A 44834-nucleotide genomic window follows, 5' to 3' on the forward strand; every position below is an offset into this window, starting at 1 on the left:
CAAAATGCTGCTATACAACATATTACAGGACGAATATTCTTAAAACTGATGAAAAATGGCCGAAACGGATACTCATTAATATAATTATACGCGCGCGAAGGGCACACAGGACAAAAAAAACATCCACACACATCCAGACGGACATAAGTGGTAAGGCAGGACCACTTATGTGAAACGGCAGGGGTACTTATGTGAAACGGGCAACCCACTTATGTTCATCAAAAGGCATGCTTGAATGAGTGACAAGAATAATGTTTCTCATTTCATTTTTGATTGACTTTAAATGCCAATGAAAAGTAATATATACTGCATCCGCAGTTTCAGTGCATTGAAACTGCCAGAAAAGATAACTGCATCGGCAAACGCAGTATATATTACTCTCAGATACTATTTCTTTTTGGCATCAAATACAGACAAACAGACATAAAAAAAAGGCTAACCCGAACGAGTCAGCCTCTTTTCTGTAGCGGGACCCGGGATTGAACCGGGGACCTCATGATTATGAATCATGCGCTCTAACCAGCTGAGCTATCCCGCCATACAACCGCCAGGCGTGGAAGCCACCCAACGGTCAAATCATTACTTAGTAGCGGGACCCGGGATTGAACCGGGGACCTCATGATTATGAATCATGCGCTCTAACCAGCTGAGCTATCCCGCCATCTTTTCGATTGTGGGTGCAAAGGTAAAACATCTTTTCGACATACGCAATATTTTCGCCCATTTTTCTTTTGTTTTCCTCCACATCTTTTTCACTTCTTTTTTACCTCCAAAAGCTAAATCCACGTACAATGCATTCATATCCAGCCATATGCGAAATCCATATTATCACGTATATCATCAAAACGGAAAATACGCAAAAGAGAAAAGCGAAAAATAATAGACGATTCATTATGTAGTGTACAAAAAATTAGTTTAATTTGCGCCCGTTATTTTAATTCATAACTTTAACAAAGAAAAGCCTGAAACTATCTATGAAAAAGAAAATAAAGATAGAATATACGTTAGCTCCTGCATCAAGCACTATTTTATGGAACGCCATCAGCACTCCATCCGGATTAAGCCGCTGGTTTGCCGATAACGTAACCAGACTTAACAAGACATTTATGTTCAAATGGGGAAAGACCGAAACCAGAGAAGCCGAAATAACCAATTTCCGGACCGAATCATTCATCCGTTTTCACTGGAAAGACGATGAGCCACGCACCTATTTCGAACTAAAAATTTATTACAATGAACTAACCACAGACCTTTCACTAGAAGTGACAGACTTTGCCGAACCCGGTGAAGAAGATGACGTTATCAACCTATGGGACTCTCAAATTGAAGTGCTAAAACGGACGTGCGGTATATAATTTTCTAAAAATATACAAAACATCATGCTCCGCGTTGTTTTTTATGCTACTTTTGCAAGCTGACAACCATATATTAAGGAATGCTACGCATAAAAAAACTAGATATATTCGTATTGAAGAGCTTTTTACTGCTCTTTTCTGGGACGTTTTTCATCTGTCTGTTTATCTTCATGATGCAATTTCTATGGAGGTACGTAGACGAGTTAGTAGGAAAAGGATTAGAGATTAATGTTCTAGCCCAATTTTTCTTTTATTCAGGTCTGACATTGATTCCCCTGTCGCTTCCTCTGGCCATCCTACTGGCTGCACTCATGACATTCGGAAACTTTGGTGAGCGGTACGAACTGTTATCCATGAAGGCAGCAGGCATCCCCCTACTCCGTATCATGCGGCCAGTCGTACTGTTCTGCATGTTTCTGGGAGGCATGTCATTCTTTTTCCAGAACGAAATCGGTCCGCGTGCCCAAAAGCAACTATGGACACTCTTGGTTTCCATGAAGCAAAAATCTCCTGAAGTAGACATACCGGAAGGAGTATTTTATAGTGATATCGACGGTTATAACATTTATGTCAAGCACAAAGACCGGGAGACAGGTATGCTGAAAGACGTGTTAATATACAACTTTTCCGATGGATTCGAAAATGCACATATCATTTGGGCGGAAGAAGGGAAGTTGGAACTGACCGCCGACAAGCAGCATCTTTTCCTTCATTTGTATAATGGTGAACAATTTGAGAACCTGAAATCCCAATCTGTCATTTCACGTAACGTCCCCTACCGCCGCGAATCATTCAAGGAAAAGCATACACTTATCCAATTCGATTCCGATTTCAATATGGTAGACGGAAGTTTCCTCGACCAACGCTCGGATATCAAGAATATGCGGGAAATCTCCCAGGCTATTGATTCGTTGGAAATACACGCCGACAGTGTAGGACGCGCTTACTTCAACGATGTCATTAACTCTACTTACAAGACACCGGTACTGACCAAAGCCGATTCTACCAAATTGGAGAAACTGAACGTGGCATACCTGAATACTGACAGCATCTTCAATTCCATGACTTCGCAAGAAAAGTCTCAAACATTGAGCAAGACGGAAAACAGGATTTCCTCGTTGGCATCCGACTGGGAGATGAAAAGCTTTATGAGCAAAAGTACGGACGGAAATATCCGTTCGCACCGTTCCGACTGGCACAAGAAAATCACTCTTTCGTTGGCTTGTATCATCTTTTTCTTTATCGGAGCACCGCTGGGAGCCATTATCCGCAAGGGCGGACTGGGTATGCCGGTCGTGATATCCGTGCTGATTTTTGTGGTGTATTACATTATCGACTCGGGCGCGACCCGTATCGGGAAAAGCGGCGAGATGAATGTGGCGCTGGGTACCTGGATGAGTACACTCGTGCTGGCACCCGTAGGAGCGTTCTTCACTTATAAGTCAAACAAAGATTCGGTGGTGTTCAATATTGACACGTATGCGGCGTTTTTCCGCAAGGTGTTTGGCATCCGCTTGTCGAGACACCTGTTTAAGAAAGAAGTGATTATCCATACACCCGAATACCGGAAAGATGTCGAGGCGCTGGAACACATCAGCGCATTGTGTGAAGACTATATGCGTATGCATCGGTTGAAAGGATTGCCTAATTATATCAAGCTATTCATGAACAACAAGCCGGACGATGCCATCGCTGATATCAGCAGGCAAATGGAAGCGGTGATAGAGGAACTCTCGAATTCGAAAGATCCAATCTTGCTGAACGCGATGAACAATTATCCTTTCCTGGCGGTTAAGGCTCATAAGAGTCCGTTCGGGAACCGCTGGCTTAACTTGGCGTTAGGTATCGTGGTACCTGTAGGATTGTTGGTGTACCTTCATATCTGGCGGTTCAGGCTACGGCTGGAGAAAGATTTAAAAAACATTATCCGGACCAACGGACAGGTTATACAACAAATAAAAGACCAACATTATTATTCATAACAATAACGCATTATGGACAAGATAAAGCTAAATACCGTAGAAGAAGCCATTGAGGACTTCCGTAAAGGAGAATTTGTAATCGTAGTAGATGATGAAGACCGCGAAAATGAAGGCGACCTTATCATTGCAGCCGAGCTGATTACGCCTGAAAAAGTGAACTTTATGCTGAAACATGCCCGCGGGGTGCTTTGTGCGCCGATTACGATGTCCCGATGCAAGGAGCTCGACCTTCCGTGCCAGGTAATCAATAACACATCGGTTTTAGGGACTCCGTTTACGGTGACTATCGATAAGCTGGAGGGATGTACTACAGGAGTTTCGGCTGCCGACCGTGCCGCTACCATCCGTGCGCTTGCCGACCCGGCATCGGTTCCTGAAACTTTTGGCCGTCCCGGACATATAAACCCGCTTTATGCGCAAGACAAAGGGGTGCTCCGCCGTGCGGGACATACCGAAGCGAGTATCGACCTCGCCAAGCTGGCAGGGCTTTATCCCGCGGCTGCTTTGATGGAAGTGATGAACGAGGACGGTACGATGGCACGCCTTCCCGAACTGCGCCAGATGGCGGACCAATATGGGTTTAAGCTGATATCGATTGCCGACTTGATAGCCTATCGTTTGAAGCAAGAGTCGCTGGTAGAGCGGGGTGTGGAGGTAGACATGCCTACCGGATACGGACATTTCCGCCTGATACCTTTCCGCCAGAAAAGCAACGGCCTGGAACACGTGGCGTTGATAAAGGGACACTTCGAGCCTGATGAACCCGTATTGGTGCGTGTACATTCGTCGTGTGCTACGGGCGACATTTTCGGTTCTTTGCGTTGCGATTGCGGAGAACAGCTTCATAAAGCCATGCAAATGATAGAAAGAGAAGGCAAAGGTGCCGTTATCTACCTTATTCAGGAAGGACGTGGCATCGGATTGATGGAAAAAATGAAAGCCTACAAGCTCCAGGAAGAAGGCATGGACACCGTAGACGCCAACATCTGCCTCGGACACCAAGCCGATGAACGCGACTATGGAGTAGGCGCACAAATCCTGCGTGAGGTAGGCATTCACAAGATGCGTCTGCTTACCAATAATCCTGTAAAACGGGTGGGACTGGAAGCCTACGGATTGGAAATCGTGGAGAATGTGCCCATCGAGGTCACACCTAACGTTTACAACGAACGTTACCTGCATACGAAGAAAGACCGCATGGGACATACGTTGCATTTTAAGAATTAGAATTGAAAATCAAAAATTAAAAATTGATGATTATGGAAACAAATGATTTGGCAAAAGTGTACGCGTCTAAAGCAAAGGCCGTACAAGCTACACTGATGCGCAATGTCTACACATGGATGACATTGGCGCTGGTCATTACCGGATTGGTATCTTTATACGTGGCAAAATCATACACGTTACTCTCGATGATTATTGAAAACCGGATGCTCTTCTGGGGGCTTCTGATAGCTGAAATAGGATTGGTCATCTACCTTTCCGCACGCATCCACCGGATTGCTTTCAGCACCGCTACCCTGCTTTTTATCGCCTACTCCATTCTGAACGGAGTCACACTCGCCTTTATCTTTATGATATACACCATGAGTTCCATTGCCACCACATTCTTTGTTACGGCAGGTACCTTTGGCGTAATGGCACTCTATGGCTATGTAACCAAGAAAGACTTGAGCCGTATCGGAAATATCTGCATCATGGCACTGATCGGACTTATCATTGCTTCACTGGTCAACTTGTTCCTGCATAACTCAATGATGGATTTAATCATTTCGGGTATCGGTGTGTTGATTTTCACGGGGCTTACGGCTTATGATTCACAAAAAATCAAGCAGCTATTAACAGGAGAAGACATAGCGATAAATGATACCACCCAAAAGATTGCCCTGATGGGTGCCATGACACTCTATCTCGACTTTATCAATCTTTTCTTGTATTTACTTCGGTTCTTAGGCGACAGAAAGTAATAAATGTTTTTATATGTCATAAAAAATGCTTTATTTTGCACCGATTTTGAACTAAAATTAAAAAGAAGAATATGAATCAACTTTCAGAACGTTTAAACAGTTTGTCACCCTCGGCTACGCTGGCTATGTCGCAAAAGAGCGGCGAGCTTAAGGCTCAGGGCGTAGATGTAATCAACATGAGTGTCGGCGAACCCGACTTCAACACTCCCGACCATATCAAGGAAGCCGCTAAAAAAGCGATTGACGAAAACTATTCGCGCTATTCTCCTGTAGCCGGTTATCCCGCATTGCGAAACGCCATTGTAGAAAAACTGAAAAAAGAAAACGGACTGGAATATACAGCAGCCCAAATCAGTTGTGCCAACGGTGCCAAGCAGTCGGTATGCAACACGATTATGGCTTTGGTAAACAAAGGAGATGAAGTCATTGTCCCTGCTCCTTATTGGGTAAGCTATCCCGAAATGGTGAAACTGGCAGAAGGTACTCCCGTCATTGTGCGTGCGGGTATCGAGCAAGACTTCAAGATTACTCCCGAACAACTGGAAGCAGCTATCACCCCGAATACACGTGCCCTGATTTTATGCTCACCCTCCAACCCTACAGGGTCTGTATACAGCAAAGAGGAACTTGCAGGACTGGCTGCTGTATTGGCAAAACATGAGCGAATTATCACCATTGCCGATGAAATTTACGAACATATCAATTATGTCGGCCGTCACGAAAGCATTGCCCAGTTTACCGAAATCAAAGACCGTGTGGTTATCGTCAACGGAGTTTCCAAAGCATATGCCATGACAGGTTGGCGTATCGGTTTCATTGCGGCTCCCGAATGGATTGTAAAAGGTGTCAACAAACTCCAGGGACAATATACTTCTGGTCCGTGCTCGGTATCGCAGAAAGCAGCCGAAGCCGCTTACACCGGCACACAGGCTCCAGTAGAAGAAATGCGCCAGGCATTCCAACGCCGTCGTGACTTGATTGTCAAACTGGCGAAAGAAATTCCGGGATTTGAAGTAAACGTGCCCGAAGGTGCTTTCTACCTCTTCCCGAAATGCGACTTCTTCTTTGGCAAGAAAGACGGCGACCGTGTCATCAACAACGCCGATGACCTTGCCATGTACCTGCTCGAAGTAGGCCACGTAGCCTGCGTGGGCGGAACATCCTTCGGTGCCCCTGAATGTATCCGCATGAGTTACGCCACTTCCGATGAAAACATCATCGAAGCCATGCGCCGCATCAAGGAAACACTGGCAAAACTGAAATAAAAAGTTTTCCAAGAAACTGTTTTGAATTACTACAAAAAGTTTTTCTTAGCTTAATGTGTTCGTCTTGTGCGTACTTTGGGCGATAAATTCAAAACGATTTCTAACTAAATAAAGAACCGGGAATAAAGAATAACGATTTGTTTATTCTTCATTCCCGGTTCTTTATTTTTTACTGTTCTGCTACCAAATACAGCACCCGGCTGGCATAATCATTCAGCTTGTGATAGTCCACCTTATGCGTGTAAGGGATTTCCAAGCCGTTTTCCATCAAGAACTTGCCCGAATACGCTTTCCCTTCGAACGGGAGAGGCTCGTTATCGATGCGGTTCAACTCTTTGACCCGATACATCTTCGCCGGGTCGAGACCTGCCATGCGCACACGAGGCAAATGCTGGTTATAAAACGTTTCCATTTTCCACCAATAGAATACCGCCTTGTCTTTCTCGGGCGAAGTATACATCAGAGACGCCACACCCAAGCGGTCGTAGGGAGAAACCAGACGGTAGATATCCCCGAACTGCACTACGGGACGAATCATCTTGTAATCGGCTATTGCCTTCCGGCAAATCTCCTTCTCCTCCTCGGTCATGTTCTTTGGCTGGATTTCCATGCCCAGACGCCCGCTCATCGCCACATCGATGCGGTATTTGATAGGAACGGTACGGAAGACCTGATGATTGGGAGCCGAACTGATGTGGGATGCCATGGCAATCGCCGGAAAGAAATACGAGGTGCCCCATTGCATGTAAATGCGCTGGAGGGCATCGGTATTGTCGCTCACCCAAAACTCGTCGAACCAAGGCAAGTACCCCCAGTTGGCACGTCCTCCGCCGCTGGCACAAGCCTGGATAGTAAGGTCAGGATATTTGGCACGGATACGGTTGCATACACTCTCGAAGCCACGATGATACTCGATGTACATGTGGCTCTGGTTGTCAGCGGTCAGGTAATTCGAACCGTGGTTCATAATCGCCATATTGGCGTCCCACTTGATATACTCGATTTCGGGATACTTGCTCATCAGGTCATCCACCACGCCGAACACGAAATCCTGCACTTCGGGATTGCCGAGGTCAAGCACTACCTGCGTTCCGCCACGCCCTAACACCGGGTCGCGCTGGGGAGCTTTCACTATCCATTCGGGATGCTTCTCGTAGAGTTCGCTCGTAGTATTCGACATTTCCGGTTCTATCCAGATACCGAATCCCACATGATGTTTCTTCGCGTCACGGAGCAATCCCTCAATGCCTTCGGGAAGCTTACGGGTATCTACCACCCAGTCGCCCAACGAAGAATTATCGGTATTGCGCTGGTACTTGCCTCCGAACCATCCGTCATCCATCACAAACAATTCGCCGCCCATTGATTCGATGTCCGCCATCATCTGTTCCATGCCTTGCTGGTTGATGTCGAAGTAAACACCTTCCCAGCTATTGAGCAAGATTTTGCGAGGCTTGTCTCCATGCGCCAGCTTATAAGTGCGTCCCCAGCGGTGAAAGTTCCGGCTGGCTCCGCTCAACCCTTCGTCCGAATAAGTAAGGGCAAGCACCGGAGTCTTGAACGTCTCGCCTTTCTGCAAATGATACATGGAATTATCTTCATTGATACCGGCAAAGAACTGGTGGTATTCGCTATCATCGGTGTCGATACGGAGCTTGTAATTTCCTGTATAGCAAAGTGCCGCACCAATGGTCCGCCCTACGTTTTCCTGTGGACGTCCGTCGAGCGAGAACATCACTTCGGCATGTGCCGTATGCGAATTGCGCACCCCGTCCTTGTTCTTTATCACTTTCATGCCCGGCTCCAACGGTTCCTGAGCCAAACGCCCTTCGTTCGCCCACGAACCATACAGGCTGGAGAGCCATACATTGCCCCTGCGGATGGGCAGGTAAGCCGAAGCGAACTGGTTGAGCACTACGGGTTTCTTTTCTTCGTTCGTTATTTCGGTCCAGGTCTCAATGATGTCCACATCCTGATAAGCCCGGTAACATACGTTGACATAAAATGGATACACCTTATCTTTCAAGCGGACAGAAACTTCCTTTGTCTTATCCCCATCGGTCGTAGCCACGCTTTCCACCACCAGCTGGGTTGACATGTTCCCGTCGGCATGGCATACCGAGAGCGCCGTTTCTGCCGGAGTATTCATTCCATACACCGGATAAGCGGCATGATTGCACGTACGCACCGCATCAATCTGTTTCAGGTCCGCATCGCCCAGCTTCGTACCATAATATACATATTTCAATTCTCCCCCTTGCGGTGCGTTAATCACCAGCGAAGTTTCGGGAGTAGAGAGTCGCACAAGTTGCTCTTGCGCCCATACACCGGAAGCGAAAAGCGAAGCTCCGGCAACTAATAAGACTTTAGCTTTCATGTTTTTCATGATGAGTTGTTTTAAATGATATCAATGCAAAAGTAGGCATATTCCACCAATGCGAATGATACTGTATTATCTTTTTCATTACAGATAGTGCGGATTATTACAGAAAATGCTATATATTTGCTGAAAGAAACCTTAAAACGAATTACGGATGATGAAACAACTGCATTTCACCTTGCTCTTGCTTGCCGCCCTCCTGCTGGCAGGCTGCTCTACCGTCCCCCTGACCGGACGGAAGCAAATGCTTTTGGTATCGGATAGCGAAGTGCTGTCCTCCAGTCTTACCCAATACAACGACTATATCAAGTCGGCTAAGAAATCAGCCAATGCCGCACAAACCGCCATGGTGGTACGGGTAGGGAAAAAGATAGCCTCCGCCACCGAAGCCTACCTGCGCGCGAACGGCATGGCATCGGAAATCCAGAACTTCGCGTGGGAATTCAATCTCATACAAGACCCGCAAGTGAACGCCTTCTGCATGCCGGGCGGAAAGATTGTAGTTTATGAAGGACTGATGAAGCTGGTCTCTTCCGATGACGAACTGGCGGTAGTGGTAGGACATGAAGTGGCACATGCCGTAGCAAAGCATAGCAATGAACGCCTGAGCCAACAAGTAATGGCGCAATATGGCGCAAATATCCTCAATTCGCTGGTAAGCGACAAGAGTGCTGCAGTGCAAAAGGTTGCAGGCACGGTTTACGGCATCGGCGCACAATACGGCATGATGCTTCCCTTCTCGCGCAAACACGAATCGGAAGCAGACTATATGGGGCTGGTATTCATGACCATGGCTGGATACAATCCCGATATAGCCGTCGGATTCTGGCAAAAGATGTCGGCAGGAAGCGGAGGGTCTGTACCCGAGTTTATGAGCACACACCCCAGCGATGCCACCCGTATCGCCGATATCCGGAAAGAACTGCCAGGCATCAAGGCGAAATATGGCAAATGATGAACATTTACTATTTGACAATTTACAAATTACGATTTACGATTTACGATTTATCCCCTAATCCTATTTTGTACATTGCAAATAGAAATGAAATAAATTGTAAATCGTAAATTGCTAAATTGTAAATGAAACAACTCTTTCTTTCACTCGCAACCATGCTTTGCGCTTTGTGCGCACAAGCACAAGAGAGAGCCTTCCTTCCCCTGTCGGGCATCTGGGAAAGTTCGTTAGGCACTTGCCGGCTTCCGGGCACCACCGATGAAAACAAATTAGGCAATCCGGCACAGGCTCCCTATGCTACGGCTCAGTTGACAAGGCTCTATTCGTATAGCGGACAAGTCACCTACGAACGCGACTTCACCTTGCCCGAAAGCTTTGCCGGAAAGAAGCTCCGCCTGATTATGGAACGCACCAAGCCCAGCACGCTTTGGATAGACGGAGACAGCATCGGAAGCTTCTCACACCTCTATGCCCCTCATTGTTATGAACTTCCTTCCCTGAAACTAGGCAAGCACCATATTGTCCTGCGTATAGACAATTCTGAAACATCAGTACCGAAAGAAATACAAAGTTCACATGCTTGGACCGATGCCACACAAACCAACTGGAACGGTATCTTAGGCAAATTCGGGATAGAAGCCTACGATACACCTTATATAAATAAGGTACAAGTCTACCCATCTGTATCTGAAAAATGCGCCCGCATAACATTGGAGGTATGGTCCGACTATCCCTGTTCAGCAATTGTCAGTATCCAAGGAAAAGCATGGAATACCCCTACTACACACGTGCTTCCCACCTTCGAGAAAAACATAACCTTGCAACAGGGTGCCAATTCGTTTACCTTTACACTTGGCATGGGAGAGTCTCCGCTGCTATGGAGCGAATTTCATCCTGCCTTGTATGGACTGGACATTGCACTTAACAACGGGCACTCACACGACCAGCAACACATAGATTTCGGAATGCGTGAATTCGGTACAGAAAACACGCAATTTGTTTTAAACGACAAGAAAATATTGCTTCGTGGCAAACACGATGCCTGCGTCTTCCCTCTTACCGGATATGCACCAATGGATGTGGAAACATGGCGCAACATATTCCGCATAGCCAAACGATATGGCATCAATCACTACCGGTGCCATTCGTACACTCCTCCCGAAGCAGCCTTGAAAGCAGCCGATATAGAAGGTATCTATTTCCAAGTAGAACTTCCACTTTGGGGAGCTATACAGCGTAATAATATATCGTTGAACACATTCCTGAAACGAGAAGGCAACATGATATTGGACTGGCTGGGCAATCATCCTTCGTTCATGATGCTGGGACTAGGCAATGAGCTGCACGGAGACATTGACGTAATGCGCGAGTGGCTTGACGAGTTCCGCCGGAAAGACCTACGGCACTTGTATTGTTTCGGTTCGAACAACAATCTGGGTTGGCAAGGTCCGCAAGATGGAGAAGACTTTTTCGTAACGTGCCGGGTAGGCGGAGGCGAAGGATATTCGACTCATGTACGCTCTTCCTTCGCATACGTGGATGCAGAAAAGGGAGGCATCCTGAACAACACCCGTCCCAATACAACCGCCAATTATGCACAAGCCATCGCCCGGTGTCCCCGTCCCGTAGTGGGACACGAGACCTGCCAGTTCCAGATTTATCCCGACTTCCAGCAAATTGCGAAATACAAAGGCGTGCTGTATCCATACAATCTGGAAATATTCCGTAACCGGCTAAAAGAAAATCACTTATACGACCAAGCCGAAGCTTTCCATCGTGCTACGGGACATTTCTCTGTGGCATGTTACAAAGCCGATATCGAATATGCCCTGCGCACACCCGGCTTCGGAGGTTTCCAAATGCTCGACCTGCAGGATTACCCCGGACAAGGCTCGGCACTGGTAGGCATATTAGACGCCTTCATGGAAAGCAAAGGCATTATAGACCCCAAAACCTTCTACGGATTCTGTGCACCGGTCGTACCGCTTGCCCGGCTCACCGATTTCTGCTGGCTGAACACCCAACCTTTACACATTGGTATCTCCCTTTCCAACTACGAAGAAAATGATTGGTCGACTCCCATTCATTGGCAACTGGTTTCTGATGACGGAGAATGGGAAAAACAAGGAACGATTACCTGTTCCGTTCCCCAAGGCGAACTAAAAGAAGCCGGTGACATCAATTTATCACTAAACGGACTGAAAAAGCCTCAGCGCCTCACCTTAAACCTTCGGACAGGTACTTACCACAATTATTACCATCTTTGGGTTTACCCCGATGAGCAGGAAAGTACAGAAGGAATTTACATCGATTCCCTACTTAACAAGCAGGTGAAAGCCAAGCTGGCAAAGGGAGAAACCGTACTCTTGCTTCCCCGCCACAAGGACATCGGGAAACAAAGCGTAGGAGGCATGTTCACACCCGATTATTGGAACTATGCCATGTTCAAGACCATATCGGAAAATGCAGGCAAAGAGGTTTCGCCGGGTACGATGTCGATATTGACAAATCCCGCACATCCCTTATTCCGCCACTTCCCTACCGAAGAGCATAGTGACTGGCAATGGTGGAGCATCACCCGAAATTCGCGTCCGATGATACTGAACCACACAGACAAGGCATACCGCCCCGTAGTGCAAGTCATTGATAACATCGAACGGAACCACAAACTGGGTATTGTCTTCGAGTTCCGCATCGGAAAAGGAAAGCTTCTGGTATGCACCACCGACCTCAATGCCATTAAAGACACACCCGAAGGGAACCAGTTCCGCACTGCCCTGCTCCGCTATGCAAAATCGGCACAATTCCAGCCCGACACCGTATTGACATGGGAAGAACTGATCCGACTTTTCACCGAGGACATCATCCAACGAGATATACAAGGAGTAAAGAACCAATCAGACTATAGTTCGAATGTGCTAATGTGAGAGTGTGCCAATGTGACAATGTGCCAATGTAAAAATGTGAGAATGTGCCAATGTGAAAATGTGTCAATGTGAGAATGTGAGAATGCATTGGCTCATTAGCAAATTAACACATTGTCACATTAACGAATTAACACATTGTCACATTAACGAATTAATGCATTGGCTCATTAGCAAATTAATAAATTTAAGACCATGATAGTAAAAGACAAAAACGTTATCCGCGAAATTACTCCTCTTTCGGAAAAAGACTGCTTCTACATTGCCGACCGAAGGAAAAGCGAATTCACTTATCCGATGCATTGCCACAAGGAATTCGAACTGAACTTCGTAATCAATGCCCCCGGAGTACAACGCATCGTAGGCGACTCTGCAGAAATCATCGGCGAATACGACCTGGTACTCATCACCAGTCCAGATTTGGAGCATGTATGGGAACAACATGATTGCAAAAGCAAGGACGTTCGGGAAATCACCATCCAGTTCTCACCCCAATTCATGAAAACTTTACTCAGCACCAATCAATTCGACCGCGTCATGAAAATGTTCGACAAGGCACAAAACGGACTGAGTTTCCCCATGCAAGCCATTATGAAAGTCTATGCCCTGATAGACGAACTGCCCGACACGAAAGGTTTCTATGCCGTAACTCGCTTCCTTACCCTTTTATATGAACTTTCCATGTTCACCGAAGAAGCACGCGTGCTATCCAGTTCTTCGTTCGCGAAAATCCAACAACACTCAGACAGTCGCCGAGTGCAGAAAGTACAAGACTATATCAACCAGCATTACAAAGAAGAAATCCGGCTGAACCAACTGGCAGATATGGTCGGAATGACCGAAGTATCGTTCAGCCGCTTCTTTAAACTCCGCACGGGCAAAAATCTGTCCGATTACATCATTGACATCCGTCTGGGACATGCCACACGCATGCTGGTAGACTCCACCATGAGCATCGCAGAAATCTGTTACGAATCAGGATTCAACAACCTTTCCAATTTCAACCGCATCTTCAAAAAGAAAAAACTGGCATCCCCTAAAGACTTCCGGGATAATTACAAGAAGAAACGGATTCTGATATAGAACTGTTTTGCATGTACCGTATGCCGATTGGAAAGAGTTGTTGAGAAGCTGTTTTGAATTTCTCCAAAAAGTTTTTCTTGGCTTGATGTATCCGTTTTCGTGTGTGCTTTGGGCGATTTTTTGGTCCTTTTCGCTCCTGTTCTTCGTCAGATAGCCCGCTATCTTCCTCATCACAGAAGCAAAAATGCCTCAAAAACTCATCCCAAATCATCGCACGATAAATTCAAAACAGCTTCTTAGTCCTTATATTTGCGCATATTAATAACACAAAACATCAATAATGCCAATCAGGAGTTAAAAGGGAGTTATAGGTAGTTATCGCCCGCCGGTGCGGGCTGGGAGTTAGATGCCAATACCTTTTTGCGCCGCTTCTGTAGAGACGATGTGTACATCGTCTTTACTACGTGTCATATACAAAATGCACAAATAAATACCGCGTGAAGTATAACTCCTGAACGAAGTGATAACTCCTGTAAAACATAACTACGTTTAACTCCTGATTCGCATCAATAGAAAATCAATAGAAAATAAAATCGGATAAAATAGTATCAATTTCGTATTTCCGTTCGGGCTATATTTGCAAAAAACAAATCTAATAGCTTATGTGGAAACAAATAATTTTATCCGTTTTAATTTTACCAGCGTTCCTCATCGGTTGTACATCCACACCGAAAGAGGTGTCTTCACCATTTATTCAAGTCAAGAACGGACAGTTCATCCGTAACGGACAACCTTATTATTATATAGGAGCCAACTTCTGGTACGGTGCCATCCTCGCCTCGGAAGGAACGGGAGGCAACCGCGAACGCCTGCACCGGGAACTCGACTCCCTGAAAGCCATCGGCGTGGACAACCTGCGCATCTTAGTCGGCTCGGACGGAAAGCGAGGCGTTCCCACCAAAGTGGAACCTACCCTGCAAGAAGCTCCGGGCATCTATAATGATACTATTCTGGCAGGATTAGACTACTTATTGGCAGAAATGGAAAAGCGTGACATGCTGGCGGTGCTCTATCTGAACAATTCGTGGGAATGGAGCGGAGGATACAGCCAGTACCTCGCTTGGGCAAAAGGAGACAAGGCTCCCGTGCCTGCCGTAGACGGATGGCCCGCTTTCATGGACTATGTGAAAGAGTTCGTGGTATCGGACAGCGCACAAGCCCTCTTCGCCAACCACGTGAAATACATCCTCACCCGCACCAACCGGTACACCCACCGGAAATATACAGACGACCCGACCATCATGTCGTGGCAAATCGGGAACGAACCCCGTGCTTTCGCTTCCGACTCTATCCATAAAGCAGCCTTCGCCGAGTGGATGAGCAAGACTTCTTCCCTTATCCGCTCGCTTGACCCGAACCATCTTATTTCTACAGGAAGCGAAGGCAAACACGGATGTGAAGAAGACATTGCCCTCTTCGAAAAAGTCCATGCCGATACAAACATCGACTACATGAACATCCACATCTGGCCCTACAATTGGGGCTGGGCACCGAAGGACAGCCTTCAAGAGAATTTAGAAAAAGCCTGCACGAACACGCAAGCCTATATCAACGAACATCTGAATATAGCAAAAAAGTATCAGAAGCCGCTTGTACTGGAAGAGTTCGGCTATCCGCGTGACAGTTTTCAATTTGGTAAAAACATATCAACCCATGCCCGTGACGGGTATTACAAGTGTATCTTTGATTTAATAGTTAAACACGCAACCCATCAAAGCCTGTTGGCTGGTTGCAACTTCTGGGGCTGGGGCGGTTTAGCCGTTCCCTCCTCGGAACATGTTTTCTGGCAGTCCGGAGACGATTATACAGGCGACCCCGCCCAGGAAGAGCAAGGATTGAACTCGGTTTTCGCATCCGACTCCAGTACGATAAGCCTTATCCATACGGCAAATAAAGCATTGCTGCACAAGTCAGAAACTTCTTCGAAATAAATATTACGAAGGTGTATCAAGATTGATAAAATTATATTAGTTTATCCGTCAAGTATGCGGTAATTTTGCCAATAACAAAAAACGGTACGGCATAGTTACCGGCATACAGACGGCATACTATAATGTAACCTTAACTATTAACAATTCATCCTAATTTATCATGAACAAACATGCAAAAAGAACTGCATTTGCGGCAGGAATCTGTTTATCCATGATGTGGATAAGCGGTCCCCAAGCCATGGCAGCTTCCACCGAGTTCTACGCCTCCCAGCAGGCTCACTCAGTGTCAGGTGTCATCATCGATGCAACGGGACTTCCCGTCATCGGAGCGAACGTACTCGAAAAGGGTACAACAAATGGTGTCATCACTGATTTGGACGGTAAATTCACCTTAAACGTGAAACCAGGTTCCACATTGGTCATCTCTTACATTGGTTATGTAACTCAAGAAATCAAAATCACTAACCAAAAAAACTTGAACATTACACTAGAAGAAGATTCGGAAACATTGGATGAAGTCGTAGTGGTAGGCTACGGTACAATGAAGAAGAGCGACCTTTCGGGTGCTTCGGTATCGATGGATGAAGACGCCATCAAAGGGTCAATCATCACCAATCTCGACCAGTCTCTTCAAGGACGTGCGGCAGGTGTGGCTGCAGTCAGCACTTCTGGTGCGCCGGGATCGGCTTCTTCCATCCGCGTGCGTGGTCAAGCTACCATCAACTCAAACGCTGAACCGCTGTATGTAATCGATGGTGTCATTGTACAAGGTGGCGGACAAAGCGGTTCCGACTTCGGACTGGGCGATGCACTGGGCAACGGTTCTGTATCAACCATCTCCCCACTTTCTACCATCAACCCGCAAGATATCGTATCGATGGAAATCTTGAAAGACGCTTCCGCTACCGCCATCTATGGTGCGCAGGGCGCGAACGGCGTTATCTTGATCACCACCAAACGTGGTAAAACAGGCGAGGCGAAATTTACGTATGACGGCATGGTAGCCGTACAACGCCAGACCAAACGTCTTGATATCATGAACCTACGTGAATTTGCCGACTTCTACAATGATTTCGTAGAAGTAGGCGAACTGGACTTCAGCAACATTTATGGTGACCCGTCACTCTTAGGCGTAGGAACAAACTGGCAAGACGCCATCTTCCGCACAGCTTTGCAACACCAACACCAAGTATCAGCACAAGGAGGTAGTGAAAAAGTGAAATACTACGTTTCAGGGTCGTATATGGATCAAGACGGTACGTTGATAGGCTCCAGCTTCAACCGTTACTCATTCCGTACCAACTTGGATGCCGAACTGAAACCGTGGTTGAAAATCGGCTTGAACGCCACGTATTCATCGACCAAAGACGACTTGAAGTTGGCAGACAGCGACCAAGGTATCATCAACTACTCACTGACCACCCCGCCCGATATCCCTATTTATGATATCGACGGCAATTACTCATCGGTCATCCGGGAAGGTTATACAAGTCCTAACCCTATCGCCTTGGCATTAATGGATCAAATCTTACTCTACCGTCAGAAACTGACAGGAAGTATCTTCGCAGATGTGACGCTGATGAAAAACCTGACTTGGCATGCCGAATTCGGTTATGATATCAGTTACAGTAAAGGTGAACGCTACGAACCGCGAGTAGACTTAGGCAACTGGAAACGAGATAGCAACATGAGTTCCATTCAAAAGAATAACAGTACCTTCTGGCAACTGAAAAACTACGTGACTTACACAGGACAGATAGACAAGCACGGATTTACGGCAATGGTGGGACAAGAAATGTGGGCTTCGAACTACGACAACACATCGATACAGAATACCAACTTGGCGTCGGACGCTGTACATAATCCGGCTTTAGGTGCAGGTACTCCCTCTATCAACTCCGGATTTGGAAGCTCTTCGATGGCTTCATTCTTTACCCGTCTGACCTATAATTACGATGACCGCTACTTGGGAACTTATACTTACCGTTACGATGGTTCATCTAACTTCGGACCGGAAAACCGTTGGGCTGGGTTCCATGCCGTAGCTGCCTCTTGGCGTTTCTCGAACGAGAAGTTCTTCGAACCTATCCGCAACGTCATCAATAACGGTAAACTCCGTCTTGGCTGGGGACAAACCGGTAACTCCAATATCGGCGGATACCGCTGGGGAGCATCCATCTCGCGTATGCCGACCGGACTGGGATTGGGATACCGTCAGTCGAACATCGCCAATCCAGGCGTGAAATGGGAAACACAGGAACAAGTGAACGTGGGACTTGACTTAGGGTTCTTCAACGACCGCATCGGACTGACCGTAGACTGGTATAAGAAAGTATCAAAAGATATGTTGATGTCACTTCAATTGCCCTCCTACATGGGAACATCGGGAAACGCTTCATCTGTGCTTGCAGCTCCTATGGGTAATTACGGCGACATTGAAAATACCGGATGGGAAATCACCCTGAACACACATCCGCTCATCGGAGCGTTCCAATGGGATTCCGATTTCCAGATTTCGTTCAACAAGAACAAACTACGTGCTTTGGACGGTACAGCCAACGCGCAAATCGTAGGCTACGGACAATGGAATGATATAGTGAGTGTATCCGAAGTGGGCGAATCGCTTTATAACTTCTATGGTTATGTATGCGATGGCGTGTACGAAGACCTGCGCGACCTGCAGACTTCACCGAAACCCGCCAAATATCCCGCCAACGGCGTATTCAACCGCACCAATACCGTATGGGTGGGCGATATCAAGTATAAGGATTTGAACGGTGATGGTATCATTGACGAAAACGACCGCACCAATATCGGCTCTCCGCTGCCCAAGTTCACTTTCGGATGGACCAACACCTTCCGTTACAAGAACTTCGACCTGACCATCTTTCTGAACGGTTCATACGGGAACAAGGTATATAATTACATGGCGATGAAACTGACACACATGAACTCGCCCTGGCAGAATCAGTTGAACGCAGTAAACGACCGTGCGCAAGTAGTGCCCATCGACCCCAACAAGGATTACTCGCAAGGAGTGAACGTAAACGGCGTGACTGTATGGAACTGGTACGATGATGTGACCAATGTAAAGGTTGCAAATTCAGGCACAAAGACTCCTCGCGCCTCTATCCAAGACCCGAACGACAACGACCGTATCAGCGACCGCTACATCGAGGACGGTTCCTACATCCGCCTGAAGAACATCACATTGGGATACACCTTCCCCAGCAAGCTCATCAACAAATGGGGATTGGATAACTTGCGTATCTACGCCAACATCCAAAACTTGCTGACCATTACCGGCTACGATGGCTACGACCCTGAAATCGGTGCCAGTACAGCCAGTCCCAACGTGTATGGTTTGGATAATGGACGTTACCCTTCGCCAACGGTTTATTCCTTCGGATTGAACATTTCTTTCTAACCTTATTAATATAACAAGAATTATGAAACTGAATACTTTCAAACATATAGCATTGGCAACTCTTTTCGGACTGGGACTGTCTTCCTGCGAAGATTTTCTGGATCGCCCGGCTGAAGATACCTATAACGTAGACAACTTCTACGCTAACGACGACCAGTGCATTCAGGGCGTAAATCCGCTCTACAATTCACCGTGGTTCGATTTCTCCCGCGGTTTCTTCAAAGTAGCCGAAGTGCTTTCGGGCAACTACTACTGGGGTTCATCACCCTACCTTACTTTTACAGTAAACGGTACGGATGAAGACCTAATCAATATGTCATACTCGTTGTGGTCGGTTAATGCGTATGCCAACACCATCCGCGAACGGCTCGCTACAGCCAACGCTTCGCCCGAAACTATTAACACTTGTATCGGCGAATGCTTAACATGGAAAGCAATGGCATACTTCTATCTGGTACGCATCTTCGGTGCCGTGCCTATCGTACACAGCAACTCTGCCGACATTGCCGCCGGAAATTACAACGAGAAATACAAAGTCCAGATTCCGGATGTGTACGAATACATCATTATGACATTGGAAAAAGCCATCGAATTGCTTCCGGCTACCAATTCAGAAGGACGTATTGACCAATACACCGCAAAAGGATTATTGGCAAAAGTATACCTTACAAAATCAGGGTACGGTATGAGCGGTTCACGCAACGAAGACGACTTGCGCCAAGCAGCAGCTTACGCTAAAGACGTCATCGACAACTCAGGAAGACATTTGCTAAGTAATTACTCTGACATCTTCCGTTTGGCAAACAACACCAACGAAGAATGTCTGTTATCTTGGCACTGGTCTCCTTCTACAGAAGTCTGGACCTGCCAAAACCAAATGCAGTCCGACCTTGCCATCGTTGGATTCGATGAATTCGGTGACTGCTGGGGAGGTTATAATGGACCGTCGGTAGACCTGCAAGACGCTTTCGGAGAAAATGCCCTCAGCCCAACCCGGTACAACGGAGACGCACGCCGTAAAGCTACCATGATGATGTGTGGGGACGTATATGAATACTTCTGGCAAGACAAAGGCGGATTCAACTACATCGACTTCTGCTTCGGTTATGACGGAGGTCCGAAACAATACCAAAGCGCAACAGGAGCCAACGAAGTGAAACATCTGTATGGAAACGCTAACGACCATCTATCAGCCCTTGGCGTATCGGCATCTTCACAACACAGCGGATTGAGCACTCACCTGCTCCGCTTGGCTGACATTTACCTGATTTATGCCGAAGCCATGATAGGCAATGCAGGTTCTACAACTGATGCTTCTGCCATTGATGCTTTCTATCAAGTACGCCACCGCTCGGTAAACACGTATGAACGTCCGTCATCCATCACATGGGAAGATGTATGGAAAGAACGCCGCTTGGAACTGGCTTGCGAAGGAGACCGTTGGTATGACTTTGTACGTCTCTCGTATTACGACACACAACGTGCCATCAACGAACTGACTAACCAACGCCGTGACGTGTATTACGGATTGGATGATTTGTACGAAGAGTATTACAATACAGGCTCGTTCACCGTCAATCCGGATGAACACCGCTATAATCCGGACGCAGTAAAACCGAATGTTACCGCATCGACCTTCACACTGCCGTTCCCGACCGAAGACGTGGTATTCAACCCTCATTTGATGGAAGATCCTATTCATATAGACGTTCGTAGCGAATTCAGTTATTAACCCTCTAAAACAATTGAACAATGAAAACAACGAAATATATCAAAGGTCTGGCTCTATTGGCAATTTTCTTCACAGGAATAGCTATCACTTCCTGTGAAGACGAGCCGGACAAATACGAAATAGCCGAAGGGTTGCCTACGGTACATTACGTACGTCTGCCCGACCCTGCTGTAGCTGACTCTCTGATTACCGGATCTTATTTGTCGAATACGATCTGCATTGTTGGAGATAACCTGCGCAGCGTGTATGAATTATATTTCAATGACCAAAAGGCCATCCTGAACACCAGTCTGATGACCGACCACACGATCATTGTAGACGTACCGTCAGCCATCCCTTCCGTAGTGACCAATAAAATGTATTTGGTCAACATCAATAAGGATACGGTAGCATACGACTTCAACATCCAAGTGCCCGAACCGGAAATCACTTCGATGACAAACGAATACGCCACACCGGGCACCGAAGTGACTATCAACGGAAACTATTTTATTGACGACCCGAATGTGCCGCTCAGCATCACGATGGGCAATGTACCTGTAACCGAAATCACCAGCATCAGCCAAAACGCTGTAAGCTTCGTAATTCCGCAAGGCGTTTCAACCAGCTACATCAACGCTACCTCCATCTACGGAACCGGAAAATCTACCTTCCGCTATATGGAAAGCAATGTATTATTCGACTTCGACAACGACGGAGACGATGCCTTATACAATTACAATGGATGGCATGCGCCCACCATCGGCACACTGACAGAAATTGCCCCGATAGACAACAACTATCTGATATTCCAAGGCAACCTGGACAATGGCACTTGGGACGACAGCCATTTCGCTTTCGAATACTGGCCGAACGGAGACGATGCCACTCCTTATCTGAACACATTGACCGACTTTGAAGATTTAAGCAACCTGCAGTTCAAATTTGAAGTTAATGTACCCGATGCGTGGAGTGCCTGCGCGATGCAAATCATGCTGACTACCAACAACGAAGTAAGCGGTTCGAACCAAAACAACAGCTTCTTCCAGAACGAAACTTTCCCACGCGCCCTTTGGATTCCGTGGCAATCATCCGGAAGCTACACCACCGATGGCTGGACCACAGTCACCATTCCGTTGTCTGAATTCCGTTTTGGTTCATCGGGAACAGCTATTAACGCACTTTCCGCTACAGATATCACCGGATTGACTATCTTTGTATATGGCGGAGGAGCAACCGGTACGGCATGTACACCGACTATCTGCATCGACAACATCCGTGTAGTGCCCATTCATTAACTTTTAAAAATGTAATTATCAATGAAAACAAATAGAATCTTAACCCTTTGCCTGGCAGGGTTGCTTCTTACGGGAAGCGGTATATCCTTCACATCCTGCCAAGGTGACGATGTGGATACCAACCAATTCACAGGAGGTATCAGCCTGAATGTATTCGGTCCGTGCCCGGTAGCACGTGGAGGCGAACTCCGTTTCATCGGTAGCGGCATGAATCAAGTGACCGCCATATCCATACCCGGATGTGCGGATATCACCGACATACAAGTCATCAGCGACCGTGAAATCCGTGTCACCGTTCCGCAAGAAGCAGAAGAAGGATACGTTATTCTGAAAACACCCAACGGAGATATACAAACCGAAACCAAGATAACTTATTCGGAACCTATTTCGTTGGAAAGTTTCAGCCCGACCAGTGTACTTCCAGGAGAAACAATCACCATTACCGGTGATTACCTGAATCTGATGCAGAAGGTTATTTTCGCCGAGGAAGTGGAAGTGGATTATACAGACTTCATCGAGCATACCCGCCAACGCATCACACTGACCGTACCCGAAGAAGCCCAAAGCGGACTCATCATCCTTTCGGACACGGCAGAGATTCCGAACCAAATTTATTCGGAAGAAGAACTGACCGTGGTGCTGCCTTCGGTTAACAATGTCAGCCAACTGAACAATGCCAAACCGGGAAATACGGTAGAGATACAAGGACAACACTTGAATCTGGTAAAACAAGTACGGACCAGCAATGGAAGTGAAGCAGAATTTGTAGTAACAAACGATGAAATACTCCGCTTCGAAATCCCTGCCGATGCAGCCGATGGCGATGTTGTCATGATTCCGGCATCGGGCGTGGAAGTAACAATCGCTCATTTAGCTATGGCTGTACCAACCGAAGTACAGGCTACTCCTGCTACCGGACTTCGCGCAGGAAACACAATTACATTGACCGGAAAAGACATGGGACTGATTACCCATGTTACTTTCCCCAATGTATCCGAACCTGTAGCTTTGGCTTCGCAAACCGAAGAACAAGCAACCGTCGTTATGCCCGAAATGGCACAAAGCGGCAACTTGATGCTGAACACCGGAAGCGGGAAACAAGTAGCCGTAGCCATCGAAACATTGAAACCTACAGTCAACGGATATACTCCAACAACCGTTTCGGCAGGTGAAAGCGTAACGCTGAGCGGGAGCAACCTTGACCTAATCGCCTCTATTACATTTGGCGACGGAGAAGCAGTTGCGGTTACACCCAGCGCGGCACCGGATATAGAAGTGCCTATCACCACTGCGGAAGGCGAAGTAACCGTTACCGTCACCATGGCAAACGGCGAAACCGTCACTTGCCCTGCATTGAACGTAACCAAACCGCAATGCTGCTACATCACTTCATGGCCTGAAGAAGACATCAAGTCGGGCGCACTGCTTGAAGTAAGCATCGAAAACAGTGACAAGCTAACCTCTGTACAACTGAACGGAAACACCGTACAGTACATTGTACGAGACGGAAGCCTTCTGATTTCACTGCCTGCCGACGTATCTGGCGAGGCCACACTGACCCTCGTATCTTCGAATGGAGAAATGCCTTACACCATCAGCATCGCCGACGGAGCAGCCGTAGTCATCTATGCCGGACCTGCCGTGAATGCAGGCAATTGGGAAGGTTATGTACAATTAGGCAGTGAACTCTTCGCTGACGCACATGTCGGCTCTATCATCACCGTCTACATTTCCAACATCGGAGCAGACGCACAAGGAGCTTTCCAGAACAGCAGTTGGAGTTCCATTGACCCCGCATACGATGGATTCGCACTCTCGGGCGATTCGTTTACAATGGTTGTCAACGAAAACATCCTAAGCCAGATCCAGTCGGGCGGACTGATTGTAAAAGGAAAGAATTATACCATCGAATCAGTTACCATACTTAACTAATGACGATTATGAAAAAACTACATATATTATATACTTTCGCTGCGGCTGTCTTTTTATTAGCCGCTTGCGACACCGACGTAGAACACGACATCGCCCAAGTAGATGCTCCTGTATTCGTTTCGGCAACCCCTGAAACAGGAAGCACCGTAAAAACAGGCAATGTTACCGTCACCCTGCAATACGACAAGAACATCTATTTCGCTTCCGAAGATGCCAGCCAAATCAGCATATCTGATAATGGAACGGTAGTAAGTGCCGATGTCATCGGAGTAAGCAATACACTGACCATCGTGGCAAACTGCCCCAACCGTGGAGCTACTTACACGCTTACCATTCCTGCAGGACTGGTAACAGGTCCCAACCAAATGCCAGCACCCGAAGTAAGCTTGACGTTCAGTACAACCGGACTCAATACCACACCGGTAAATTCGCTGACTGCCGAAGCACAACAGGTGTACGACTTCTTGGTAGAAAACTTTGAGACACGTACCCTTTCCGCTACAATGGCTGTAGACGGTGTATCGGGACAGACCGGAAGTTGGAACACCGCCGATGCCGAACAAGTCTACCAATGGACCGGACAATATCCGGCTATGAACTGCTTCGACTACCTGCACTTGGCTTCTTCACCTTCCAGCTGGATTGATTACTCGGACATCACACCGGTGAAAGAATGGTGGGACAACGGAGGCATCGTACTCGCCATGTGGCACTGGAACGTTCCAAAGACAGAAGGTGATACTGATACAAACAACTACACCTCAACCCTAAGCGAAACGGCATTCAACATGGACAATGCCTTTACCGAAGGAACGTGGGAATACCGTACCGTACAAGCTGACCTTGAAAAGATGGCAGGTTACCTCAAACTGTTACACAACGCAAACATTCCGGTCATCTGGCGTCCGCTGCACGAAGCTGCAGGAGGATGGTTCTGGTGGGGTAAGAACGCCGACAGTTTCAAGAAGCTCTGGATTCAGATGTTTGATTACTTCAAAGCGCAAGGCTTGAATAACCTGATTTGGGTATGGACCAGCGAAACAGGCGATGCCGACTGGTATCCGGGTGATGCGTATGTAGATATTATCGGGCGCGACCTGTACGGCAACGATGCTGCCGACTGCGCTTCGCAATACCAAACCCTCATCAACGACTTCGGCAACAAGATGATTACGCTGAGCGAATGCGGTTATTCGGAATATACCGACTCTACGGTCGGACTGCTTTCTGAGCAATGGAACGCAGGTGCACGCTGGTTATGGTTCATGCCATGGTATGACTCCGACAACAGCACCACCCCACATGCCGACCAAACTTGGTGGGAAGACGCTATGAGCCAAGACTATGTCATCAAATGCGGAGAATTTAGATAAGCCTGTAGGTTTTTGAGTTCTTGAGTTTGTAAATTTGCAAACTCAAAAACTCAATAACTTATACTTTAAGCGGCATTGAAATATGCATATTGTAGATTGCCATCACCGTAGAGAAGCATGCGTTTTGATGAACATAAGTGACTCGACCGTTTAACATAAGTAACTCGCACGTTTCACATAAGTGAGTCGGCCATGTCACTTATGTTCGTCAACGGAGTCTTTTGACGTTCTGTGGCGACATCAACAAAATGCACAAATCCATACCGCGCATAATATAAAAACTCAATAACTCAAAAACTCAAAATGAAACCCATCCATACAATACTTGCAGGCACTTGCCTGATAGCCACAATGGCAGCCTGCAACAATGCAAAAGAACAAGAAGTGTCCGCACGCACCCCCGAAGCGCTCGCGATGCTCCAGACACTGAAAACGCTTCCCGAAAAAGGCGTGTTCATGTTCGGACATCACGATGATCCCGTGTATGGCATCCGGTGGGACGGTGATGAAAACCGCAGCGACGTGAAAAGCGTGTGTGGCGACTATCCCGCCATGATGTCGTTCGACTTGGGACATATCGAACTGAACGATAGCGTCAATCTCGATAAAGTATCGTTCGAACGCATCCGACGTGAAGTGGTAGCACAATACGAAAGGGGCGGTATGTCCTCCTTCAGCTGGCACCTCGATAATCCGCAGACCGGAAAAGACACATGGGATGTATCCGATTCTACCGTTGTGCGTTCCGTTCTGCCCGGAGGAACCAACCATGAGAAATTCATCACATGGCTGGACCGTGCCGCCGATTACATGAACTCCATCCGCACAGCAGACGGCACCAAAGTGCCCGTCCTCTTCCGTCCGTTGCACGAACATACCGGAAGCTGGTTCTGGTGGGGACAGAAACTCTGCTCTACCGAAGAATATAAAGCATTGTGGAGCATGACTTACAACCGCATGAAAGAAAAAGGTGCCGACCAGTTACTTTGGGCATATTCGCCCGGCATTGAGCCGAACGACACGACCGAATACCTGGAACGCTATCCGGGAGACAGCATCGTCGACCTCATCGGCGTAGATGCCTACCAGTTCGAAAGAGCCGCCTACGAACAGGCACTCGACAAATCACTGCGGATAATGACCCAGATAGGCAAGTCGCACAATAAAGCCATTGCCGTTACCGAGACCGGATACGAGACCATTCCCGATTCTACATGGTGGACCGGAACACTGATGCCTATTATCCAGAAATATCCCATCAGTTACGTACTGGTATGGCGCAATGCCCGCGAAAAGGAAAACCACTTTTATGCACCTTATCCGGGACAAGTGTCGGAACAGGACTTCGTGAAGTTCTACAACGACCCGAAAACTCTTTTTGCCGGAGATATGAAAAGTAACTAATTTAAATTGAACACAGAGACACAAAGACACAGAGAATTAAAGCAAACTTTGTGAACTTTGTATGCTCAAAATAAAACGCTGTGCCTTCGTGCCTCTGTGTTCATTTCCATAATAACCATAAACAACCACGAATATGACCTCATTCGAAGAAAAAGTAAAAGACCTCATTGCCCGTCACGAGGCACTTATCACACGTAAGAACGAACCTGTAGCCGAAAGCAATGGCGTGTACACACGCTATAAATACCCCGTCTTGACCGCAGCGCATACCCCTATCTTCTGGCGTTACGACCTTGACGAGAAAACCAATCCTTACCTGATGGAACGCATCGGCATGAACGCCGTGCTTAACTCGGGAGCGATTAAATGGAACGGGAAATACCTGCTCGTAGCCCGCGTGGAAGGTGCTGACCGCAAATCGTTCTTCGCCGTAGCGGAAAGCCCCAACGGGGTAGACAACTTCCGCTTCTGGGATTACCCTGTAACCATGCCCGATGACGTTATCCCCGCCACCAACATCTACGACATGCGCCTCACCGCCCACGAAGACGGCTGGATATATGGTATCTTCTGTGCCGAACGCCATGACAACAATGCTCCGGCAGGCGACCTCTCTTCTGCTACAGCCACTGCAGGCATCGCCCGCACCAAAGACTTGAAGACATGGGAACGCCTGCCCGACCTGAAATCGAAGAGCCAGCAGCGTAACGTGGTGCTTCATCCCGAATTTGTAAACGGCAAATACGCCCTTTACACCCGTCCGCAAGACGGATTCATCGATGCCGGAAGCGGCGGAGGAATCGGCTGGGCACTGATTGACGACATCACGCATGCCGAAGTGAAGGAAGAGAAAATCATCGACCTCCGCTACTACCACACCATCAAGGAAGTGAAGAACGGCGAGGGACCACACCCTATCAAGACTCCGAAAGGCTGGCTGCATTTGGCTCACGGCGTACGCGGATGTGCTGCCGGGCTGCGCTACGTATTATATATGTATATGACTTCTTTGGAAGACCCGAGCGAACTTATCGCTTCGCCGGGCGGCTACTTCATGGCTCCCGAAGGTGAAGAACGCATCGGCGATGTATCAAATGTATTGTTCACCAACGGTTGGATTGCCGATGACGACGGCACGGTGTACATCTATTACGCTTCTTCTGACACGCGGATGCACGTAGCAGTATCTACCATCGACAAGTTGGTAGACTACTGCATGAACACGCCTCAAGACGGCTTGACTACTACCGCTTCGGTAGAAACGCTGAAACGGCTCATTGACAAGAACCTTGGGAAATGAATAATTAAGAATGAGGAATGAAGAGTGGGGCATCTATTTTTCATTCCTCTTTCAGCTAAACAAATAAGTAAGTATGCAAAATTAATGATATTATCAGAAACACAGATTTTCGCGGATTAGCGCAGATTATTGTAATTTATGCGAATCAGGAGTTAAACGTAGTTATGTTTCACAGGAGTTATCACTTCGTTCAGGAGTTAAAGGCCAATAGTCCTGCTTCTGAAAGCGGTGCAAGAGGTATTGGCATCTAACTCCCAGCCCGCACTGGCGGGCGATAACTCCCTATAACTCTCTTTTAACTCCTGATTGGCATAATTTACGATTTGACAATTTACTATTTGAGCTTTAAATCGTACTTCGTAAATCGAAAAATAGTAAATTAAAAGAATCCGCGCTAATCCGCGTTAATCTGCGTTTCTGAGCCGACAGATTATATAAACTAATTCTCAACATCTACTTAATAACCATGATTAAACTCAAAGAAAAAATCGGATACGGGCTGGGCGACATGGCTTCCTCGATGTTCTGGAAGCTGTTCGGAGCCTACCTGATGATTTTCTATACCGATGTATTCGGACTTCCGGCGGCTATGGTGGGCACAATGTTCCTCGTCACCCGTGTGTGGGACTCGGTGTTCGACCCTGTCATCGGCATCATCGCCGACCGTACGTCGAGCCGTTGGGGGAAGTTCCGTCCCTACCTGCTCTTTCTTGCCGTCCCGTTCGGACTTATCGGCATACTGACGTTCTATACACCTCCTTTTGGCGAAGCGGGTAAATTAGTCTACGCCTACATCACCTATTCGCTGATGATGATGGTCTATTCGGGCATCAACGTGCCCTACGCTTCGCTCTTAGGCGTCATGAGCCCCAACCCGAAAGAACGCGGCACGCTTTCTACTTTCCGCATGATGTTCGCCTACATCGGAAGTTTCATTGCCCTGCTGCTGTTCATGCCCATGGCAAACGCTTTCAGCGGACACAGTACGGACATAGCCGCCCAACAACATGGCTGGCTGATGGCTGTAATGGTCATTGCGGCAATGTGCGTCTTGCTTTTCTTCGGCTGCTTCTCGTGGACCAAAGAACGGGTAAAACCTATCAAGGAAGCGAAAAGCTCATTGAAGGATGACATACACGACCTCTTCCATAACCGCCCGTGGTGGATTCTGTTCGGAGCCGGAATCGCCTCGCTGGTGTTCAATTCCATCCGCGACGGAGCGGCGGTGTACTACTTCAAATATTACATCGTGGAATCAGACTTCCACGTCATCACGCTTTTCGGGATGTCGTTCGTGCTGAGCGGACTCTTCCTCTCCGTAGGCCAGGCTGCCAATATCATCGGCGTAGTCTTGGCGGCTCCGGTCAGCAACAAGATAGGCAAGAAAAACACCTTTGCCATCGCCATGCTCCTTGCCACCGCACTCAGCATCATCTTCTATTGGTTCGACCGCAGCGACCTGGTATGGATATTCATCTTCCAATGCCTCATCAGCATCTGTGCCGGAAGCATCTTTCCGCTCCTGTGGTCGATGTATGCCGACTGTGCCGACTATTCGGAACTGCGCAGCGGAAACCGCGCTACAGGACTTATCTTCAGTGCCTCGTCGATGAGCCAGAAGTTCGGCTGGGCAATCGGCACGGCAGTAACGGGCTGGCTGCTCTCCTACTTCGGATTCCAAGCCAATGCCGAACAGAGTGCCGAGACCATCCACGGCATCAAACTGTTCCTCAGCTGGTTGCCCGGGGCTGCAGCATTCGTCTCAATGCTCTTCGTCATCGGTTATCCGCTGGGCGAGCAGAAGATGAAGGAAATCATCGGCAAGCTGAACGAGAAACGAAAATCCTAACTTTTATGCTCACCACAGATTACACAGATTTTTTTAATTGGATAGGAAGCTGATAAAATCTAAATTGAAAATCTGTGTAATCTGTGGTGAAAAAAACAACACACTATGAATCAACTTATCAACCAGCTTCGGAATGAAATGCGCTCCGAGCTTGAAAACAACATCCTTCCGTTTTGGATGAACAAAATGGAAGATAACGAAGAAGGCGGCTTCTACGGACAAATCACCGGCGAAGACGAATTGAAACCTGAAGCATCGAAAGGCGCGATACTGAACGCACGCATCCTGTGGACGTTCTCGTCTGCCTACCGCCTGCTGAAGAAACCCGAATACTTAGAAACAGCTACCCGTGCCAAACGCTATCTGATAGACCGGTTCTACGACCCGCAGTACGGCGGCATTTACTGGGAACTGGACTATAAAGGCAATCCGCTCGATACGAAAAAACAAATCTATGCCATCGGGTTTGCCATTTACGGACTGAGTGAATACGCCCGTGCTACAGGTGATGAAGAAGCCTTGGCGTATGCCCAACAATTATTTGATGTCATCGAACAACACAGCTTCGATTCCGAACAAAACGGATATGTGGAAGCATTGACCCGCGACTGGCAACCCATCGAAGACATGCGCCTGAGCGACAAGGACGAAAACGAAAAGAAAACGATGAACACGCACCTGCACATCCTGGAACCTTACACCAACCTCTACCGCGTATGGAAGGACGAACAGCTGGAACGACAACTACGGAACCTGATTGAAGTATTCATCACCCGCATCCTCGACCCACAGACCGGACACCTCAACCTGTTCTTCGAAGAAGACTGGACCAACAAATACCGCATCTATTCGTACGGTCACGACATCGAAGCCTCATGGCTTATCCACGAAGCGGCATTGGTACTGGGCGACCCGGAAGTGCTGAAACGGATAGAGCCCATCATCATCCGGATAGCTCAAGCCGCCGATGAAGGACTAAATCCCGATGGAAGCATGATATACGAAAACTTCCTCGACAAACAAAAGATAGACCGTGAACTGCACTGGTGGGTACAGGCGGAAAACGTAGTAGGACACATCAATCTCTACCAGCACTTCGGCGACACGGAAGCTCTCGACACCGCCGCCCGTTGCTGGGAGTTCATCAAGACGAAACTGATAGACCACAAACAAGGCGAATGGCACTGGAGCCTCCTGCCCGACGGCACCGTAAACCGCCGCGATGACAAGGCTGGATTCTGGAAATGTCCTTACCACAACGGCCGCATGTGCATGGAGGTCATCGAACGCTTCTGACTTTTTCACCACAGATTACACAGATTTTCAATTTAGATTTTAAAGTCTATACAAACAGTCAGTTCAGAAACGCAGATTAACACAGATTTTCGCAGATTATTTTAATTTACTATTTTTCGATTTACGAAGTACGATTTAAAGTTCAAATAGTAGATAGTAAATTGTCAAATCGTAAATTACAATAATCTGCGTTTCTAATAATTCAACAAAAACCATGAAACGATTAAGTTTAATTCTTTTGGCGATGCTGTTAGGCAGCATTGCTTGGGGCACAACCCTGAAATATACCGAAGTGCACGACATTCCCTACAAGGAATCGGAAGAAGCCTACGTGAAAGAACGCTGCAAGTTAGACATCTATTATCCCGAAGACACGACGGGATGCCCTGTTGTCGTATGGTTTCACGGAGGCGGACTGACACAAGGCAACAAGTCTTTCCCGTGGAAACTGAAAGAAAAGGGCATGGTGCTTGTCGCCGTCAACTACCGTTTGCTTCCCAAAGTGGAAATCAACGAATGCCTTGATGATGCAGCGGCAGCCGTGGCATGGGTATTCCGCGAAATCGGGAAATACGGAGGAGACAAACGGAAGATTTTCGTATCGGGACACTCGGCAGGAGGCTATCTGACCGCCATGATAGGCTTGGATAAGAAATGGCTCGCCAATTATCAGACCGATGCCAATGAGATAGTAGGACTCATCCCGTTCAGCGGACAGATGATCAGCCATTTCGCTTATCGGGACATGAAAGGCATCGGAAACCTGCAACCGACCATTGATGAGTATGCCCCACTCTTTCATGTCCGGAAAGACGCTCCTCCCTTGGTATTGATTACAGGCGACCGCAACATCGAGCTTTTCGGACGATACGAAGAAAACGCCTACATGTGGCGGATGATGAAACTGACCGGACATGCCGAAACCTACCTCTACGAGATAGACGGACACGGGCACGGCTCCATGGCAGAACCGGCTTACCACATCTTAGAGCAACACATCCGGAAAATTTTAGGGAAACCGGTGGATAACAACTGACCAAGAATACCCCTACCACAAATCCCTATAAATAGGTATTGCCGGATTATTTCAAGCCTTGTATTTTTGCAGAAAGAAAAAACAGAAAACATCATGCAAGTGCTGAAAGAAGACATACGCGACCGTATATTGGCTATTGCCAGGCAGCAATTCGCACAGAAAGGATATTCCAAAACTTCCATGCGTGAAATAGCCGGACTGGCAGGAGTTGGGGTCGGAAACATCTACAACTATTTTGCGAACAAAGACGAGCTGTTCCGTGAAGTGGTCCGTCCGGTCTTGTATGCCTTGGAAGCCATGTTGCAGGAGCATCACGGCATACGGGGTGAGGATATTATGATGATGCGGTCGGAAAAGTATCTGAAGTCCTGCATCGATGAATATGTTTCGCTTATTAACACGCACCGCGGGCTGATGGAAATTCTGTTGTTCCGCGCACAAGGCTCTTCATTGGAACATTTCCGCGAGAACTACACCGACCGTTCTACGGAACTGGTCAAGGCATGGTTCACGTCCATGCAGCAGAAGCATCCCGAAATCAATACGGCAGTGTCCGATTTCATCATCCACCTGCATACGGTATGGATGTTCACCCTGTTCGAAGAACTGCTGATGCATTCGGTTCCCCAACAGGAAATGGAAACCATCTTGCACGACTATATTCTTTTTGAAATTCAAGGCTGGAGGGCAATCATCCAAATATGAGATACAGACAACGTACATACGAACATTCAACCGTATTGGAACGGTTGGCAAGGAGGAAATCTTCACGGAGGTTTCCTCCTTTTTTTATGAACATTTCTGAATATCGTTCGCTTTTGCGCACTTTTCTCACATTCGGCAAAGCAAGTAAACTCGCTTTGCTCTCACTCAATCGAAACGTTTACTATTAAATTACAATATAATGAAACAGAAACACGAATTTAAGAGCATTGTGGCGGAGACGTTGCTCATTCCGCTATACATGAGAGCGAAAGAAAGCCGCCGTGTCAATCCTATTCTGGATGACAAGGCAGCGGAACGGTTGGCAGACAGCTTGGAATACGATTATTCCCAATTCGATGGGGCAAAGCTGAGCGAAGTGGGCTGCGTGGTGCGCGGCTGGTATTTCGACCGTGCCGTAAAACGGTTTATCGATACGCATCCCCGTCCGGTAGTCGTAAATGTAGGGTGCGGATTGGATACCCGTTTCCAGCGTATCGGCAACCCCAAAGCTGTTTTTTATGACTTGGACTTGCCGGAAGTCATGGCACTACGTCGGGAATTGATACCCGAACAGACAGGTAATGTTTATATCGCAGCTTCCTTACTGGAAACCGACTGGATGGACGAGCTACGTCGGAAACATCCCGATGCGGAATTTATTTTCATTGTGGAAGGTGTGCTGATGTATTTTTACGAGAAGCAGGTAAAAAGCTTCCTGCATCACGTGACAAGCCGTTTCGGAGGTGGAGAGTTGTGGTTTGACGTATGTGGCACCATGATGAGCCGGCATGGTGTAAAGCCCGATTCACTCCGCCATCACGAGGCGCAAATCCGTTCGGGATTGAGCGACGGACATCTGGTGGAACAATGGGAACCGGCTTTGCAACTCATCGAACAAGCTAACTACATGAAGTTTTTCCGCTCACGCTGGGGATTCTTCTTCGGACAAGTATTAGGGCGCATTCCTTGGCTATGTTATAAATTCAGTTCATTACTCGGATATAAAATCCTATCAAAATAATATACAATGAATCAAACTAAAAAGAAAGAAGGTCTGTCCCGGCTGTTCGAGATAGCGGGACAGAAGAAAGGGCTGCTCGTCATGGCAGGCGTGTTGTCTGCTGGCAGCGCGGTGTGTATGCTCGTGCCCTATTGGGCGGTTTATGAAGTTTTGAAAGAATTGCTGACACATGGAGGAAATCCCGCCGCTTCGGACGGAGCCGTCATGATACGTTGGGGATGGATAGCGTTTGGGGGACTTGTCGGCGGACTGGTATTGCTGTATGCCGCCTTGATGTCTTCCCACATTGCGGCTTTCCGCATACTCTATGGATTGCGTGTCCGCCTGTCCGAACACATCGGCAGGCTTCCGTTAGGGTATCTGAACAACACGTCCACCGGGGCCATCAAGAAAACGATGGACCAAAACATCGAAAAGATAGAGGGGTTCATCGCCCATACCATTCCGGACTTAGTGAACGTGGTAGCCACGGTAGCGGTGATGCTTGCCATCTTCTTTTCGCTGGATGCGTGGCTGACGGCCGTATGCCTGGCGGTCGTAGTGGTCAGTCTGTTTCTTCAATTCTCTAATTTCATGGGCAAAAGGGCAAGGGAGTTTATGGGCATCTACTACGATGCGCAGGAAAAGATGAGCGCGTCTGCCGTGCAGTATGTGCGGGGGATGCCCGTGGTCAAGATATTCGGGCAAAGTGTCCGTTCGTTCCGTCAGTTCAATGCCGAAATCCAGGCATATAAAACCTTTGCCTTGAAGTGTTGCGACACCTACCAGAACGGGATGATCGCCTTTACGGTTCTGCTCAATTCGATGGTGATGTTCATTCTTCCCATGGGCATCCTGCTGATGCAGGCCAGTCCGCAATCCTTGTCGCTGGCGGTGGTATGGCTGTTTTTCATCATCATGGGACCGGGCATGGCTTCTCCCGTCTATAAACTGACATTCCTGGGAGGCAACACGCGCGACATCGATGAGGGTGTAAAACGCATCGACCGCATCTTGGAAAAAAAGCCTGTACCGGAAGCGGAGCACCCGCAGGTGCCTACATCCTACGATGTGGAGTTCCGCCATGTATCATTCTCCTACGAAAACACGGAACAGGGCACGCGGACGGAAGCCTTGCGCGATGTCAGCTTCACGGCACCGCAAGGAGAGATAACGGCACTTGTGGGCCCATCGGGAAGCGGCAAGTCTACGATAGCCAATCTGATTCCCCGCTTTTGGGATGTGGAACAGGGAGAGATACGCATAGGCGGCGTGGACATCCGCCAGATAGCCACGGAGAAGCTGATGGACATGGTGTCTTTCGTATTCCAGGACACGTTCCTGTTTTATGACACGCTCTATGAGAACATTGCCGTCGGCTCTCCCACAGCCACGCAGGAAAAAGTGATAGCCGCAGCCAAGGCCGCCAAATGTCATGACTTCATCGAACGGTTACCGCAGGGATACGACACACGGATAGGCGATAAAGGTGTGTTTCTTTCAGGAGGCGAAGCCCAACGGATATGTGTGGCGCGTGCTATCCTAAAGAATGCCCCGATACTGGTGCTGGACGAAGCCACGGCATTTGCCGACCCGGAAAACGAGTATAAGATGCAGATGGCTTTGCAATCTTTGATAAAAGACAAGACAGTCATCGTAATAGCGCACCGCCTCTCTTCCGTTGTTTCCGCAGGACGGATTATCGTCATGAAGGAGGGACGGATGGCGCAGTGCGGAAAACACGAAGTCTTGTCCGTCACAGAAGGTATATATAAGAATATGTGGGATGCCTATACGAGTGCTTACCACTGGACGTTGAACAAAAATTGAAAAGGAGAACAAGATATGAACGCAATCAAAAACATTACCATCGGACATACCGAACGGCTTTACAAGCCAGTCGGATACACCATGCTTGCCAACTTGGTCAATATCGTGCCGTTCTGCCTCTCTATTGAAGCGGTACGCATCATCTTCAGTGCTTTTGACGGGAGCGGACAGCCGCTTGACACCACCCGCCTGTGGTATATATTCGCTATTATGGTTGTTTATATGCTGGTCATGGCTTTGGCGGAACGGGCATCCTATCGCGCCAATTTCCGGGGAGCCTACGAAATGAGCGCATCGGGACGCCTGTCGTTGGCGGAACATCTGCGGAAACTTTCGCTGGGCTTCCTGTCCAGACGTGACCCCGGCGATTTGTCTTCCATGCTTATTACGGACTTCATGATGGCGGAAACCGGCATCTCGCACCACCTGCCCCAGCTGATGGGGGCCGTGGTCATGCCCGTACTGGCTTTTGCCTCGCTGGTCTGGATAGACTGGAGGATGGCGGTCAGCATGTTTGCCGCGCTTCCGCTTGCCATGCTTGTATTGTGGGCAAGCACAGGTGTACAAAGGAAACTGAGCGGCAAGCAGATTCAAGCCAAAATAGGTGCCGGAAACCGGTTGGAAGAATACCTGCAAGGCATCCGGGTGATGAAAGCCTACAACCTGCTGGGCGACCGTTTCGTCCGGTTGCGTGATGCCTTTGCCCAGCTACGCCGCGCTTGCATCCGGCAGGAAGCCTTGTTAGGTCCGTTCGTTTTGCTAAGTATCACAGTGGTTCGTGCCGGACTGACGATGATGGTTCTGTGTGGAACTTATCTTCTGCTAGGGGGCAAGCTTTCCATACTCGTATTCGTACTGTTCCTCGTAGTCGGTTCCCGTGTGTTCGATCCGCTGACTTCCGCCCTTACCAATTTCACCGAGTTCCGTTATTTCTCCATTGCCGGAGGACGCATCCTTAGCCTGATGAACGAACCGGAAATGAAAGGGGAACGGCAATCTCCGGTGGCTGGCGACATCCGGTTCGAGCACGTATCGTTCGCTTATCAGGACAAGGAAGTGTTGCATGATATAACCGTTACCCTTCCTAAAAATTCATTGACGGCTCTTGTCGGTCCTTCGGGAAGCGGGAAAAGTACGGTAATGAAGCTTTGTGCCCGTTTCTACGACCCACAGAAAGGGCGTATCTTCTTCAACGATGTTCCGATGGATGAAACAGATCCCGAAAGCCTGATGAGCCACATATCCATGGTATTTCAGGATGTTTATCTGTTTCAGGACACGATACGCAACAACATCCGTTTCGGCAAAACCGATGCGACGGAGGAGGAAATCATCGCCGCAGCCAAGAAAGCCTGTTGCCACGACTTCATCATGCGCTTGCCTCAAGGCTATGACACGATGGTAGGCGAAGGAGGCTGCACCCTGTCGGGCGGTGAGAAGCAGCGCATATCCATAGCCCGTGCCATTCTGAAAGACGCGCCAATCATTCTGCTGGATGAAGCGACCGCCTCCCTCGACCCCGAAAACGAAGTGGAAGTGCAGAAAGCCATCGACACGCTCATCAAAGGACGTACCGTGATAGCCATTGCCCACCGACTTAAAACCATTCAGAACGCCGACCGGATCATTGTTCTGGACAACGGGCAGATACAGGAAGAAGGTACGCACAATGAACTTATCCGAAAGAAAGGGCTGTATGCACACTTATGGAACATTCAGGAAAATATATCGGGCTGGAAACTCGCCGGTCGGGCAGATAACCCTTAATTATATGCGCAAATCCATAACCATGCATTGAATAAAAGGCTGTTGTTATTATCTTCTTCTCTCAACGCAGATAGCTTCGTTTAGTGTAAGATTATTAATCTTACAGAGGATGAACTTATATGATTTGCAATGCCGGAGAACGTATTCAGTCTAATACGTTCTCCGGCATTGCCACTGTGCTCAATATGCTCGTTATCACGTAGTCCGTATCCGGCACGGTCAGCAGCAACGTGTAGCGCGCCGGAGGAAGGCTTTTGGCCTGGGCGTCGGCGATGAGCGCTTCCCAATCCACGCCTAAATATGTTTCAATGATTGTCAGGCTTGCCGAGGAGGTGGCGTCCGCCCCTTGCATTTCGATTCGGAAGTCGTGTCCGGAAACGCTTTCCGCAAAACTCCCATCGGCACTGGAAGGATAAGACAAGCGCAGGTAAGGGGCTGTACCTTCTTCTGTCTGCTTCACAAGAAATTCATACGTGCCCGTTGCCGCAGGCGTGCTATCCGGCTGGTCCTCCGAGTAGAAATAGCAGTCGCGGGCTTCGTTGTTTACCAGATAGAGCGTCATGTCTTGTTGCAGTGCAGGGTGGTTGCTCGCGATGATTTCGTATGCGATATAGCAATCCGTCACCTTCACTTCCACCGTCTCTTTGTCGCCCGTCACGTTGTCGGTCAGGGTGAGTGCGGTGGTTCCTTTCCGCTTCCCCACGAGATGTACGGCTCCTTTCACTTCATCGGCACCAAGAATTTCCTCATAGGTGGCTTGCAGTACGTTTTCATCTGCTATTGTCAGGCTGACATCGCCGCTGCCGTTCGTGATGTAGATTTGGGTATCGCCCCGTGCCAGTCTTGTTTCATAATAGGTCTTTCCCAGGTCGAACGGGGTAACGGATCCGCTTCCGTTGTTGTCATCATCGCTGCATCCCGCCAGACTGCATACGGACAGGAGCAACGCTCCCAATAAGCATCTTGTTTTCATATCCTTGTCAATTAGAAATGGTTTTAGTTGCGAAGATAGTGAAAAGCAGTGAAAATGCAATGGATTGTATAAATTTACCGTCCTTTTGTCACGCCGGATTGCAAACCCGCATGGCATGCGTTGTTTTTCACGCGAAAAGATTTTCCCTTCCAGCCTGCACATTCTCTGCAAAAAAAAATGTACTTTTGCAACACGAATCAAAAACAAGACAAACAGACAAACAAATGGAGAGCATCATCAGCAAATCTGAAAGAGAGCAAATCATCGCTCTGATGAAAAGAGAAGTGGTTCCTGCCATCGGCTGTACCGAGCCTATTGCAGTAGCACTCTGCACAGCAAAAGCTACTGAGGCTTTGGGCTGTACACCCGAACATATCAACGTCTATCTGAGTGCAAACATCCTGAAAAACGCGATGGGCGTAGGCATACCGGGTACGGGAATGATAGGTCTTCCCATCGCCATTGCATTGGGCGCACTCATCGGCAAGTCGGAATACGGACTGGAAGTCTTAAAAGACTGCACACCCGAAGCTGTAGAAAAAGGAAAGGAAATGATAGCACGTCCCCAGTGCATCAACATCGCTTTAAAAGACGACATCGAGGAAAAACTATACATTGAAGTGACCTGTACAAACGGGAACAATGTAGCGACCGCCATCATCAGCGGCGGACATACCAACTTTGTCTACTTATGCCGTAATGGAGAAGTGCAGCTCGACAAACGTACCGGCACCACCTCGGCCGAAGACGAAGAAACGGTCGACCTCACTTTACGCAAGGTGTTTGATTTCGCCACCACTGCCCCCATCGATGAAATCCGCTTCATCCTCGAAGCCAAAAATCTGAACAAGGCTGCCGCCGAACAATCACTCAAAGGCTGTTATGGACACGGATTGGGACGTATGTTGTGCACTAACAAGAATGAAGAAAAGATTATGGGGAACAATACCTTCACCCACATCCTCTCGTACACCTCTGCCGCATGCGACGCCCGTATGGCAGGTGCAATGATACCTGTAATGAGTAATTCAGGAAGCGGAAACCAAGGCATATCTGCCACCCTTCCCGTAGTCATCTTTGCCGAAGACACCCACGCCACCGAAGAACAGCTCATTCGTGCCCTGACGCTAAGCCACCTCACCGCTATTTACATCAAACAGAGCCTGGGCAAGCTTTCGGCGCTCTGCGGATGTGTAGTGGCAGCTACCGGAAGCAGCTGCGGCATCACCTACCTGATGGGAGGCAGCTACGCACAGGTGATGTACGCCGTGCAGAATATGATTGCCACCCTCACCGGAATGATATGCGACGGGGCAAAGCCCAGCTGTGCCCTGAAAGTAACCAGCGGCGTATCTACTGCCGTGATGTCTGCCATTATGGCTATGGACCAGAAGTGCGTCACTGCCGTAGAGGGCATCATCGAAGAGAACGTGAACCGGAGCATCCGCAACCTTACCCTCATCGGTTCGAAAGGCATGAACGAGACCGACAAGATGGTGCTCGACATCATGACCCACAAACATTGTAATTAATCAGGTACTAGGAACTAGTTGACTAGGTACTAGGTTTTCAGATACCAAACATGCTCAAAGGTATTTAAAACCTAGTCAACTAGTACCTGGTCAACTAGTCAACTAAAAAATGACACATCCGGCAGACTACATACAGCGGCTTATCAGCGAAGGCGAACACGTGCATCAGGACTTCAAGTTCGAAATCTCCGATGCCCGGAAGATAGCCAAAAGTATCTCCGCCTTTGCCAATACCGAAGGAGGACGCCTGCTGGTAGGAGTAAAAGACAACGGAAAGATAGCCGGCGTGCGCTCCGAAGAAGAAATCTACATGATAGAAGCCGCCGCCCAACGTTATTGCACGCCGCCCGTCGACCTGCATACCTATATATATAAGGTAGAAGGAAAAGATGTGCTGGAAGTGGTAATCGATGAAAGCCCGCGAAAACCCGTCTACGCCCTTGATGCCGAAGAACGGCGGTGGGCATACGTCCGCATCAAGGACGAAAACATTCTGGCAAGCCCTATCCACCTGAACATCTGGCAGCACAACCGGCACGAGGAAAAGGTCATCATCGCCTACACCCAACGCGAACAACAAGTACTGAACCTGCTGGCACAACATCCTTGCCTCACCCTCAACCAATGCCAACGCCTCACCCGGATGAACCGCAAGCTAATCACCAACCTCCTTGCCGACTTTATCCGCTTCGGACTGGTAGAGCAGGTATTCCATGAACACACGTTCTATTTCCGGCTGAAAGAGTAATGCCGTTATACTTCTCGCGGCATTAATTGGTGCATTTTATCGCTTGTCACCTTAAATCCACATGACTGCCTTGCTTGTAAGATTATTAATCTTCACGCTGTAAGATTAATAATCTTCACGCTGTAAGATTAATAATCTTACAAACAATGCTGCTTATGGCGAAGAAACCAAAGCTTGCTTGTCATGGCGGATATTCACTACTATTAATTATTTAGTACCACGTCACCTGGCTACCCGTATTGCTTCGCTGGTCCCACTTCAAGGCATCGGTCAACATACTGGAGTTGGCACGGATAGAGAAGTTATACGATGTGAACGGACCGAACACCAGGCCACAACTCATATTGAAGCAGTGCAGGTCACGGGTGATATTTACCGTAGTCATAGACATTTCTTTCGAGGTAAAGTCGTAACCACTCGAATACGTGATATTCCAACGGCTTCCTATCTTCACATTTCCCGAAATGTTCAATGAATGGGTCAAGGCATACGGATAACGCATTTTCTTGATATTGATTTTACCACTGGTATTCTCGCGGATGCTATAACTGTAACTCAGGCTCAGGCTCCACGGCATATTGAATGCCAGATAACCGTCAGGGTCAAGTTTGGCATCTTCCGTCTTCCGGTTGGCTGTATTGTTTGTCTGGTCTGTACTTTCGCTATCCTCTTCGTCGCTATCCTCCTCTTCATCTTTTTTGTCCTTGTCTTTCTTGTCCTCGTCATCTCCTTTACCGAACAGTTTCTTGAATGTGTCATTGTTCAGAGTATATGAGAACGAGCCACTGTATCCCTGAAAACGTCCGAAACGTCCGTACGACCATTCCGTGCGGTCGCTGGTCACTACATTTCCGTTTTCGTCAAATTTATAAGCATACGTGGCAAAGGTAGCATTCATATTAAAGGTATAACTCTTGGTCAGCTTCAGACGGGCACTCATCGTCAGGTTGCTCCAGCGCTTTTGGGCTATATCATACGACAGATTTGCCGTCAGGTCATCAATCAGACTGATTTTCTTGTACCCCGTCGTATCCTTATCCGATGCCATCTTCATTTCCAGATTGTTTTTCAATGAGAATGCAACGGTTTGTGAAACCCCTTGTCCCGGTACACCATACGGCATACCTTCGAAAGGAGAATATTCTGTAGTCCGCACTTCGCCGTTTTCGTCTGTATAGGTATAAGTTTCATAATAACCGAATTTTGATCTTCCAAAATCAGGCGTATACGTATAGCTCACAGTTGGCGTCACCACGTGACGGATGGTAATGTCCTTGCTCTTCCAAAACAACGGTTTGTACATACCATACAGTTTGGTGTTCATCGACAATGACATATTATAATCATACACACGATTAAAACCGTTGATGGTGTCACGCACCTCTTCACGCCGCTGTTCATCATAGCTGCGCATGATTTTCTTGGTATACCAACGCTCTGTATAGTCGAACGAAGGAGTAATGTTTATATAATTAAATAAGGTAAAGTTCGCCTCAATCGGGATATTGTGGCGCATACCGGTCTCCCATTGCGAGAACGGAGTTTTAAACAGCAGGTTATCCTTGGTGTCCACACTATTGGTCAAGGCACCCGTATATTGGAACGAAATTTTTTCGTACCAACGCTCGTTGCCCGCCGCCTTCTTGCGCTTGAAGGGGTAAATACGGCTCAACGAAATGTTTACATCAGGCAGTGTCATATTCAGCGAAGAGTCGCGAGTGTTCTGCGTAATGTTGAACGTACTCGAAATATTCAATCCGATTTCAGGGAAATTGCGTGAGTAACTGATACTGGACGCTTTCGTATTATTGCTATACGAAGAAGGGTCGTACAACGTACTCAAGCTAGAACGGTCGTAACTGCTGGTCGCAAAGTTCACACTTGCCGAGAACGAACTGTTCGGGTTTGCCTTAGAGTCCTGCCGGTGGCTCCACTGAATACGGAAGTCTTTCGACACGGCATAGTCGGGCATATTCTTCTCGCCTGTCTTTGTCACCAGATAACTGGCATTAAAGTAACCGCTGTACTTATACCGTTTGTTATAATTCGATGCCACCGAAAGCCCCCACGAACCTTTGGTATAAATTTCACCCAACAGTTTCAGGTCCATCTTGTCGCTGATGGCAAAATAATATCCTCCGTCACGCAGGTAGAAACCACGGTTCATTTCGTCACCATACGTCGGCATGATGAATCCCGAAGAATAGCTGCTGCTGAAAGGAAAGAAACCGAACGGGATGGCAAGCGGCAACGGTACATCTTCTACCACCAACTGTGCCGGACCGAATACCACGTCTTTCTTAGGGCGCACTTTCGCCATCGACAGTTTCAGGTAGAAATGCGGATGCTCATGATTGTCGCACGTCGTATACTTGCCTTCCGTCATATAGATTTCATCATCCGCCCCTTTTTTGGCATTCACGCTGGTCACATAGCCTTCGCCTTGTTGGGTGATGATATCGTTGATAAAACCTTTCTTGGTCTTGAAATTATAACGCATCGTTTTCGATTCGTAAGGTGTCTCGCCATCCTTGAATATCGGAGTGCCCGAACTTACACCAGCCGTATCCACCACTCCTTCGGCAAATACCGTACTGCTATCCATATTCATCGAAATCTTTGCCGAAGTCAGTTCGATGTTCTGATAATTCACCTTACCGTTACCATACAAATGGGCATACCCTCCCTTTGTAAAGACTATAGAATCACTTGCTTCGTAAATTACCGGAGCGTCCAGCGGTTCTTTTTTCGAACTGTCGGCTGCCAGCGAATCGGCCATAAGGCTGTCTCTCATCAACGAATCAAGCTGTAACGAATCCGCTTGCAAAGAATCTGTACGAAGCTCTGTATTGTTTTTTCGTGCGCGCTTTCCCTTGGCACGCTGAGCCTCAGCGTACAATGAGAAAAAGCAGCTCACGAAAAACAGAAACAAAAACGAGTATGTGGTTTTCTTAAATGACGTCATTCACTCTTTTTTTACACAATGCGCTGCAAAAGTAAGCATTATCCTGTAAATAAACACAGAAGCCTTTGTTTTTAATGTATTTTTAAGACTATAAAAAAAGCTCGCACCAATGGTCGAAACGCACGGCACCTTCTTCTCCGTGCTTAGCAACACTCTTGCGTGCCTTATCAAGGCTCTTTTCCTTGTCTAGTTTGGTCTTCGAAAAAAACTTGTCTGCAAAACAGATTATCTGTTCTTCCATACTCACCGGCAACATGTCACGATGTGGCAAAGGTAAACCACGGTCGAGGATATTCTGCAGAGAAAGACCGGCACCGGTATGCCGTTCGCATACCAGAGCATGACGCGGAAAACCTTCCTTACGCACCAAATCTGCTCCCAAATATCCGTGGCAGATATACGGATAAGTACCAAAACACTGAATGTCAGGAGCATCGGTCTGGAATATGCCAATATCGTGCAGCACCGCCGCCTCACCAATAAAAGCCAAGTCTAGATTCAGTTCAGGATGTTTCTGTGCCAAAGCCAGCGCCTTGTCGGCAACCGAACGGCTATGTACCAGCAGGATATGCTTCAATTCATTATCTTCCGGATAAAATTTATCAATCAATGCGAATGGATTCATATACTTATTTTATTATATTTGTAACACGCGAAATTACAAAAAAATATTCATCCGTTATGATAATACTTCGTTAAATTAACATCTAATCCGTTGACAACAAACAAGGGCAGAGTCAACCAGCGAGTGCAACATTACGAAATATTTTTGAAAAAGACCTCAGCCGGAGTCGAGAAATTGAGTTTTTCTCTCGGTCTGGCATTAATTTTCTTCCTGATCTTGGT

The 44834-nt window shown here is 47.8% G+C and carries 30 protein-coding genes and 2 tRNA genes; 25 read left to right on the forward strand and 7 right to left on the reverse strand.

Features of this window, described 5'->3' with window-relative positions; genetic code table 11:
* Nucleotides 1-464 precede the first annotated feature (464 nt).
* Nucleotides 465-538: transfer RNA gene (locus B5F25_RS13125), tRNA-Met, on the reverse strand.
* A gap of 49 nt (nt 539-587) precedes the next feature.
* A tRNA-Met gene (locus tag B5F25_RS13130) sits at nt 588-661 on the reverse strand.
* 313 nt (nt 662-974) lie between these two features.
* Between B5F25_RS13130 and B5F25_RS13135 the strand changes: the two genes are divergently transcribed.
* The 5 genes from B5F25_RS13135 (at nt 975) to B5F25_RS13155 (ending at nt 6569) form a co-directional block, all read left to right on the forward strand.
* The gene (locus B5F25_RS13135; protein WP_022039861.1) at nt 975-1355 is read left to right on the forward strand and encodes an START-like domain-containing protein; all 381 of its coding nucleotides are present in this window, start codon (nt 975-977) and stop codon (nt 1353-1355) included.
* Between the two features lie 80 nt (nt 1356-1435).
* Complete coding sequence (locus tag B5F25_RS13140) at nt 1436-3337, forward strand: LptF/LptG family permease (RefSeq protein WP_087250039.1); 1902 nt, start codon at nt 1436-1438, stop codon at nt 3335-3337.
* 12 nt (nt 3338-3349) lie between these two features.
* A complete protein-coding gene (locus B5F25_RS13145) occupies nt 3350-4564 on the forward strand; it encodes a bifunctional 3,4-dihydroxy-2-butanone-4-phosphate synthase/GTP cyclohydrolase II (RefSeq protein ID WP_022039863.1) in 1215 nt (404 codons plus the stop codon).
* A 32-nt stretch (nt 4565-4596) separates the two neighbouring features.
* A complete protein-coding gene (locus tag B5F25_RS13150; protein WP_022039156.1) occupies nt 4597-5304 on the forward strand; it encodes a Bax inhibitor-1/YccA family protein in 708 nt (235 codons plus the stop codon).
* Between the two features lie 71 nt (nt 5305-5375).
* Nucleotides 5376-6569 (forward strand): pyridoxal phosphate-dependent aminotransferase, encoded by a 1194-nt coding sequence (locus B5F25_RS13155; RefSeq protein WP_087250041.1) that lies wholly within the window; start codon nt 5376-5378, stop codon nt 6567-6569.
* Between the two features lie 169 nt (nt 6570-6738).
* Here the strand turns inward: B5F25_RS13155 and B5F25_RS13160 are convergent, their stop codons facing one another.
* Entirely contained in the window at nt 6739-8955 is a 2217-nt protein-coding gene (locus B5F25_RS13160) for an alpha-galactosidase (RefSeq protein ID WP_087250043.1), read from the reverse strand.
* Nucleotides 8956-9106: 151 nt separating this feature from the next.
* Here B5F25_RS13160 and B5F25_RS13165 point away from each other — a divergent pair, with 151 nt between their 5' ends.
* From B5F25_RS13165 to B5F25_RS13175, 3 genes are all read left to right on the forward strand, one after another.
* A complete protein-coding gene (locus B5F25_RS13165) occupies nt 9107-9904 on the forward strand; it encodes a M48 family metallopeptidase (RefSeq protein ID WP_087250081.1) in 798 nt (265 codons plus the stop codon).
* A gap of 125 nt (nt 9905-10029) precedes the next feature.
* Nucleotides 10030-12831: a glycoside hydrolase family 2 TIM barrel-domain containing protein gene (locus B5F25_RS13170; protein ID WP_087250045.1), complete on the forward strand. Its 2802-nt coding sequence runs from the start codon at nt 10030-10032 to the stop codon at nt 12829-12831.
* 192 nt (nt 12832-13023) lie between these two features.
* Entirely contained in the window at nt 13024-13911 is an 888-nt protein-coding gene (locus B5F25_RS13175) for a helix-turn-helix domain-containing protein (RefSeq protein WP_087209479.1), read from the forward strand.
* On the opposite strand, the gene B5F25_RS13180 is transcribed toward B5F25_RS13175, so the two are convergent.
* Nucleotides 13865-14122, reverse strand: a complete 258-nt coding sequence (locus tag B5F25_RS13180) for a hypothetical protein (protein WP_162608477.1) — start codon at nt 14120-14122, stop codon at nt 13865-13867. The genes B5F25_RS13175 and B5F25_RS13180 overlap by 47 nt on opposite strands.
* 391 nt (nt 14123-14513) lie before the next feature.
* Between B5F25_RS13180 and B5F25_RS13185 the strand changes: the two genes are divergently transcribed.
* From B5F25_RS13185 to B5F25_RS13255, 15 genes are all read left to right on the forward strand, one after another.
* Nucleotides 14514-15842 carry a beta-mannosidase gene (locus B5F25_RS13185; RefSeq protein ID WP_087250050.1) on the forward strand — a complete coding sequence of 443 codons (1329 nt, stop codon included), beginning with the start codon at nt 14514-14516 and terminating at the stop codon, nt 15840-15842.
* Nucleotides 15843-16002: 160 nt separating this feature from the next.
* Entirely contained in the window at nt 16003-19269 is a 3267-nt protein-coding gene (locus B5F25_RS13190) for a TonB-dependent receptor (protein WP_087250052.1), read from the forward strand.
* Between the two features lie 22 nt (nt 19270-19291).
* Nucleotides 19292-21001, forward strand: coding sequence for a RagB/SusD family nutrient uptake outer membrane protein (locus B5F25_RS13195; RefSeq protein WP_013617704.1), 1710 nt, complete (start codon nt 19292-19294; stop codon nt 20999-21001).
* A gap of 20 nt (nt 21002-21021) precedes the next feature.
* A complete protein-coding gene (locus tag B5F25_RS13200; RefSeq protein WP_087250053.1) occupies nt 21022-22278 on the forward strand; it encodes a glycan-binding surface protein in 1257 nt (418 codons plus the stop codon).
* Between the two features lie 21 nt (nt 22279-22299).
* Nucleotides 22300-24210, forward strand: coding sequence for a hypothetical protein (locus B5F25_RS13205; protein WP_087250055.1), 1911 nt, complete (start codon nt 22300-22302; stop codon nt 24208-24210).
* An 8-nt stretch (nt 24211-24218) separates the two neighbouring features.
* The gene (locus B5F25_RS13210; protein ID WP_087250083.1) at nt 24219-25583 is read left to right on the forward strand and encodes a glycosyl hydrolase; all 1365 of its coding nucleotides are present in this window, start codon (nt 24219-24221) and stop codon (nt 25581-25583) included.
* Nucleotides 25584-25934: 351 nt separating this feature from the next.
* Nucleotides 25935-26987, forward strand: coding sequence for a glycosyl hydrolase (locus B5F25_RS13215; RefSeq protein ID WP_164496647.1), 1053 nt, complete (start codon nt 25935-25937; stop codon nt 26985-26987).
* Nucleotides 26988-27120: 133 nt separating this feature from the next.
* A complete protein-coding gene (locus tag B5F25_RS13220; protein ID WP_087250059.1) occupies nt 27121-28287 on the forward strand; it encodes a glycoside hydrolase family 130 protein in 1167 nt (388 codons plus the stop codon).
* Nucleotides 28288-28753: 466 nt separating this feature from the next.
* Nucleotides 28754-30136, forward strand: a complete 1383-nt coding sequence (locus B5F25_RS13225) for an MFS transporter (RefSeq protein ID WP_087250060.1) — start codon at nt 28754-28756, stop codon at nt 30134-30136.
* Nucleotides 30137-30241: 105 nt separating this feature from the next.
* The gene (locus B5F25_RS13230; protein WP_087250062.1) at nt 30242-31432 is read left to right on the forward strand and encodes an AGE family epimerase/isomerase; all 1191 of its coding nucleotides are present in this window, start codon (nt 30242-30244) and stop codon (nt 31430-31432) included.
* Nucleotides 31433-31646: 214 nt separating this feature from the next.
* Nucleotides 31647-32468 (forward strand): alpha/beta hydrolase, encoded by an 822-nt coding sequence (locus B5F25_RS13235; protein ID WP_087250064.1) that lies wholly within the window; start codon nt 31647-31649, stop codon nt 32466-32468.
* A 93-nt stretch (nt 32469-32561) separates the two neighbouring features.
* The gene (locus tag B5F25_RS13240; protein WP_087250085.1) at nt 32562-33173 is read left to right on the forward strand and encodes a TetR/AcrR family transcriptional regulator; all 612 of its coding nucleotides are present in this window, start codon (nt 32562-32564) and stop codon (nt 33171-33173) included.
* A 199-nt stretch (nt 33174-33372) separates the two neighbouring features.
* Entirely contained in the window at nt 33373-34194 is an 822-nt protein-coding gene (locus B5F25_RS13245; protein ID WP_087250067.1) for a class I SAM-dependent methyltransferase, read from the forward strand.
* A 6-nt stretch (nt 34195-34200) separates the two neighbouring features.
* A complete protein-coding gene (locus B5F25_RS13250) occupies nt 34201-36003 on the forward strand; it encodes an ABC transporter ATP-binding protein (protein ID WP_087250069.1) in 1803 nt (600 codons plus the stop codon).
* A gap of 15 nt (nt 36004-36018) precedes the next feature.
* Nucleotides 36019-37770, forward strand: a complete 1752-nt coding sequence (locus B5F25_RS13255; RefSeq protein ID WP_087250071.1) for an ABC transporter ATP-binding protein — start codon at nt 36019-36021, stop codon at nt 37768-37770.
* 145 nt (nt 37771-37915) lie between these two features.
* On the opposite strand, the gene B5F25_RS13260 is transcribed toward B5F25_RS13255, so the two are convergent.
* Nucleotides 37916-38743, reverse strand: coding sequence for a hypothetical protein (locus B5F25_RS13260; RefSeq protein ID WP_087250073.1), 828 nt, complete (start codon nt 38741-38743; stop codon nt 37916-37918).
* A gap of 233 nt (nt 38744-38976) precedes the next feature.
* Between B5F25_RS13260 and B5F25_RS13265 the strand changes: the two genes are divergently transcribed.
* Nucleotides 38977-40275, forward strand: coding sequence for an L-serine ammonia-lyase, iron-sulfur-dependent, subunit alpha (locus B5F25_RS13265; protein ID WP_162614419.1), 1299 nt, complete (start codon nt 38977-38979; stop codon nt 40273-40275).
* A 109-nt stretch (nt 40276-40384) separates the two neighbouring features.
* Nucleotides 40385-41023 (forward strand): ATP-binding protein, encoded by a 639-nt coding sequence (locus tag B5F25_RS13270; RefSeq protein WP_087250077.1) that lies wholly within the window; start codon nt 40385-40387, stop codon nt 41021-41023.
* A 211-nt stretch (nt 41024-41234) separates the two neighbouring features.
* Here the strand turns inward: B5F25_RS13270 and B5F25_RS13275 are convergent, their stop codons facing one another.
* Together B5F25_RS13275 and B5F25_RS13280 are read right to left on the reverse strand one after the other, a co-directional pair.
* Nucleotides 41235-43817 (reverse strand): putative LPS assembly protein LptD, encoded by a 2583-nt coding sequence (locus B5F25_RS13275; protein ID WP_225226311.1) that lies wholly within the window; start codon nt 43815-43817, stop codon nt 41235-41237.
* A 259-nt stretch (nt 43818-44076) separates the two neighbouring features.
* Nucleotides 44077-44613, reverse strand: a complete 537-nt coding sequence (locus B5F25_RS13280; protein ID WP_022039656.1) for an HDIG domain-containing metalloprotein — start codon at nt 44611-44613, stop codon at nt 44077-44079.
* Between the last annotated feature and the right edge of the window lie 221 nt (nt 44614-44834).

This window comes from Bacteroides sp. An19 (assembly GCF_002160215.1).
Lineage (GTDB): Bacteria > Bacteroidota > Bacteroidia > Bacteroidales > Bacteroidaceae > Phocaeicola > Phocaeicola intestinalis.

Excerpts from the sequence above, each read along its gene's own strand:
- B5F25_RS13180 (WP_162608477.1), bottom strand. The coding sequence starts at position 14,122 with ATGATTTGGGATGAGTTTTTGAGGCATTTTTGCTTCTGTGATGAGGAA.
- B5F25_RS13255 (WP_087250071.1), top strand. The coding sequence starts at position 36,019 with ATGAACGCAATCAAAAACATTACCATCGGACATACCGAACGGCTTTAC.
- B5F25_RS13170 (WP_087250045.1), top strand. The coding sequence starts at position 10,030 with ATGAAACAACTCTTTCTTTCACTCGCAACCATGCTTTGCGCTTTGTGC.
- B5F25_RS13145 (WP_022039863.1), top strand. The coding sequence starts at position 3,350 with ATGGACAAGATAAAGCTAAATACCGTAGAAGAAGCCATTGAGGACTTC.
- B5F25_RS13150 (WP_022039156.1), top strand. The coding sequence starts at position 4,597 with ATGGAAACAAATGATTTGGCAAAAGTGTACGCGTCTAAAGCAAAGGCC.
- B5F25_RS13200 (WP_087250053.1), top strand. The coding sequence starts at position 21,022 with ATGAAAACAACGAAATATATCAAAGGTCTGGCTCTATTGGCAATTTTC.
- B5F25_RS13215 (WP_164496647.1), top strand. The coding sequence starts at position 25,935 with ATGGCAGCCTGCAACAATGCAAAAGAACAAGAAGTGTCCGCACGCACC.
- B5F25_RS13195 (WP_013617704.1), top strand. The coding sequence starts at position 19,292 with ATGAAACTGAATACTTTCAAACATATAGCATTGGCAACTCTTTTCGGA.
- B5F25_RS13185 (WP_087250050.1), top strand. The coding sequence starts at position 14,514 with ATGTGGAAACAAATAATTTTATCCGTTTTAATTTTACCAGCGTTCCTC.
- B5F25_RS13220 (WP_087250059.1), top strand. The coding sequence starts at position 27,121 with ATGACCTCATTCGAAGAAAAAGTAAAAGACCTCATTGCCCGTCACGAG.
- B5F25_RS13260 (WP_087250073.1), bottom strand. The coding sequence starts at position 38,743 with ATGAAAACAAGATGCTTATTGGGAGCGTTGCTCCTGTCCGTATGCAGT.
- B5F25_RS13140 (WP_087250039.1), top strand. The coding sequence starts at position 1,436 with ATGCTACGCATAAAAAAACTAGATATATTCGTATTGAAGAGCTTTTTA.
- B5F25_RS13225 (WP_087250060.1), top strand. The coding sequence starts at position 28,754 with ATGATTAAACTCAAAGAAAAAATCGGATACGGGCTGGGCGACATGGCT.
- B5F25_RS13135 (WP_022039861.1), top strand. The coding sequence starts at position 975 with ATGAAAAAGAAAATAAAGATAGAATATACGTTAGCTCCTGCATCAAGC.
- B5F25_RS13270 (WP_087250077.1), top strand. The coding sequence starts at position 40,385 with ATGACACATCCGGCAGACTACATACAGCGGCTTATCAGCGAAGGCGAA.
- B5F25_RS13210 (WP_087250083.1), top strand. The coding sequence starts at position 24,219 with ATGAAAAAACTACATATATTATATACTTTCGCTGCGGCTGTCTTTTTA.
- B5F25_RS13240 (WP_087250085.1), top strand. The coding sequence starts at position 32,562 with ATGCAAGTGCTGAAAGAAGACATACGCGACCGTATATTGGCTATTGCC.
- B5F25_RS13245 (WP_087250067.1), top strand. The coding sequence starts at position 33,373 with ATGAAACAGAAACACGAATTTAAGAGCATTGTGGCGGAGACGTTGCTC.
- B5F25_RS13250 (WP_087250069.1), top strand. The coding sequence starts at position 34,201 with ATGAATCAAACTAAAAAGAAAGAAGGTCTGTCCCGGCTGTTCGAGATA.
- B5F25_RS13280 (WP_022039656.1), bottom strand. The coding sequence starts at position 44,613 with ATGAATCCATTCGCATTGATTGATAAATTTTATCCGGAAGATAATGAA.
- B5F25_RS13175 (WP_087209479.1), top strand. The coding sequence starts at position 13,024 with ATGATAGTAAAAGACAAAAACGTTATCCGCGAAATTACTCCTCTTTCG.
- B5F25_RS13235 (WP_087250064.1), top strand. The coding sequence starts at position 31,647 with ATGAAACGATTAAGTTTAATTCTTTTGGCGATGCTGTTAGGCAGCATT.
- B5F25_RS13230 (WP_087250062.1), top strand. The coding sequence starts at position 30,242 with ATGAATCAACTTATCAACCAGCTTCGGAATGAAATGCGCTCCGAGCTT.
- B5F25_RS13155 (WP_087250041.1), top strand. The coding sequence starts at position 5,376 with ATGAATCAACTTTCAGAACGTTTAAACAGTTTGTCACCCTCGGCTACG.
- B5F25_RS13205 (WP_087250055.1), top strand. The coding sequence starts at position 22,300 with ATGAAAACAAATAGAATCTTAACCCTTTGCCTGGCAGGGTTGCTTCTT.
- B5F25_RS13165 (WP_087250081.1), top strand. The coding sequence starts at position 9,107 with ATGAAACAACTGCATTTCACCTTGCTCTTGCTTGCCGCCCTCCTGCTG.
- B5F25_RS13160 (WP_087250043.1), bottom strand. The coding sequence starts at position 8,955 with ATGAAAAACATGAAAGCTAAAGTCTTATTAGTTGCCGGAGCTTCGCTT.
- B5F25_RS13275 (WP_225226311.1), bottom strand. The coding sequence starts at position 43,817 with ATGAGAGACAGCCTTATGGCCGATTCGCTGGCAGCCGACAGTTCGAAA.
- B5F25_RS13190 (WP_087250052.1), top strand. The coding sequence starts at position 16,003 with ATGAACAAACATGCAAAAAGAACTGCATTTGCGGCAGGAATCTGTTTA.